Source organism: Streptomyces sp. NPDC088124 (assembly GCF_040685895.1).
Taxonomy (GTDB): Bacteria; Actinomycetota; Actinomycetes; order Streptomycetales; family Streptomycetaceae; genus Streptomyces.
This window is the reverse complement of sequence record NZ_JBFBJB010000019.1, coordinates 57,672-114,692: the sequence shown is the minus strand read 5'-3', so window position 1 is coordinate 114,692 and position 57,021 is coordinate 57,672. Positions and strand designations below refer to the sequence as shown.

The 57,021-nt window shown below is 71.2% G+C and carries 48 protein-coding genes and 2 pseudogenes (1 of these 50 cut by a window edge); 28 read left to right on the top strand and 22 right to left on the bottom strand.

Going from position 1 to position 57,021, the window contains the following annotated elements; all coding sequences use genetic code 11:
* On the bottom strand, positions 1-1,217 hold the 5' portion of the coding sequence (locus AB0P17_RS17880; protein WP_365811952.1) for a Xaa-Pro dipeptidyl-peptidase. 811 nt of this gene lie to the left of the window's left edge; only the first 1,217 of its 2,028 coding nucleotides appear in the window; it begins with the start codon at positions 1,215-1,217; its stop codon lies off the left edge, out of view.
* Positions 1,218-1,479: 262 nt separating this feature from the next.
* Here AB0P17_RS17880 and AB0P17_RS17875 point away from each other — a divergent pair, with 262 nt between their 5' ends.
* On the top strand, positions 1,480-2,520 hold the full coding sequence (locus AB0P17_RS17875) for a LacI family DNA-binding transcriptional regulator (protein ID WP_365811950.1): 1,041 nt from the start codon (positions 1,480-1,482) through the stop codon (positions 2,518-2,520).
* A 64-nt stretch (positions 2,521-2,584) separates the two neighbouring features.
* On the opposite strand, the gene AB0P17_RS17870 is transcribed toward AB0P17_RS17875, so the two are convergent.
* Positions 2,585-4,843 (bottom strand): glycosyl hydrolase, encoded by a 2,259-nt coding sequence (locus tag AB0P17_RS17870; RefSeq protein ID WP_365811948.1) that lies wholly within the window; start codon positions 4,841-4,843, stop codon positions 2,585-2,587.
* 375 nt (positions 4,844-5,218) lie between these two features.
* Here AB0P17_RS17870 and AB0P17_RS17865 point away from each other — a divergent pair, with 375 nt between their 5' ends.
* From AB0P17_RS17865 to AB0P17_RS17830, 8 genes are all read left to right on the top strand, one after another.
* Complete coding sequence (locus AB0P17_RS17865) at positions 5,219-6,523, top strand: extracellular solute-binding protein (RefSeq protein ID WP_365811946.1); 1,305 nt, start codon at positions 5,219-5,221, stop codon at positions 6,521-6,523.
* A gap of 112 nt (positions 6,524-6,635) precedes the next feature.
* A complete protein-coding gene (locus AB0P17_RS17860; RefSeq protein ID WP_365811944.1) occupies positions 6,636-7,604 on the top strand; it encodes a sugar ABC transporter permease in 969 nt (322 codons plus the stop codon).
* A complete protein-coding gene (locus tag AB0P17_RS17855; RefSeq protein ID WP_365811942.1) occupies positions 7,601-8,512 on the top strand; it encodes a carbohydrate ABC transporter permease in 912 nt (303 codons plus the stop codon). Before AB0P17_RS17860 ends, AB0P17_RS17855 begins: the two co-directional genes overlap by 4 nt.
* Before the next feature lie 172 nt (positions 8,513-8,684).
* On the top strand, positions 8,685-10,082 hold the full coding sequence (locus AB0P17_RS17850; protein ID WP_365811940.1) for a GH1 family beta-glucosidase: 1,398 nt from the start codon (positions 8,685-8,687) through the stop codon (positions 10,080-10,082).
* 292 nt (positions 10,083-10,374) lie between these two features.
* A complete protein-coding gene (locus tag AB0P17_RS17845; protein ID WP_365811938.1) occupies positions 10,375-11,748 on the top strand; it encodes an MFS transporter in 1,374 nt (457 codons plus the stop codon).
* Positions 11,749-11,828: 80 nt separating this feature from the next.
* Positions 11,829-12,299, top strand: coding sequence for a type II 3-dehydroquinate dehydratase (gene aroQ, locus AB0P17_RS17840; RefSeq protein WP_365811936.1), 471 nt, complete (start codon positions 11,829-11,831; stop codon positions 12,297-12,299).
* A 56-nt stretch (positions 12,300-12,355) separates the two neighbouring features.
* Positions 12,356-13,246, top strand: a complete 891-nt coding sequence (locus tag AB0P17_RS17835; RefSeq protein WP_365811934.1) for a shikimate dehydrogenase — start codon at positions 12,356-12,358, stop codon at positions 13,244-13,246.
* A gap of 137 nt (positions 13,247-13,383) precedes the next feature.
* Complete coding sequence (locus AB0P17_RS17830) at positions 13,384-14,043, top strand: TetR/AcrR family transcriptional regulator (protein ID WP_365811932.1); 660 nt, start codon at positions 13,384-13,386, stop codon at positions 14,041-14,043.
* A gap of 72 nt (positions 14,044-14,115) precedes the next feature.
* On the opposite strand, the gene AB0P17_RS17825 is transcribed toward AB0P17_RS17830, so the two are convergent.
* The 4 genes from AB0P17_RS17825 to AB0P17_RS17810 all read right to left on the bottom strand — a co-directional run bounded on the left by AB0P17_RS17825 (position 14,116) and on the right by AB0P17_RS17810 (position 19,635).
* On the bottom strand, positions 14,116-16,359 hold the full coding sequence (locus AB0P17_RS17825; RefSeq protein WP_365811930.1) for a 3-hydroxyacyl-CoA dehydrogenase NAD-binding domain-containing protein: 2,244 nt from the start codon (positions 16,357-16,359) through the stop codon (positions 14,116-14,118).
* A 40-nt stretch (positions 16,360-16,399) separates the two neighbouring features.
* The gene (locus AB0P17_RS17820; protein WP_365811928.1) at positions 16,400-17,614 is read right to left on the bottom strand and encodes an acetyl-CoA C-acetyltransferase; all 1,215 of its coding nucleotides are present in this window, start codon (positions 17,612-17,614) and stop codon (positions 16,400-16,402) included.
* Positions 17,615-17,709: 95 nt separating this feature from the next.
* Positions 17,710-18,891: a CaiB/BaiF CoA-transferase family protein gene (locus AB0P17_RS17815; RefSeq protein WP_365811926.1), complete on the bottom strand. Its 1,182-nt coding sequence runs from the start codon at positions 18,889-18,891 to the stop codon at positions 17,710-17,712.
* Between the two features lie 162 nt (positions 18,892-19,053).
* Entirely contained in the window at positions 19,054-19,635 is a 582-nt protein-coding gene (locus AB0P17_RS17810) for an XRE family transcriptional regulator (RefSeq protein ID WP_365811924.1), read from the bottom strand.
* Between the two features lie 221 nt (positions 19,636-19,856).
* Between AB0P17_RS17810 and AB0P17_RS17805 the strand changes: the two genes are divergently transcribed.
* On the top strand, positions 19,857-20,564 hold the full coding sequence (locus AB0P17_RS17805) for a phenylalanine--tRNA ligase beta subunit-related protein (RefSeq protein ID WP_365811922.1): 708 nt from the start codon (positions 19,857-19,859) through the stop codon (positions 20,562-20,564).
* On the opposite strand, the gene AB0P17_RS17800 is transcribed toward AB0P17_RS17805, so the two are convergent.
* On the bottom strand, positions 20,554-21,258 hold the full coding sequence (locus AB0P17_RS17800; RefSeq protein ID WP_365811920.1) for an endonuclease V: 705 nt from the start codon (positions 21,256-21,258) through the stop codon (positions 20,554-20,556). The genes AB0P17_RS17805 and AB0P17_RS17800 overlap by 11 nt on opposite strands.
* A gap of 281 nt (positions 21,259-21,539) precedes the next feature.
* Here AB0P17_RS17800 and AB0P17_RS17795 point away from each other — a divergent pair, with 281 nt between their 5' ends.
* The 5 genes from AB0P17_RS17795 to AB0P17_RS17775 all read left to right on the top strand — a co-directional run bounded on the left by AB0P17_RS17795 (position 21,540) and on the right by AB0P17_RS17775 (position 26,999).
* Positions 21,540-21,956, top strand: a complete 417-nt coding sequence (locus AB0P17_RS17795; RefSeq protein WP_365811918.1) for an SsgA family sporulation/cell division regulator — start codon at positions 21,540-21,542, stop codon at positions 21,954-21,956.
* 354 nt (positions 21,957-22,310) lie between these two features.
* Positions 22,311-23,948, top strand: coding sequence for an ABC-F family ATP-binding cassette domain-containing protein (locus AB0P17_RS17790; protein ID WP_365811916.1), 1,638 nt, complete (start codon positions 22,311-22,313; stop codon positions 23,946-23,948).
* Between the two features lie 107 nt (positions 23,949-24,055).
* Positions 24,056-24,826 (top strand): dimethylargininase, encoded by a 771-nt coding sequence (ddaH, locus tag AB0P17_RS17785; protein WP_365811915.1) that lies wholly within the window; start codon positions 24,056-24,058, stop codon positions 24,824-24,826.
* A 142-nt stretch (positions 24,827-24,968) separates the two neighbouring features.
* Positions 24,969-25,946 carry an acyl-ACP desaturase gene (locus AB0P17_RS17780; protein WP_365811914.1) on the top strand — a complete coding sequence of 326 codons (978 nt, stop codon included), beginning with the start codon at positions 24,969-24,971 and terminating at the stop codon, positions 25,944-25,946.
* Positions 25,947-26,075: 129 nt separating this feature from the next.
* Positions 26,076-26,999, top strand: a complete 924-nt coding sequence (locus AB0P17_RS17775; RefSeq protein WP_365811912.1) for a chitosanase — start codon at positions 26,076-26,078, stop codon at positions 26,997-26,999.
* Positions 27,000-27,026: 27 nt separating this feature from the next.
* Here AB0P17_RS17775 and AB0P17_RS17770 read toward each other — a convergent pair whose 3' ends face one another.
* On the bottom strand, positions 27,027-27,284 hold the full coding sequence (locus AB0P17_RS17770; RefSeq protein WP_365811910.1) for a WhiB family transcriptional regulator: 258 nt from the start codon (positions 27,282-27,284) through the stop codon (positions 27,027-27,029).
* Between the two features lie 239 nt (positions 27,285-27,523).
* A pseudogene (locus AB0P17_RS17765) lies at positions 27,524-27,880 on the bottom strand (ergot alkaloid biosynthesis protein); the annotation flags it as partial.
* A 238-nt stretch (positions 27,881-28,118) separates the two neighbouring features.
* On the opposite strand from AB0P17_RS17765, the gene AB0P17_RS17760 reads away from it, so the two are divergent.
* On the top strand, positions 28,119-28,730 hold the full coding sequence (locus AB0P17_RS17760; RefSeq protein WP_365811908.1) for a TetR family transcriptional regulator: 612 nt from the start codon (positions 28,119-28,121) through the stop codon (positions 28,728-28,730).
* Positions 28,731-28,753: 23 nt separating this feature from the next.
* Here the strand turns inward: AB0P17_RS17760 and AB0P17_RS17755 are convergent, their stop codons facing one another.
* Together AB0P17_RS17755 and AB0P17_RS17750 are read right to left on the bottom strand one after the other, a co-directional pair.
* Positions 28,754-29,830, bottom strand: coding sequence for a multicopper oxidase domain-containing protein (locus AB0P17_RS17755; RefSeq protein ID WP_365812026.1), 1,077 nt, complete (start codon positions 29,828-29,830; stop codon positions 28,754-28,756).
* 247 nt (positions 29,831-30,077) lie between these two features.
* Positions 30,078-30,329 (bottom strand): hypothetical protein, encoded by a 252-nt coding sequence (locus AB0P17_RS17750; RefSeq protein ID WP_365811906.1) that lies wholly within the window; start codon positions 30,327-30,329, stop codon positions 30,078-30,080.
* Between AB0P17_RS17750 and AB0P17_RS17745 the strand changes: the two genes are divergently transcribed.
* The 3 genes from AB0P17_RS17745 to AB0P17_RS17735 all read left to right on the top strand — a co-directional run bounded on the left by AB0P17_RS17745 (position 30,283) and on the right by AB0P17_RS17735 (position 35,831).
* Positions 30,283-32,586 carry a ThuA domain-containing protein gene (locus AB0P17_RS17745; RefSeq protein WP_365811904.1) on the top strand — a complete coding sequence of 768 codons (2,304 nt, stop codon included), beginning with the start codon at positions 30,283-30,285 and terminating at the stop codon, positions 32,584-32,586. The genes AB0P17_RS17750 and AB0P17_RS17745 overlap by 47 nt on opposite strands.
* A gap of 83 nt (positions 32,587-32,669) precedes the next feature.
* Positions 32,670-34,850 (top strand): family 16 glycoside hydrolase, encoded by a 2,181-nt coding sequence (locus AB0P17_RS17740; protein WP_365812024.1) that lies wholly within the window; start codon positions 32,670-32,672, stop codon positions 34,848-34,850.
* Between the two features lie 225 nt (positions 34,851-35,075).
* Positions 35,076-35,831, top strand: a complete 756-nt coding sequence (locus AB0P17_RS17735; protein WP_365811903.1) for a hypothetical protein — start codon at positions 35,076-35,078, stop codon at positions 35,829-35,831.
* A gap of 12 nt (positions 35,832-35,843) precedes the next feature.
* Here the strand turns inward: AB0P17_RS17735 and ligD are convergent, their stop codons facing one another.
* Positions 35,844-36,869 (bottom strand): non-homologous end-joining DNA ligase, encoded by a 1,026-nt coding sequence (ligD, locus tag AB0P17_RS17730; protein ID WP_365811901.1) that lies wholly within the window; start codon positions 36,867-36,869, stop codon positions 35,844-35,846.
* A 136-nt stretch (positions 36,870-37,005) separates the two neighbouring features.
* Here ligD and AB0P17_RS17725 point away from each other — a divergent pair, with 136 nt between their 5' ends.
* Positions 37,006-38,070 carry an ATP-dependent DNA ligase gene (locus AB0P17_RS17725; protein WP_365811899.1) on the top strand — a complete coding sequence of 355 codons (1,065 nt, stop codon included), beginning with the start codon at positions 37,006-37,008 and terminating at the stop codon, positions 38,068-38,070.
* Between the two features lie 15 nt (positions 38,071-38,085).
* Here AB0P17_RS17725 and AB0P17_RS17720 read toward each other — a convergent pair whose 3' ends face one another.
* From AB0P17_RS17720 to AB0P17_RS17695, 6 genes are all read right to left on the bottom strand, one after another.
* On the bottom strand, positions 38,086-38,571 hold the full coding sequence (locus AB0P17_RS17720) for a YchJ family protein (RefSeq protein WP_365811898.1): 486 nt from the start codon (positions 38,569-38,571) through the stop codon (positions 38,086-38,088).
* A gap of 75 nt (positions 38,572-38,646) precedes the next feature.
* Complete coding sequence (locus AB0P17_RS17715) at positions 38,647-39,549, bottom strand: ATP-binding cassette domain-containing protein (protein ID WP_365811897.1); 903 nt, start codon at positions 39,547-39,549, stop codon at positions 38,647-38,649.
* A 5-nt stretch (positions 39,550-39,554) separates the two neighbouring features.
* Positions 39,555-40,652, bottom strand: coding sequence for an ABC transporter permease (locus AB0P17_RS17710; protein ID WP_365811894.1), 1,098 nt, complete (start codon positions 40,650-40,652; stop codon positions 39,555-39,557).
* Positions 40,652-41,674, bottom strand: coding sequence for a sugar ABC transporter substrate-binding protein (locus AB0P17_RS17705; RefSeq protein WP_365811891.1), 1,023 nt, complete (start codon positions 41,672-41,674; stop codon positions 40,652-40,654). The genes AB0P17_RS17710 and AB0P17_RS17705 overlap by 1 nt, the downstream gene beginning before the upstream one ends.
* Positions 41,675-42,055: 381 nt before the next feature.
* A complete protein-coding gene (locus AB0P17_RS17700; protein WP_365811889.1) occupies positions 42,056-42,811 on the bottom strand; it encodes a GntR family transcriptional regulator in 756 nt (251 codons plus the stop codon).
* A gap of 151 nt (positions 42,812-42,962) precedes the next feature.
* Complete coding sequence (locus AB0P17_RS17695) at positions 42,963-43,733, bottom strand: IclR family transcriptional regulator (RefSeq protein ID WP_365812022.1); 771 nt, start codon at positions 43,731-43,733, stop codon at positions 42,963-42,965.
* A gap of 165 nt (positions 43,734-43,898) precedes the next feature.
* Here AB0P17_RS17695 and AB0P17_RS17690 point away from each other — a divergent pair, with 165 nt between their 5' ends.
* From AB0P17_RS17690 to mmsB, 6 genes are all read left to right on the top strand, one after another.
* A complete protein-coding gene (locus tag AB0P17_RS17690) occupies positions 43,899-45,062 on the top strand; it encodes a mandelate racemase/muconate lactonizing enzyme family protein (RefSeq protein ID WP_365811887.1) in 1,164 nt (387 codons plus the stop codon).
* Positions 45,059-46,096 (top strand): alcohol dehydrogenase catalytic domain-containing protein, encoded by a 1,038-nt coding sequence (locus tag AB0P17_RS17685; protein ID WP_365811885.1) that lies wholly within the window; start codon positions 45,059-45,061, stop codon positions 46,094-46,096. Before AB0P17_RS17690 ends, AB0P17_RS17685 begins: the two co-directional genes overlap by 4 nt.
* 199 nt (positions 46,097-46,295) lie before the next feature.
* Entirely contained in the window at positions 46,296-47,276 is a 981-nt protein-coding gene (locus tag AB0P17_RS17680) for a hypothetical protein (protein ID WP_365811883.1), read from the top strand.
* A gap of 7 nt (positions 47,277-47,283) precedes the next feature.
* Complete coding sequence (gene chvE / locus AB0P17_RS17675) at positions 47,284-48,390, top strand: multiple monosaccharide ABC transporter substrate-binding protein (RefSeq protein ID WP_365811881.1); 1,107 nt, start codon at positions 47,284-47,286, stop codon at positions 48,388-48,390.
* 53 nt (positions 48,391-48,443) lie between these two features.
* On the top strand, positions 48,444-49,964 hold the full coding sequence (gene mmsA, locus AB0P17_RS17670; RefSeq protein ID WP_365812020.1) for a multiple monosaccharide ABC transporter ATP-binding protein: 1,521 nt from the start codon (positions 48,444-48,446) through the stop codon (positions 49,962-49,964).
* Positions 49,965-49,969: 5 nt separating this feature from the next.
* Positions 49,970-51,220: a multiple monosaccharide ABC transporter permease gene (gene mmsB / locus AB0P17_RS17665; RefSeq protein WP_365811879.1), complete on the top strand. Its 1,251-nt coding sequence runs from the start codon at positions 49,970-49,972 to the stop codon at positions 51,218-51,220.
* 141 nt (positions 51,221-51,361) lie between these two features.
* Here the strand turns inward: mmsB and AB0P17_RS17660 are convergent, their stop codons facing one another.
* Entirely contained in the window at positions 51,362-51,598 is a 237-nt protein-coding gene (locus AB0P17_RS17660; protein ID WP_365811877.1) for a DUF397 domain-containing protein, read from the bottom strand.
* Positions 51,599-52,462 carry a helix-turn-helix transcriptional regulator gene (locus AB0P17_RS17655; RefSeq protein ID WP_365811876.1) on the bottom strand — a complete coding sequence of 288 codons (864 nt, stop codon included), beginning with the start codon at positions 52,460-52,462 and terminating at the stop codon, positions 51,599-51,601.
* Positions 52,463-52,671: 209 nt separating this feature from the next.
* Between AB0P17_RS17655 and AB0P17_RS17650 the strand changes: the two are divergent.
* Positions 52,672-53,124: pseudogene (locus AB0P17_RS17650) on the top strand (ATP-binding protein); the annotation flags it as partial.
* A 158-nt stretch (positions 53,125-53,282) separates the two neighbouring features.
* Positions 53,283-53,732 (top strand): hypothetical protein, encoded by a 450-nt coding sequence (locus AB0P17_RS17645; protein WP_365812018.1) that lies wholly within the window; start codon positions 53,283-53,285, stop codon positions 53,730-53,732.
* A 276-nt stretch (positions 53,733-54,008) separates the two neighbouring features.
* On the opposite strand, the gene AB0P17_RS17640 is transcribed toward AB0P17_RS17645, so the two are convergent.
* Positions 54,009-54,767 carry a glucose 1-dehydrogenase gene (locus AB0P17_RS17640; RefSeq protein ID WP_365811875.1) on the bottom strand — a complete coding sequence of 253 codons (759 nt, stop codon included), beginning with the start codon at positions 54,765-54,767 and terminating at the stop codon, positions 54,009-54,011.
* 105 nt (positions 54,768-54,872) lie between these two features.
* The gene (locus AB0P17_RS17635; RefSeq protein ID WP_365812016.1) at positions 54,873-57,011 is read right to left on the bottom strand and encodes an alpha-galactosidase; all 2,139 of its coding nucleotides are present in this window, start codon (positions 57,009-57,011) and stop codon (positions 54,873-54,875) included.
* Positions 57,012-57,021 lie beyond the last annotated feature (10 nt).

The window sequence follows — 57,021 nt, the reverse complement described above, 5'->3', positions numbered from 1 at the left end:
GGCCAGACCCGGTCGGTGGTCCACCGGTCGGGGGCGCGTTCGATGTCCGCCATGGGCTCGCGGTCGATGCCGTTCTCGTAACCGAGGAGGTAGTGGTCGAACCAGCGGTGCAGGGTGGTGACCCAGGTGGCGCGGCGGAAGTCGAACGGGTCGACGTGGCCGGTCTGGGAGAGCCAGATCTTGCGCTCCACTCCGGCGTCGGCGAGCGCGTCCCACCACTGGCCGAGGTGCTTCGTACGGACGTTGAGGTCCTGCATGCCGTGGACGGCGAAGACGCTGGCCTTCACCTTGGCGGCGTTCCGCACGTAGTCGCGCTCGGTCCACAGCGGGGTCCAGTCGCCGCTGCGCGGGGCGCCGTCGACCAGCCGCTGCTGGACCGCCTGGCAGCGGGCGCGGGCCTCGGGGCTCTCCACGTAGTCCGAGAGCCAGGCCGGGCTCGAACGGTTGAGGGGCGCGCCCTGCGCGAAGTAGTAGTCGTACCAGGAGGAGATGGCGGCGATCGGGACGATCGTCCTGAGTCCCTCGACGCCGGTGGCGGCCACGGCGTTGGCGATGGTGCCGTCGTAGCTCTTGCCGATCATGCCGGTGGCGCCGGTGGTCCACTCCGCCCGGACGGGGTCGGTGCCGGTGCGGCTGCCGTAGGCGCGGGCGCGGCCGTTCAGCCAGTCGACGACGGCTTTGGCGGACTGGACGTCGGAGCGCCCGCCGGTGTCCACGCAGCCGTCGGAGCGGTTGGTGCCGGTCAGGTCGACGGCGACGAAGGCGTACCCCCGCGGGACGAAGTAGTTGTCGTAGTGCAGGGGAAAGCCGGCCGGGTCGCCGTTCGCGTCGTAGGTCTTGCGCTGGCTCTCGTTGCCCCGTCCGCAGCAGGAGTAGTAGGGGCTCGCGTCCATGATCACGGGGATCTTGCGGCCCTGGAGGGCCGGCTCGCGGGGGCGGACGATGTCGACGGCGACGCGGTCGGCCTCGCCGTCCTCGTCGGCGTCGAGGCCGGTGTCGACCCAGACGGACTCCCGGACCGCGTCCTCGTACGAGTAGACGGGTCGGCTCTCCCGGACCCGCTCGGCGCCCACCCCGGGCGGGGCGCCCGGCTCCGCGCCCTGGGCCAGGGACGGGGTGAGCAGGACCCCGAACAGCGCGACGGAGGCCGCCGCGGCGAGCACGCGGCGCGACCTTCGTCCGTACGAACTGCGGGCACCCCGCGACCGGATCTCCATGGGGCGGAAGCTACCCCGGTCAACTCCCGTTCAAAAGAGGGCAGTCCTGGGATCGGGGAGACATCAGGAGGACACCGGAGGCACGACCGGGGGGAATGCCCGGGAAGGTCGGGGGAACGTCAGGGGCCACGGGCGCATGGGAGCGCTCTCAGCGGCCATGGTCAGCGGCTAGTCTGGTGGTCCGTCCGGCCGCCGCGCCGCGCCCCCGCGCGGGCGCCGCTGCCGCGCGGTCCGCCGTATCCACCGACGAGGAGCGCACGTCGTGTCCGAGCCGCCCCCTGGGGCACGCCCCACTCTGGAAGCCGTCGCGGCGCGCGCCGGTGTCTCCCGGGCCACGGCCTCCCGGGTCGTCAACGGCGGCGCGGGGGTACGCAGGCCGCTGGTCGACAAGGTGCGGCGGGCCGTCGACGAACTGGGGTACGTCCCGAACCACGCGGCCCGTTCCCTGGTCACCCGGCGCACCGGCGCGGTCGCGGTGATCATCGCGGAGCCTGAGATCCGGATCTTCTCCGATCCGTTCTTCTCCCAGCAGATCCGCGGCATCAGCAAGGAGCTGACCGCGCACGACACCCAGTTGGTGCTCCTTCTGCTGGAGGGGCCCGGCGACTACGACCGGATCGCCCGCTATCTGGCGGGCGGCCATGTCGACGGCGCGCTCGCCTTCTCCCTGCACACCGACGACCCGATACCGGCGATCACCCGGCGGGCCGGGATCCCGACGGTGTACGGGGGCCGGCCGGGCTGGACGTCGGCCGGAGACCAGCAGGCCGTGCCGTACGTGGACGCCGACAACCGCGGCGGTGCCCGGGAGGCCGTGCGCTATCTGCGGGAGCTGGGGCGGCGGCGGATCGCGCACATCGCGGGGCCGCTCGACCAGACCTCGGCCATGGACCGGCTCGACGGCTACCGGGACGTGCTGATGGACGAGGATCCGGCGCTGCTCGCGGAGGGCGCGTTCACCGAGGAGAGCGGGGCGCGGGCGATGGCGGAGCTGCTGGACCGCCGCCCCGGTCTGGACGCGGTGTTCGCCGCGAACGACCTGATGGCGGCGGGCGCGCTCAGGGTGCTGAAGGAGCGGGGCCGTGCGGTGCCCGGCGATGTGGCGGTGGTGGGTTTCGACGACATGGACGCGGTGGTGGGGACCACGGACCCGGCGCTGACGACCGTGCAGCAGGACATCGAGGGGCAGGGGCGGCTGATGGCGCGGCTGCTGCTGCGCGGGCTCGACCGGGACCGGGAGGGCTCCGCCACGCCCACCTCGGTGATCACACCGACCACACTGGTGCGGCGGGACTCGGCCTGAGCCGTACCCCGCCGCACCGGTGGCTCCACCGGCGGCGCGTCCGCCGGTGGACCGGAAGCGTCCGCTACTTCGTCGCGGTGGACCGGGCCGGTACGTCGAGTGTCGTACCGTCCGAGAAGGTGACGGTGGTGGCGGTGGCGCCGAAGTTGTGCGCCGCGTAGACCCGTACCCCGTTCCTGCTGAAGACGGCCGAGGTGGGCAGGGAGCCGGTCACCGTCGCGTCGGGGGCGCCCAGCGCGTCCAGTGTGGCGATCCAGTGGTAGGTGTGGGCCCTGGACTCGCCGGCCTCCGGTGTGTAGCCCGCGCCGCCCGCGTCCCACTTGGCCTTGGCGGCCGCGGGGTCGGCGAGCGCCTCGAACTCCCAGAGGATGTCCCGCCATTCGACGGCGGGGCCGCCGTTCTCCCGTTCCATCTCGGCGAGATTGCGCCTGATGGCGTCCTTCTCGCGGGCCAGGTGGAGCGAACCCCCGGTGACGGGGAGGACGTTGATGCCGTGGATCTCCTCCGGGTTGGCGGTCCACCAGGTGGAGTACGCGGCGCCGCTGCCCCAGACCATGCCGACGGTGTCATGGCCGTACGAGGACGGGAAGACCTCCTGGTCGGCGTCGAACCAGTACTGGGCGATCGCCTCGGACTCGGTGGCCAGCAGATAGCTGCCCAGGTCGCGCAGCCGGGTGTCGCCGGTGGCGGAGCCCCACAGCACCAGGGCGGCGCTGAGGTTGGTGGACTCCGAGGACGACTCCTGGTTGTTGCCCGCGGCGAAGCCCTGGTGTCCGGAGGCCCAGCTGTGGCCCGCGTACACGTCGAAGCCACGCAGGAAGGGGAAGTCGGCGTCGGTACGGCTGGGGTTGGCCGCGTCGCGCACGAGTGTCTTCACCATCGAGCCCCAGTTGGAGTCGGCGGCCCACGCCTGGTCGTACTGGGCGACGATCGCCGCGGCGTAGACGTAGTAGCTGTAGTGGAAGTGGTGGTCGTTCAGTTCGGTGTCGCTGCCGTAGGACGCCGGGTAGCCGATGAGTGTCTTCCACTGCCGGTCGTAGCTGAACTCGCTCGCGCCGCCCGCCGTGAACCACTCCTCCAGCCTGCCCTTGAGCAGGCCGAGCAGCTTGTCCCGCGTCGCGCCCTCGCCGATCTGGTCGGCCACGGGGACCAGTTGGGCGAGGCGGCCCAGCGCCTTGCCGGTCCAGTACGTGTCGGTCGCGCCGGAGAACGGATCGGCGGCGTTCGCCGCCTCGTCCAGATACCCCTTGAGCCGCGCCCGGTCCACACCGCCGGCCGCGGGCAGCGCCGGCAGCACCCCGGAGGCCTGCTGGCTCGTGGTGAAGGAGGTGGCCTCGCGGACCTTCATCGTGCCGCGCGGTGAGACGTAGGTGTACGGGGTGAGCGCGTCGGTGGTGTGCAGCCACTGGTGCCGGTAGAGGGCCTGGAGGGTGCCGGTCTCGGTGCCCTCCTGCGGCTGGGTGGTGAGCCGGTAGGTCGCCCTGACCGTACCGGCGTCGGTGCTCCAGCTCACCTCGGAGCCGGTGACGAAGCTGTACGCGTACTTCCGGTACGTCGCGAGCGCGTCGGTGGAGGGCAGGAGGGCGAGGGAGAAGTAGTCCTTGGCGCCGAGCCCCGCGGTGACCGTGGAGCCGGACACCGACCAGTCGCTGCCGGTGGGCGCGAACAGGGCGTAGTGGTGGCCCGCGACGGTGATGCCGAGGACGTTGCCGTCGTCGGCGAAGACGGTGGGCGCGCCGGCGGTGGTGATCCGCGCGTCGCCGCCCGAGCCCTTGGCGTAGACGAAGGGCAGCCCGTGGCCGATGGTGGTCCGCAGGGTGCGGGCGCCGTCGGACCAGTAGGGCGTGACCGTCCAGTCGGACCAGGAGTCGGCCTTGGTGTCGGGCGAGTTGAGCCCGGTCAGGCCCAGGGTGAGATCGGCCTTGTGGGCGTACTCGTACTGGCGGCCCTCGCCGACGATCGCCGGGGTGGTCGGGTAGCCGACCTCCAGTCCGCCCGAGGTCGCCTGGTAGGTGAGGGGGTGGCCGTACATCGGCGTGGAGTACGGGTTGTCGCCGTACCGCTGGAAGGCCAGGGAGGACCACCAGTCGTTGGTGGGCACCGGCTCGTTCCGGGCGGCCTCGGTCACCTTCGGGGTGACGGGGGTGCCGGTGTTGGTGGTCGGGCCGGACGTGCCGGGTGGCCGGGTGTCCGAGTAACTGCCCGCTCCGGCGGGGATGTCGGCGGCCACGGCCGGGGAGGCGGCGGGGCCGAGGCCGAGCGCGGCCAGCGTGCTGACCAGGACCAGCGCGGCGGCTGGTCTGGCACGGGAGGAGACGGACATGTAGGGCACCTCGCGGGGGGAGTTGTGGGGGTCTGTGGGGGTCTGCCTGTGTGGGGACTGTCTGTGGGGGCTGTCTGCGGGGGTCGCGTGGGGAGCCACGCGGTAGGGGGTGGCCGCCGGGGCGACCGGGCTGCCGGGAGTACCGGCGGTGGCCGCCGGGGCGACCGAGAGAGCGCTCTCAGATCCCAGGCAACGTAAAACTCCTGAAACAGAAGTGTCAATACGTTGGACACGGAGGCGAGTTACCGCTCAACGGCATCTGTTTTGCGTTCGAGTCTTGACGGGGATGGGCGCTCCGGGGCACGCTCCACCCCAGATTCTGAGAGCGCTCTCAATCGGCTCTCGTGTGTACTCCGAAGCCAAGGGAGGCTTCTCATGCCCATCGCCCGAGCCGCCAGCAGGGCCGCGGTCCGTCTCGGTGCGGTCGTGCTCTCCGGGGCACTGCTCGTCGCCTGCGGGTCCGGTTCCTCGGGGGGAACCTCCGACAGCGCGGGAGGCAAGGTCACGCTGACCGTCGACCTCTTCGGATCGTTCGGCTACCAGGAGGCCGGGCTCTACGCGGAGTACCAGAAGCTCCACCCGGACATCACGATCAAGCAGAGCGACACCCAGGAGGAGCCCGACTACTGGAAGTCGCTCCAGACCCGGCTGGCCGGCGGGGGCGGTCTCGCCGACGTGCAGGGCGTGGAGGTCGGGCGGATCGCCTCGGTCACCCAGCAGCAGTCCGACAAGTTCGAAGACTTGAAGCAGTACGGCGCGGACACGCTCAAGGACCAGTTCGCCGAGGCCAAGTGGTCGGCGGCGACGACCCAGGACGGCCGGATCCTGGGGCTCGGCACCGATGTCGGGCCCGAGGCGATGTGCTACCGCACGGATCTGTTCAAGAAGGCGGGGCTGCCGACCGACCGTGCCGAGCTGGCGCAGAAGTGGTCCACCTGGGAGGGATACCTCGACCTGGGCAGGGAGTACATGGCCAAGGCGCCCGCGAAGAGCGCCTGGCTGGACAGTGTGGGCAGCCTCTACTCGATCATGATCGGCCAGGAGAAGGAGCGGTACTACGACGCCTCCGGCAAGCTGGTCTACGAGCAGAACCCGGCGGTGAAGACCGCGTGGGACACCTCGGTCGAGGCCGCGGGCGCCGGGCTGAGCGCCAAGCTCGACCAGTGGTCGCCGCAGTGGAACCAGGCGTTCGCGGCGGGCTCGTTCGCCACCATTCCGTGCCCGGCGTGGATGCTCAGCTACATCAAGGGCCAGGCGGGGGACGCCGGTTCGGGCAAGTGGGACATCGCCAAGCTGCCCGGCGGGGCCGGCAACTGGGGCGGCTCGTACCTCTCCGTACCGCGGGCGGCCGAGCACAAGAAGGAGGCGTACGAGCTGATCAAGTGGCTCACCGCACCCGAGCAGCAGGCCAAGCTCTTCCGTGATCAGGGCCTCTTCCCGTCGTCCACCGGCGCCATCGCACAGGTCGCCGACGCGAAGGACCCGTACTTCTCGGACGCCCCGATCGGCCAGATCTTCGGCGACGCCGCCAAGGCCGCGCCCGTACAGGTCCTCGGCGTCCACGACGCCAATGTCGCCCAGCAGATCACCAACGCGCTGAGCGGGGTGGAACGCAAGGGCACCCCGTCCGCGAAGGCGTGGTCGACGGTGAAGAAGGGCGTCGACAACGTCATCGGCTGACCCGGCCCCCGGCCGGTCCCGGCCCCCCACCGACCGGGGCCGGGACCGGCCGGGACCGCTTCCCCCTGGCTCCGGCACTCTTCTCCCTCCCCCCGCTTGCGAAGGCCGATCCATGACCCTCACCGCCACCGCGAAGGCGGCGCCGCCGCCCGCGCCGGGGCCCCCGGCGTCCCGGGTGACCGCCGTCCGCCGCTCCTGGCGCGCGTTCTCGCCGTACGCCTATCTCGCCCCGTTCTTCACGCTGTTCGCCGCCTTCGGGCTCTTCCCGCTGCTCTACACGGCGTATGTCTCGCTCTACCGGGTGGAGTTGCAGACGCCGGGCGACATGGAGTGGCGCGGCCTCGGCAACTACGCGGCGATCTTCGCCGACCCGTACTTCTGGACCGCGCTGCGCAACACCTTCACCATCGGTGTGCTCTCCACCGTGCCGCAACTGGTGATGGCGCTGGGGCTGGCCCATCTCCTCAACTACAAGCTGCGCGGCCGCACTTTCATCCGTACGGCGATGCTGCTGCCCTACGCGACCTCGGTCGCCGCCGCGACCCTGGTCTTCGCCCAGCTCTTCGGCCGCGACTTCGGTCTCGTCAACTACGTGCTGGGGCTGGTAGGCATCTCGCCGGTGGACTGGGGGACCGGTACCGTCGCCTCGCAGATCGCCGTGTCGACCATCGTGATCTGGCGCTGGACCGGATACAACGCGCTGATCTACCTGGCGGGCATGCAGTCCATCCCGAACGAGCTGTACGAGGCCGCCGAGGTCGACGGCGCGTCGCGCTGGCGGCAGTTCCTCCACGTCACGCTGCCCGGGCTGCGCCCGACGATCGTCTTCACCGTCGTCGTCTCGACCATCGGCGCCACCCAGCTCTTCGGTGAGCCCCTGCTCTTCGAGGGGTCCATCTCCGGCGGCATCTCCCACCAGTACCAGACGCTCGGTCTCTACCTGTACGAGCAGGGCTGGGGCTTCTTCCACCTGGGGCGGGCCGCCGCGATCGCCTGGGTGATGTTCCTGGTCATCCTGGTCCTCGTCGGGGTCAACAGCCTGATCGCGCGCCGCCGTTCGCGTAAGGAGGCCGGCCGATGACCACACTCACCGCGCCGCCGACCCCGCCGTCCCCGCCCGCCGGGGAGGAGCGGCGGCCGGCGCCCGCCCGGCGCCGGCGCCGCGCCGGACGCACGATGCACGGCGGCAAGCTCTCGTACGCGATCCTGACCGTCGCGCTGCTCTTCTCCGCGTTCCCGTTCTACTGGACGATCGTCGCGGCCAGCCGCTCCAACGCCGATCTGGCGAAGGTGCCGCCGACCCTGCTGCCGGGGCCGCACCTCATCGACAACTTCCAGGCGGTGCTGGAGGAGGCCGACATCGGCCTGGCGCTCCTCAACTCGCTGATCGTCTCGGGATCGATCACGGTGGGGACGGTGCTGTGCTGCACACTGGCCGGCTTCGCCTTCGCCAAGCTGCGCTTCCGCGGGCGCGGTGCGCTGCTCGCCGTCACCGTCGGCACCATGATGATCCCGCCGCAGCTCGGGGTGATCCCGCTGTTCATGCTGATCGCCGAGCTCCAGTGGGTCAACCAGCTCCAGGCCGTCATCCTGCCCGGGCTCGTCTCCGCGTTCGGTGTGTTCTTCATGCGGCAGTACCTGGTGCAGTCGCTGCCCGACGAACTGATCGAGGCCGCCCGGGTCGACGGCGCCTCCACCGCGCGCATCTTCTGGTCGATCGTGGTGCCCATCGCCCGGCCGGGGATGGCGGTACTCGGGATGCTGACCTTCATGGCCGCGTGGAACGACTTCTTCTGGCCGATCATCGCGCTCTCCTCGCAGAACCCGACCGTCCAGGTGGCCCTGCGCCAGCTCGGCGGCGGCTATGTGCACGACCAGTCCGTGATCATGGCGGGCACCCTGCTCGGCACCCTGCCGGTGCTGCTGGTCTTCGGCCTGCTGGGCCGGCAGATCGTCGGCGGCATCATGCAGGGCGCCGTCAAGGGCTGAGTCCGGGTGCCCGGGGCCCGGACCCGGGTGCCCGGGGCGCGGGCCCAGGGTCCGGGTTCAGGCGCCACGGGCGCAGGCCCAGGGTCCGGGTTCAGGCCCCGCGCACCGTCCCCCACCACCGCACCACCCCCACCCTCACTGTTCCGTCGCTCACTCACGGGAGCCCCTCTTCATGACCGCTGTCGACGCTCACCCCCAGACCGCCGTGACGGCCCGCTTCCCCGCCGGCTTCCGGTGGGGTACGGCCACCGCCGCGTACCAGATCGAGGGCGCCGCCGCCGAGGACGGCCGTACCCCGTCCATCTGGGACACCTTCAGCCGCACGCCCGGCCGGGTACGCAACGGCGATACCGGTGACATCGCCGCCGACCACTATCACCGGATGGAGGAGGACGTCGCACTCCTCAAGGAGCTGGGCGTCACCGACTACCGCTTCTCGGTGTCCTGGTCGCGCGTCCAGCCCACGGGGCGCGGCCCGGCCGTACAGCGCGGCCTCGACTTCTACCGGCGGCTGACCGACGCGCTGCTGGCGGCGGACATCAGGCCCGTCGCCACGCTCTACCACTGGGACCTGCCGCAGGAGCTGGAGGACGCGGGCGGCTGGCCGCAGCGGGACACGGCGGGGCGGTTCGCGGAGTACGCGCGCCTCGTCGGCGAGGCCCTCGGCGACCGGGTGGCCACCTGGACCACCCTCAACGAGCCGTGGTGCGCGGCCTTCCTCGGCTACGCCTCCGGGGTGCACGCCCCCGGCCGTACGGACCCGGCCGCCGCGCTGCGCGCCGCCCACCACTTCAATCTGGCCCACGGCCTGGCCACCCGGGCGCTGCGCGACACGACACCACGCGGAACCGAGGTCTCGCTGACGCTCAACCTGCATGCCCTGCGGCCGCTCACCGACACCCCGGCCGACCTCGACGCGGTGCGCAGGATCGACGCCGTGGGGAACCGGATCTTCCTCGATCCGGTCTTCCACGGGCGGCTGCCGGAGGACCTGGTCGCCGACACGGCCGCTCTGACGGACTGGTCGTTCGTCCGGGACGGCGACCTGGAGACCGCCGCGGCACCCATCGACTCGCTGGGGATCAACTACTACTCCCCCACCGTCGTCGCCGCGGGCTCCTCGGAGACGCCCTCGCCGTGGCCGGGCGCCGAGGGCCGGGTGCGCTTCGTACCGGCTCCCGGGCCGCGTACGGCCATGGACTGGCCGGTCGACGCGGACGGGCTGTACGAACTGCTCACCCGGCTCCGCGACGAGCTGCCCGGCACACCGCTGATGGTCACCGAGAACGGGGCGGCGTACGACGACTACGCGGACCCCTCCGGCGCGGTCCACGACCCCGAGCGCGTGGCCTACCTCCACTCCCACCTCGGCGCCGTCCACCGGGCGATCACGGACGGCGCGCAGGTCCGCGGCTACTTCCTCTGGTCGCTGCTGGACAACTTCGAGTGGGCGTACGGCTACAGCAAGCGGTTCGGCGTCGTCCATGTCGACTTCGCGACGCAGCGCCGTACGGTCAAGGACAGCGCGCGCTGGTACGCACAGGTCATCGGGCGCGGCGGCCTCGGCTGAGACTTCCGGCCGCCCCTTCCCCGCCCCCCATGGCGCTCACCCCCCGGATCTCCCCGTCCGGGGGGTGAGCGCGTTCCGGGGCCGGTCCAGGGCGACGGAGGTTTCCACGCGGTGTCTTGACAGTTTCGTACGCCGGTCCCAGGATCCTCGACAACGTAATTAACTATCTAGTGCGTTAATTAGCGCCCCACGGACCCGGCGAGCCGGCCTGCCGTCATCCCCCTTCATCCCCAACATCCCCGTCATCCCCGTCCCCCTCTGCCGCTGCCATCCCCTCCCCAGAGGAGCACGCGTGTCCGCTCACTCGCTCGACGCCTCGAAACCGTCCCCCACGCCGCAGGGCAAGCCCCGGAAGGCGGCCGTGGCCGCCTGGGTCGGCAGCGCGCTGGAGTACTACGACTTCTTCATCTACGGCAGCGCCGCGGCCCTGATCTTCCCCAGGGTCTTCTTCAACCCGGACCGTCCCGCGACCGCGACCCTGATCTCCCTCGGCACCTTCGGGGTGGCGTACGCGACCCGGCCGGTCGGCGCGTTCTTCCTCGGGCACATAGGCGACCGGCTGGGCCGGCGCCGGGTCATGGTGCTGACCCTCGTCCTGATGGGCATCTCCACCTTCCTGATCGGGTGTCTGCCCACGTACGACCAGATCGGGGCCGCCGCGCCGGTCCTGCTGGTCCTGATGCGCATGCTCCAGGGGATCTCCGCCGCGGGCGAGCAGGCCGGCGCCAGCTCGATGACGCTGGAACACGCGCCGGAGCACCGGCGCGGCTACTACTCCAGCTTCACCCTCAACGGGACGCAGGCCGGACAGATCCTCGCCACCCTGGTCTTCATCCCGGTCGCCGCGCTCCCCGACCACCAGCTCTACACCTGGGGGTGGCGGATCCCGTTCCTGCTCAGCGCGCTCGTCGCGGTGGGCGGCTATCTGATCCGGCGCAACCTGGAGGAGACCCCCGTCTTCCAGCAGGAGTCCGCGCGCCGGGCCCCGGCCGGGCTGCCGCTCGTCCATCTGCTGCGCGAGCACTGGGCCGATGTGCTGCGCGTCGTCGCGGCGGCCACCATCGCGACCGTCTCCACCATCTTCACCGTCTGGGCGCTGTCGTACGCCACCAGCGACGCGGTCGGCATGGACAAGACGGCGATGCTGTGGGTCGGTGTCGCCGCCAACGCCGTGGCCCTGCTCGCCATCCCGCTGTGGGCGAGGCTCTCGGACCGGATCGGCCGCAAGCCGGTCTTCCTGATCGGTTCGCTCGGCTCCGGGGTGATGATCTTCGTCTATCTGTGGGCGATCTCCACCGGCTCCTACCCGCTGGTGCTCCTCGCCGGCATCGGCTTCTTCGGTGTGGTCTACAGCGCGGCGAACGGCATCTGGCCCTCCCTGTACGGGGAGATGTTCTCCACCCGGGTCCGGCTCTCCGGCATGGCGATCGGTACGCAGATCGGCTTCGCCGTCGCCGGGTTCGCCGTCAGCTTCGCGGCACAGATCGCGGGACCCGACGGGGACGACTGGGTCGGCGTGGCGGTCTTCACGGCCGCCTTCTGCGTACTCAGCTCGCTCGCGGTGGTGACCGGCCGGGAGACGTTCAAGGTGCCCACGACGGAACTCGGCGCCCGGCGGGACGCGTCCGGCGGGCGCTCGCGGGCCACGGAGTCGGTCTCGGCCTGAGCACCGCCCCCCGCCCCGCCCTTTGACCCTGGTCCGCACCGCCCCGCCCGGACTCGTCCGGCCCGACCGAAATGATCACGATGCCGAACTCGTCCGACCGGACCCCGGAGAACTCCGTACTGGTCCTCAACGGCCCCAATCTCAATCTGCTCGGCCTGCGGGAGCCGGCGGTGTACGGCACCGACACGCTCGCCGACATCGAGGCGCTCTGCCACACCACCGCGGCTCCGCTCGGCCTGCGGGTCGACTTCCGGCAGAGCAACCACGAGGGTGTCCTCATCGACGCCGTGCAGGAGGCACGCACCGCGCACCGCGGCATCGTGATCAACCCGGCCGGCTACAGCCACACCTCGGTGGCGCTGCGCGACGCGCTCGCCGCCGTGGACCTCCCGGTCGTGGAGGTGCATCTGTCCAACATCCACCGGCGCGAGGCGTTCCGGCACCACTCGTACGTCTCGGCCGTCGCCGACACCGTCATCTGCGGGGCCGGGGCGCACGGTTACGCGCTGGGCCTCGCGCAGCTGGCCCGGCTCGTGGGGGTACCCCGATGAAAACACCGCCGACGCTGCCAACACCGCCCAGACTGCCGACACCGCCCACACCGCCCATGCCGCCGGAGCCGCGGTCCTCCTACCTCACCGGGCTGATCGGCGCGGGCATCGGCCCCTCGCTCAGCCCCGCGCTGCACGAACGGGAGGCGGACCGGCACGGGCTGCGCCTGCTCTACCGCACCATCGACATCGACGAATTGGGGGTCGGTCCCGAGGCGGTCGGCCAACTGCTGCGGGCGGCAAGGGCGCTGGGCTTCGACGGGCTCAACATCACCCATCCGTGCAAGCAGTTGGTGATCGAGCACCTGGACGAGGTGGAGCCGGCCGCGGCGGCGCTCGGCGCGGTCAACACCGTGGTCCTCCGCGACGGCCGGGCGATCGGCCACAACACCGACGCCACCGGGTTCGCCCGGTCCTTCGCCCGGGGCCTGCCGGGGGTGGCCACCCGGCATGTCGTGCAGCTCGGCGCGGGCGGGGCGGGCGCCGCCGTCGCGCACGCGCTGCTCACGCTCGGCGCGGACCGGCTCTCCCTCGCGGACACCGACCCGGTGCGGGCCACCGCGCTCCGCTCCGCGCTGAACAGCCGCTTCGGCGCCGGGCGGGCGAGCGTCGTCGCGCTGGAGCGGCTCGGGGCGCGGCTCGCCGGCGCCGACGGGCTCGTCCACGCAACCCCCACCGGCATGGCCGGGCATCCGGGGCTGCCGCTGCCCGCCGGGCTGCTCCGGCCCGGACTGTGGGTGGCCGAGGTCGTCTACCGGCCGCTCGACACCGAACTGCTGCGGCTGGCACGGGAGATCGGCTGCCCGACGCTGGACGGCGGCGCCATGGCCGTCTTCCAGGCGGCGGACGCCTTCCGGCTCTTCACGGGACGGGAGCCGCACGCGGAGCGGATGCTCGCCGATCTCGCCGACCTCGTCGGCGCTCCCGCGGCACAGCCCACCGCGTGAGCCCACCGCGCGGGCACCGTCCGGGGCGGGCGGACGGGTGCGGTGGCGGCCGGGCGGGGCACGGGTGTCTCGATAGACTGGGACGCCCGACGCACCGCGCCCGGCCCATGCCCGACGCCGACGCCACGAGGAGCCGTATGGCAGCCGCTGTCCCCCCGCCGCCCCCGCCCGCCACACGGACCCGGGACGCGGCACGGACCCGCGAGGAGATCCTCGACGCGGCGACGCGGGAGTTCGCCCGGGTCGGCTTCGCGGGTGCCCGGGTGGACGAGATCGCCGCGCACATCCACACCACCAAGCGGATGATCTACTACTACTTCGGCAGCAAGGAGCAGCTCTTCACCACCGTCCTGGAGCGGGCGTACGGGGTGATCCGCGCGATCGAGCAGCGCATCGACGTCGAGCACCTCGACCCGGAGTCCGCGATCAGGCGGCTCGCCGAGGTCACCTTCGACCACCACGAGGCGCACCCGGACTTCATCCGGCTGGTCAGCATCGAGAACATCCACGAGGCCGAGCACATCAAGGCCTCGGCCACGCTCGGCTCGCTCAACTCCCCGGCCATCGACGTCATCCGCCGGATCCTGGAGGAGGGCAGGGCGAAGGGCGTCTTCACCGCCGAGGTCGACGCCCTCGACCTGCACGCGATGATCAGCTCGTTCTGCTTCTTCCGGGTCTCCAACCGGCACACCTTCGGCACCCTCTTCGGCCGTGACCTCACCGCCCCGGACCGCCGCGAGCACTACCGCACCATGCTGGGCGACATGGTCATCGCCTACCTGACGGCAGACGCCTGACAGCCGACGCCTGACGCCTGACACCTCACGTGACACCTCACATGACACCTCACGCCCGACGCCCGGTGGGCCCTACGCGTCCCGGAACGTCTCGCCCCGCTCCGCCTTCGCGACCAGCGCCGCCGGCGGCGTGAACCGCTCCCCGTACAGCTCCGCCAGCTCGCGGGCGCGCGCGACGAAGCCGGGCAGCCCGCCCTCGTACCCGTTGACGTACTGGAGCACGCCCCCGGTCCACCCCGGGAAGCCGATGCCCAGCACGGAGCCGATGTTGGCGTCGGCGACCGAGGTCAGGACGTTCTCCTCCAGGCAGCGGACGGACTCCAGCGCCTCGGCGAAGAGCATCCGCTCCCGCATGTCGCGCAGCGGCACATCGGTGTCGCCCGTGCCGAAGTGTGTCCGCAGCCCCGGCCAGAGTCCGAGGCGCGCGCCGTCCTCGCCGTACTCGTAGAAGCCCGCGCCGCCCGCGCGTCCGGGGCGGCCGAACTCGTCCACCATCCGGTCGACGACCTCGTCGGCGGGGTGCCCGGTCCAGTCGCCGCCGGCCTCCTCGACGGCGCGCCGCGCCTCCGCGCGGATCCTGCGGGGCAGGGTGAGGGTCAGCTCGTCCATCAGGGCGAGGACCTTGGCCGGGTAGCCGGCCTGCGCGGCGGCCTGTTCGACGGAGGCGGGCTCCAGCCCCTCGCCGATCATCGCGACGCCCTCGTTGAGGAAGTGGCCGATGACACGGGAGGTGAAGAAGCCGCGCGAGTCGTTGACGACGATCGGGGTCTTGTTGATCCGGCGCACCAGGTCGAAGGCGCGGGCCAGTGCCTCGTCCCCGGTCTGTCCGCCCCTGACGATCTCGACCAGCGGCATCCGGTCGGCCGGCGAGAAGAAGTGCAGTCCGATGAAGTCGGCCGGGCGCGACACGCCTTCGGCGAGCACGCCGATGGGCAGGGTGGAGGTGTTGGAGCAGAGCAGCGCGTCGGGGGCGACGGTCTCCTGGAGCTCCTGGAACACCTGGTGCTTGAGCGCCGTGTCCTCGAACACGGCCTCGATCACCGCGTCGCAGCCGGCCAGGTCCGCCGGGTCCGCGGTGGGGGTGATCCGGGCGAGCAGCGCGTCCCGGTCCGCCTCGGTCGTACGGCCCCGGGCGAGCGCCTTGGCGAGCCGCTTCTCCGCGTACGCCTTGCCCCGGGCGGCGGCTTCCCCGGAGACGTCCTTGAGGACGACGTCCAGACCGGCGCGCGCGCAGGAGTAGGCGATGCCCGCGCCCATCATCCCGGCGCCGACCACGGCGACCTTGCGGACCTCGCGGGGCGCGATGCCCCGGGGCCTGCTCGCACCGGAGTTGACGGCCTGGAGGTCGAAGAAGAACGCCTGCATCATGTTCTTGGCGGTCTGTCCGGTGACCAGCTCGGTGAAGTAGCGCGCCTCGATGGTGCCCGCGGTCGCGAAGTCGACCTGCGCGCCCTCGACGGCCGCCGCGAGGATGTTGCGCGGCGCCGGGTAGGGGGCGCCGGCCAGCTCCTTCTTCAGGTTCGCCGGGAACGCGGGGAGGTGGGCGGCCAGGCGCGGGGAGGCGGGCGTGCCGCCGGGGATCCGGTACCCCTTGGCGTCCCAGGGCTGGTGCGATGCGGGGTGCGCGTCGATGAAGGCGTGCGCGCGGGCCAGCATCTCCTCGGCGGTGGCGGCGACTTCATGGACCAGTCCGGCGTCCAGCGCGCGCCGCGGGGAATACCGGGTGCCCTGGAGCAGGACCTTCAGGAGGGCGTCGGCGATGCCCATGAGCCGTACGGTACGGACGACCCCGCCGGCCGCGGGCAGCAGTCCGAGGGTGACCTCGGGCAGCCCGATCCGGGATCCGGGGGCGTCGAGGGCGATACGGTGGTGGCAGGCCAGCGCGATCTCGTAACCGCCGCCCAGGGCCGCGCCGTTGAGGGCGGCGACCACCGGTTTGCCGAGGGTCTCGATCCGGCGCAGGGCATGCTTGACGGCCAGGGACTCCTCGAAGACCCGCTGGGCGTCGGCGGGCCCGAGCGTGATCATGTCCCTGAGGTCGCCGCCCGCGAAGAAGGTCTTCTTGGCGGAGGTGACGATGATGCCGCGGATGGTGTCCCGCTCGGCCTCGGCACGGTCGGCGACGGCGGTGACGGAGTCCCGGAAGGCCTGGTTCATGGTGTTGGCCGACTGGCCGGGGTCGTCCAGGGTGAGGGTGACGACGCCGGTGGCGTCCCGCTCCCAGCGAATGGCGGACGCGCCGCCGGTCGCGGTGGCGGTCGCGGTGGCGCTCGGCGCGGCGGGGGTGCTCGGCGCGGCGGGGGTGGGCTCGCTCATGCTGCTGCTCCGTAGAGGGAGAGAAGGGGGAAACGGCCGGTCAGAGACGCTCGATGACGGTGGCGACACCCATGCCCCCGCCGACGCAGAGCGTGGCGAGGCCGTACCGCTGGTCCCTGCGCTCCAGTTCGTCGACGAGGGTGCCGAGGATCATCGCGCCCGTGGCCCCGAGGGGATGGCCGAGCGCGATGGCGCCGCCGTTGACGTTGACCTTGTCCAGGGAGAGCCCCATCTCGTCGACGAAGCGCAGGACGACCGCGGCGAACGCCTCGTTGATCTCGACCAGGTCGATGTCGTCGATGGTCAGTCCGGCCTTGGCGAGGGCCTTGCGGGTGGCGGGCGCCGGACCGGTCAGCATGATGGTCGGCTCGGATCCGGAGACCGCCGCGGAGACGATCCGGGCGCGCGGCGTGAGCCCGTACCGCTCCCCCGTCTCCCGGGATCCGACGGCGACGAGGGCCGCGCCGTCCACGATGCCGGAGGAGTTGCCCGCGTGGTGGACGTGGTCGATCCGCTCGACCCAGTGGTACTTCTGCAGAACGACGGCGTCGAAGCCGCCCTTCTCGCCGATCTCCGCGAAGGACGGCTTGAGCGCGGCGAGTGACTCGGCGGTGGTGCCGGGGCGCGGGTGTTCGTCATGGTCGAGGACGGTGAGTCCGTTGCGGTCGCGTACGGGCACGACCGAGCGCGCGAAGCGGCCGTCCTTCCAGGCCGCGGCGGCCCGTTCCTGGGAGAGCGCGGCGAACTCGTCCACGTCGCGCCTGCTGTAGCCGCCGAGGGTGGCGATCAGGTCGGCGCCGATGCCCTGGGGCGCGAAGCCGGTGGCGAAGCTGGTCATCGGGTCCATCGCCCAGGCTCCGCCGTCGGAGCCCATCGGCACGCGGGACATCGACTCGACGCCGCCCGCGAGGACCAGGTCCTCCCAGCCGGAGCGGACCTTGGCGGCGGCCAGGTTGACGGCTTCGAGGCCGGAGGCGCAGAAGCGGTTCTCCTGGACGCCGGCGACCGTGTCGGGCAGTCCGGCGGCGATGGCCGCGATCCGGGCGATGTCCGAGCCCTGGTCACCGAGCGGGCTCACCACGCCGAGCACGATGTCGTCGACGGCGGCCGGGTCAAGTCCGGGCAGTCGGCGGCGCAGCTCGTGGATGAGGCCGACGACGAGATCGATGGGCTTGGTGCCGTGCAGGGCCCCGTTGGCCTTGCCGCGGCCGCGCGGGGTACGGATCGCTTCGTAGACGAACGCTTCGGTGGTCACGGCGGCTGCCTTCCGTTGCGGGTGGACGGGAAGAGCGGGCGGGAAGAGCGGGCGGGAAGAGCGGGCGGGCGGGGAACGGACGGGGGACGGGTGGCTCAGGCCGGACCGGACCGTTCGACCCCGCCGGGGCTTTCGGGCGCGCCCGACGGATCGGACGGATCGGACGCGTCGGGCAGGCCCCAGTCGCGGGCGACCTCGGCACTGTGCGCCCCCGGGTGCGCGGGCGGGCGGCGTACCGACCCCGGTGTGGCGGAGAAGCGGGGCGCCGGCGATGGCTGGACGAGGCCCGCGTGGTCGGTGAAGGTGCCCCGGGCCGCGAGGTGCGGGTGGCCGGGCGCCTCGCGCAGGGAGAGCACGGGGGCGACGCAGGCGTCGGAGCCCGCGAAGACGGCGGTCCACTCCCGGCGCGTCCGTGTCCTGAACCGGGCGGCCACGGCGTCCCGCAGTTCGTCCCAGCGCGCGAAGTCCCTGCGGTCGGGGATCTCGCCGGCCAGCCCGAGCAGTTCGACGAACTCGTTGTAGAAGCGCTTCTCCAGCGCGCCGACCGCCATGTATCCGCCGTCGGAGGTCTCGTACGAGCCGTAGAAGGGGCTGCCGCCGTCCAGCAGGTTGGCGCCGCGCCGGTCCTGCCAGCCGCCGGCGCCCATCATGGCGTGGATCATGGTGGTGAGATGGGCGGTGCCGTCCACGATCGCCGCGTCCACGACCTGCCCGGCGCCGTCCGGGGTACGGGCGTGCTGGAGCGCCGCGAGGACGCCGATGACGAGGTAGAGCGCGCCGCCCGCGTAGTCCCCGAGCAGGTTGGCGGGGAGCGCGGGCGGCTCCTCCGCCTTGCCGATCATGGAGAGCGCGCCGGAGACGGCGATGTAGCCGATGTCGTGTCCCGCGCGGTCGGCGAGCGGTCCCTCCTGGCCCCAGCCGGTCATCCGGCCGTACACCAGCCGCGGATTACGGCGGTGGCACTCCTCCGGGCCGATGCCCAGGCGCTCGGCGACGCCGGGGCGGTACCCCTCGATCAGGATGTCGGCGCGCTCGACGAGATCGAGGACGCGGGCCGGGCCGTCCTCGGCCTTGAGGTCGATGAGCACGGAGCGCTTGTTGCGGTTGGTGAGGTCGTACGCCGGATCGATACCGAGCCCCGCGCCGCCGGGCCGGTCGACCCGTACGACATCGGCGCCGAGGTCGGCGAGCGTCATCGCGGCGAAGGGGCCGGGCCCGATCCCGGCCAGCTCGACCACGCGTACACCGGTCAGCGGACCGTCCGTCGTGCCTGTCATCCGGCCCCCAGCGGTGTGGCACCACCGATGGGACACCGGTGATGGTGAGAGATCGTGTCCACTCCGCCCAGGCGCCCGGCGGAGTACGGCAGAGCAAGCGCTTAGCCTTGTCCCGAGCCTATGCCGTACCCGGGGTGTTCGGCCAAGCGGGTGCCGCGCGGATCAGGAGGCGGCGGGGGCGGGCGGCAGGTGGACGGTCATGATCAGGTGGCAGGTTTCGGTGCCGGCGCCGCGGTAGGCGTGGGGGGCGTCGCCGTCGAAGGTGGCGGTCTGTCCGGCTTCGACGGCGTGCTCGGTGCCGTCGACGACGAGGGTCATCCGGCCGGCGGTGACGCTGACGGTCTCCACGACTCCGGCCTGGTGGGGGTGGCTGGGGTACTCCTCGTCGGGTTCCAGCCGCCAGCGCCAGACCTCGACGGGCGCCGGGCCCGAGGTCGTCAGCATGAGCCGGGCCTCACCGCCCCGTTCCCCGGTCCACAGCGGCGCGACGGCGTCGGCGGCGACGATACGGACGCGGCCTTCGGCCGACCCCTCCAGCAGGGCGGACACCGAGACGCCGAGGGTGTCGGCGAGCCGGACCAGGGTGGCGAAGTTGGGGTTGCCCTGGGCCTTCTCCAGCCCCACCAGGGCCCCCTTGCTGACCTGGGCGCGCCTGCCGAGCTCGTCGAGGGACAGGCCCGCGCGGGCGCGGGCCGTCCGGACGTTGTGCGCGAGTGTCCGCAGGGCCGCGGCCGTCTCGGCCATCTGATCACATCCTCACTCGCCGCCTGACCATTCGAATGCACCGTGCGGTCGGTTGATTGACATAGTTCGGTCGACCTGCTGTACGGTTCGGTCGTTCCATTGGGATGATAGAGGGTGCGGGAACGCGGCCCGTCCCCCGCACCGCGCTCACGCGCATCTCACACCCCACACACGCCCACCCGCAGCAGGCACACAGCACGCACGAAACGGAAATCCCGCCCATGACCACCTTCCGCCTCACCCCCGCCGTCGCGGACGCCTTCCCCGGCGCCCTCATCGCCCTGGTGACCGCCACCGGCCTGCGCGGCCGGGAGCCGTGGCCCCACACCGCCGCCGCCCTGGCCGAGCTGGAGCAGGGGCTCACCGACGGCACCTGGCACCCCGCCGACGAGACCGACCCCCGCATCGAGGCGTGGCACACCGCCTACCGCTCCTTCGGCACCAACCCGCGCCGCATCCGCCCCAGCGTCGACGCGCTCGGCCGCCGGCTCGCCAAGAAGGGCGCGCTGCCGCGCATCGGCCCGGCCGTCGACTCGTACAACGCCGTCTCCGTACGGCACGCCCTGCCCGCGGGCGCCTTCGACCTCGACCGGGTCACCGGCGACATCGAGATCCGTCACGCGGACGGCACCGAGTCCTTCACCCCGCTCGGCGAACCCGACACCACCGAGACCCCCAAGCCGGGGGAGGTCGTCTACGCGGACACCACCGGCGTGCTGACCCGCCACTGGAACCACCGCGACGCGCACCGCACCCGCGTCACCGAGGACTCCGCCCGCGTCGCGTTCCTCCTCGAAACCGTCGACGCGGACCGGGACGGCGACCTCCTCAAGGCCGCGGCCGAGGAGCTGCACGGACTGCTCGTCCCGCACAGCGACAAGACCGAGGTGTACTACCTCGGCCCGGCGCAGCCGCGGGTCACCATCTGAGACCGCCGTCCGGGCCCGCGACCGCCGCGCGCAGCGCCTCACGGCAGAGCGCGTCGGCCCGCCGGGTGGTCTCCGGCAGGCGGTAGTCGGGGCTCAGCCGCAGCGTGTGGGCGCAGGCGGTGTCGAGGTCGACGCGGTGGCCGACCGAGACGAACACCGGCTTCACGCCCGCCCGGGTGCGCAGCGCGCGGCCGACCTCCTCGCCGTCGTCGGCGAGGAGCGGCGCCCAGTCGCCGCGCCGGTCGCCGGGGTCCGCGTACGAGAACGTGAACGGGTTCTTCGCCACCCCGATCACCGGGTATCCGGTGACCACGCCCAGATGGGAGGCGAGGCCGAACCGGCGCGGGTGGGCCCGGCCGTACCCGTCGCAGACGATCAGCCCGGGCCCGGCGGTGAGCGAGCCGAGCGCGGCGAGCACGGTCGGGATCTCCCGGAAGGCCAGCAGGCCGGGGACGTAGGGGAAGGCCACCCGGCCCACGGCGGTGGCCCGGTCGACCACGGCGAGGGTGGCGGCGTCGAGGACGACGGCCGCGGCGGCCACGATGTCCCGCTCGTCGTCGTAGGCCACGTCCACGCCGGTCACCAGTCCCGTGCCGGGCGGCGGGCCTGCCTCGTCGAGCACGACGCGCCCGCGCAGTTCGTCCTGGACGGCGCGTGCCTCGGCCTCGTCGGCGGGCGTCCTGATCGTCGTCATGATGACCACACCTTATGCGGCGGCCACTTGGCCGCCCCGGCAGCCGCCGGCCGCCCGGACGGGCCGCCGGCGCGACGGCCACCGGGGCGGTGTGACACAGATCACCGCACGGTGACACAGCTCACTCCGAATTCCGAGCACGTATTGAGCCGCTCCACCGTCTTTCCCTTTAGGGGAGGGCCGCACCCGGTTCCCTCTCCCGTACGAAGCGGTGCGACGTCCGTACCGAACCCGTAGGGATGAGCCCGGCGCAGTCCGGATCCGACGAAGGGGAGCAGGCCATGTCGCCCGTCATCGAACAGGCCGTGCAGGCCCGGCTGGTCTCGCCCTCTCCGCGGATGGAGACCGTCCCCGCGATGCTCTGTTACGACCGGGCCGACCCGTTCGCCGTACGGATGGAGTTCCCGCCCCCGGCGACGCTCGAAGGCACCGAGGTCACCTGGGAGTTCTCCCGTGAGCTGCTGGCGAAAGGGATGACCGAGGCGGCGGGCGTCGGCGACGTGCGGGTGCGGCCCTTCGGCTACGGCCGTACGGTCCTGGAGTTCCACGCGCCCGAGGGCACCGCGATGGTGCATCTGCGCACCTCGGAGCTGCGCCGGTTCCTGGAGCGCTCGCAGGGCCTGGTCCCGGCCGGCCGGGAGCACCTCTATCTCGATCTGGACCACGATCTGACGGAACTGCTGCGCGACGCGCGCTGAGGACGACGCCCGCCCGCCCGCGGCCCCGGCTCCCCGCGGCCCCGGCTCCCCCTCCGGCCTCCCCCGGTCCCGCCCCGACGGGCAGCGCTCCCGCCTGCGCCGCGGTTAATTCCTTTGACCGCCGCCGGAGGGCCTCGTACCGTGTCCCGTGGTCCTGTTGTCGTCGATCGGAGTGGACCGTTGCGCATCTGAGGTCCTGAGACACCGTGACGTACAGCCGTGCTTCCTTCCGGCTGTCCGCCTCGTGTGTGACCTCGGCTGCCGAGCCGTCCCCCGACCTGGACTTCCCTCCTTCTCGCGGTGTCTCCATCCGTTGCCCTGCCCCCCTGAACCCCGCAGCAACCGGAGACGTGTATGCCCGCCGCCCCCGCCCACATCACCTGCACCGCGCTCTCGTTCGCCTGGCCGGACGGGACGGAGGTGTTCCATGACTTCCAGCTCTCGATCGGCCCCGGCCGGACCGGGCTCATCGGTCTCAACGGATCGGGGAAGTCCACCCTGTTGAAGCTGATCGCGGGCGAACTCGCCCCGGCCGGGGGCCGGATCGCGATCAGCGGCGACATCGGCTTCCTCCCCCAGACCGTGACGCTCGACACCACCCTGCGGGTGGACGAGGCGCTCGGTGTCGCCGAGGCGCGCGCCGCGCTGCACGCCATCGAGGCGGGCGACGCGAGCGAGGAGCACTTCACCGCGGTCGGCGACGACTGGGACGTGGAGGAACGCGCCCAGGCCACCCTCGATCACCTCGGTCTCGGCCGGCTCGGCCTCGACCGTACGGTCGGTGAGATGTCGGGCGGCGAGTGCGTGCTGCTCGGCCTGGCCGCGCTGCTGCTCGCCCGGCCGGACGTGCTGCTGCTGGACGAACCGACCAACAACCTCGATCTGCACGCCCGGCGGCGGCTCCACGACGCCGTCGACTCCTGGTCCGGCGCCCTGGTCGTGGTCAGCCACGACCGTGAACTCCTGGAGCGCGTCGACCAGATCGCCGATCTGCGGGACGGCGAGGTGCGCTGGTACGGCGGCGCCTTCTCCGCCTACGAGGAGGCGCTCGCCCAGGAACAGGAGGCGGCGGCCCGTATGGTGCGGGTCGCGGAGGCCGACGTACAGCGCCAGAAGCGCGAACTCTCCGACGCCCAGGTCAAATTGGCCCGGCGCAAGCGATTCGGCCAGAAGATGTCGGACACCAAGCGCGAGCCGAAGATCGTCATGAACGGGCGCAAGCAGGCGGCCCAGGAGTCCGCGGGCAAGCACCGGATCCTGCACACCGAGCGGCTCGCCGAGGCGAAGGAGCGGCTGGACGAGGCGGTGGAGGCGGTACGGGACGACGACGAGGTCCGGATCGACCTGCCGGGCACCGTCGTCCACCCCGGAAGCGGCGTACTGACCCTGCGCGACCTGCGGCTGCGGTACGGGGCCGAGGTCAGCGGCGAGTACGCGATCCACGGCCCCGAACGGATCGCGCTGGTCGGCCGGAACGGCGCGGGGAAGACGACGCTGCTGCGCACCGTCGCCGGGGAGTTGCCGCCGGAGTCCGGCGAGGCGCTGGTCCATGTCCCGCTGCGCTTCCTGCCGCAGCGGCTCGACGTGCTGGACGACGCGCTCACCGTGGCCGAGAACGTCGCCCGCTTCGCGCCCGCGGCGACCAACCAGCAGATCAGGTCCCGGCTGGCGCGCTTCCTCTTCCGGGGAGCGCGGGCCGACCAGCGGGCCGGGACCCTCTCGGGCGGCGAGCGGTTCCGGGCCTCGCTCGCCGCGCTGCTGCTCGCGGAACCGGCGCCCCGGCTGCTGCTGCTCGACGAGCCGACGAACAACCTGGACATGGCGTCCGTCCGCCGGCTCACGGCGGCGCTGGAGTCGTACCGGGGCGCGGTGATCGTGGCCAGTCACGACGTGCCGTTCCTGGAGTCGATCGGCATCACCCGCTGGCTGCTGCTGGACGGCGAGCTCCGGGACACCGACGCGGAGGAGGTGCGGGCGGCGGGACACGGGTGATGATGGGCGGGCCGGTACCGGCCCGGGCCCGCCGGCCCGTCGCCGGACCGGTGGCCGGACCGTCACCGGTCCGGCCCCGTCGCACCGGACGATACGGAGGAACACCCGTGCCCCACGGAAAAGCTCTGATCCGACGCCCGAGCCCGCGCCTCACCGAAGGGCTGGTCACCCATCTCGAAAGGACCCCGGTCGACTCCGCGCTCGCCGTCGAGCAGTGGGAGCGGTACGGCGCGGCGCTGCGCGCGCACGGCTGGGAGACCGTCGAGGTGGCGCCGGCCGACGACTGCCCGGACGGGGTGTTCGTGGAGGACACGGTCGTGCTGTTCCGCGATGTCGCGCTGATCTGCCGCCCCGGCGCCCCCTCCCGCCGCCCCGAGACCGCCGCGGTCGAGGAGGAACTGGTCCGGCTCGGCCGCACGGTCACCCGGATACGGGAACCCGGCACGCTGGACGGCGGCGATGTCCTCAGGACCGGCGACACCGTCTACGTGGGGCAGGGCGGCCGGACCAACGCGGCGGGGGTGGCGCAGCTCCGCGCCGCCTTCGAACCGCTCGGGGCGCGGGTGGTGGCCGTACCCGTCACGAAGGTGCTGCACCTCAAGTCCGCGGTGACGGCACTGCCCGACTCCACGGTCATCGGTTTCGACCCGCTGGTGGACGACTGGTCGCCGTTCCCGCGCCGGCTCTCCGTGCCGGAGGAGCCGGGCTCGCACGTCGTCCTGCTCGGCGGCGGGAAGCTGCTGATCGCGGCGAGCGCGCCGCGGACCGCCGAACTGCTGTCGGATCTGGGCCATGAACCGGTGCCGGTCGACATCAGCGAGTTCGAGAAGCTCGAAGGGTGTGTGACCTGCCTTTCCGTGCGGCTGCGGGAGCTGTGAGGGGGCGCGGGAACGTGGACGACCTGAGGTGATCACGAGGTGATCCAGGGGCCGGGCTTGGCCACTCGCTTATTCGGGCCTTAACCTACGGTGTCGTAACCTACGAACCCGTAGGTAAAACTCCCGTCCCCCTGGAGCACCCGTGTCGATCACCTCTCCCCACCTCGGCAGTTCGTCGGAAGCGTGGACCGACGCCCGGCTGCTGTACGCGCTGGAAGAGGTGGTGGAGAAGGAACTCAACCGCCATCTCAAGGTCGCCAAGGACTGGATGCCGCACGAGTACGTGCCCTGGTCGGACGGCCGTAACTTCCCCGGCATCTTCGACAACGGCGAGGCGTGGGAGCCGGCGCAGTCGAAGGTCACCGACATCGGCAAGATCGCGCTCGTCGTCAATCTGCTGACCGAGGACAATCTCCCCAGCTACCACCACGAGATCGCCAGCCTCTTCGGCCGCGACGGCGCCTGGGGCACCTGGGTGCACCGCTGGACCGCGGAGGAGGGGCGGCACGGCATCGTGATGCGCGACTACCTCCTCACCTCGCGCGCCGTCGACCCGGACAAGCTGGAGCAGTTCCGGATGGCGCACATGGCGGAGGGCTTCGAGTCCGACAACCGCCACTCGATGCTGCACTCCGTCGCGTACGTCGCCTTCCAGGAGCTGGCGACCCGCGTCTCGCACCGCAACACCGGCCACCAGTCGGGCGATCCGGTCTGCGACCGGATGCTGGCGCGCATCGCCACCGACGAGAACCTGCACATGGTCTTCTACCGGAATCTGCTGGGCGCGGCCTTCGAGATAGCCCCGGACCTGACGATGCAGGCCGTGCGCGACGTGGTCGTCCAGTTCCGGATGCCCGGACACGGCATGCCCGGATTCGAGCGTGCCGCCGCGCAGATGGCCATCGGTGAGATCTACAACATGCGCATCCACCACGACGACGTGCTCCAGCCCGTGCTGCGCTTCCTGAAGGTCATGGAGATCGGCGGTCTCGGCCCCGAGGGTCTGAAGGCGCAGGAGGAACTGGGCCTGTACATGGGCGGGCTGGACTCCGAGGCGAGCAAGTTCGACGAGAAGCTCGCCGCCCGCAAGGCCCGGATGGCGGCGCGCGCGGCGGGCTGAGGTCCCGCGGGGCCCGACCTCACATGCCCGCGGGCGGGTACTGCCGCCCGCGGGCGTGTGAGGGGGCGCACGGCGCCCGATGGGGCGTACGGCTGAAGGCGCGCGCCGGTGCGTCGTACCCTGTGCCGGATGAAGCCTGTTACGCGCCTCTTCCTCATAGGCGCCCCTCTCCTGGTCGGCGCCGTGGTGTTCTTCGGCGGCGGCGACGGCGGCTCGGCGGTGCTCGCCGACCATCCGCCGGAGTATCCCGAGCGGAGCACCGCCCCCGCTCCGCTCCTCTCCGCCGACGCGGACGAGCTGGAGAAGGCGGAGAAGCAGATCGAGAAGCTGCCGCCGGGCCTCGCCGCTCCAGAGAAGAAGGAGATCGCCGCGCGGCTCGTCGCCAGCGCGGAGAACTCCACACTCGACTGGCGCGGCCAGTACGGTGCCATCGAGGACATCGGGGACGGCAACGGCTACACGGCCGGGATCATCGGTTTCTGCTCCGGGACCAACGACATGCTGCACCTCGTGGAGTCGTACACGAAGTCCCATCCGGACAATCCGCTCGCCTCCTACCTCCCGGCGCTGCGCGCCGTGGACGGCAGCGACTCGCACGAGGGTCTCGACCCGGGTTTCCGGGACGCCTGGGCGCAGGCCGCGGAGTCGGCGGACTTCCGTGCCGCGCAGGACAGGACCCGCGACACGCTGTACTTCGACCCGGCCGTCCGGCTGGCCAAGATGGACGGGCTCGGCACCCTCGGCCAGTTCGTCTACTACGACGCGATGGTCCTGCACGGCCCGGGCCTCGACGCGGAGGGCTTCTACGGCATCCGGGAGGCGGCCATGAAGAAGGCGAGGACGGCGGCCGAGGGAGGCGACGAGAAGGCGTACCTCTCCGCCTTCCTGGACGCGAGCCGGTCCGTGATCAAGACGAAGTCCGTCACGGCACAGCGCGACTCCTCACGGATCGACACCGCGCAACGTCTCTTCCTGCGGGACGGCAACATGGATCTGCGGCTGCCGCTGCGCTGGCAGGTGTACGGGGAGACGTTCCGCATCGACGCGGTGTGAGCGGCCGGGTGCGCGGCCGGCGCGCGTTCAGCCGCTGCGGCGCCGGAGGTTCTGCCGCTCCTTCTCGGAGAGCCCGCCCCAGACCCCGAACCGCTCGTCGTGGTTGAGCGCGTACTGCAGGCAGGCTATCCGCCCCTCGCAGGCGCCGCACAGCCGCTTGGCCTCACGGGTGGAGGAGCCGGGGGCGGGGAAGAAGAACTCGGGCCCGGTCTGGGCGCACAACGCGCTCTCCTGCCAGGAGAGTTCGTCGGTCGTGGTGGTACTGGTGGTGATGTTGATCGGCATGTCGCACAGGTTGCCCGCACGCGATAAACGAATGATTGACGAACCGTCAACGCCTCACCGGACGGGTCCTGTTCATCGCGGTCCGGCACCTCGATGGCGGCCGGTCCCGTACGCGCCGTGGGGCCGGGCTCCCGGCCGACCGTCACCGTAGGGTGGCATTCGGTGACCGAGAAGTACAGCGGCCGGCACGGCGCGTCGGCCGCCCACTCGGATCCGGGCCGGGCCGCACGCACCCGCCGTCAGCGCATCGCCTGTTCGGCGAACGCGCGGAAGGCGCGGGGCGGGCGCCCGGTGACGCGCTCGACGGTGCCGGTGGTGCGGTCCTCCGCCCCCTCGGCGATGGAGAGGTCGAGACCGGCCAGCAGCGCGGCGAACTCCTCGGGCAGGCCGGCGGCCAGGCGGTCGCGCAACTGCTCGAAACCGAGCGACCGGTGGGTCACGGGCCGGCCGGTGACCTCGGTGATGACGGCCGCGACATCGTCGTAACCCAACGCCTCGGGGCCGGTGATGACCAGATCGCCGGAGGGCGCGGGGTCGTCGGTCAGTGCGTGGACGGCGACCGCCGCGATGTCGTCGGCGTCGACGAAGCCGACACGGCTGCCGGTGGTGCCCGTGGCCCCGGTGACCAGGATGGTGCGGTCGGTCCCGTACGGGGAGTGGCTCATGGCAGGCTCCATCTTCCACAATCCGGACCGGAAGCCCGATGAAAAATATGGACCGCCGGTCCGTTTGGCAACGGGGCTCCGGGCCACGGAAATGCCGGACCGCGCAGATGCCGGGCGGGAGCGCAAGCGAGAGCGGGAGCGGGAGCGGTGGAGAGTGGGAGCGCGGCGAGTGGGCAGCGGAGACACACGGAGTACGGGGACCGGGGCACCGCGCAAGGAGCGCACGGACGCGGTGCGCAACCGGGAGGCGGCCCTGGCCGCGGCCGACACCCTGTTCGCGCGCAGCGAGAGCCCGCGCAGCGTGTCCATGGACGAGATCGCGGCGGCGGCCGGGGTCGGCAAGGGCACGCTCTTCCGACGCTTCGGCGACCGCACCGGGCTGATCCGGGTGCCGGCCGAGGCGCGGATCGCACCGCTGCGGCAGGCCGTCGAGGCCGGGCCCGGACCGCTCGGGCCCGACGCCCCGCCGCGCGACCGGGTACTGGCACTGCTCGACGCCGTGCCGCGGTTCAAGCTGGACAACCGCCATCTGGCGCCGGCCCTGGAGGAGGCGGGCAGCGGCAGCCCGTACGACGCGGGCCACTACGCGTGGTGGCACGGCACCCTCGAAGGGACACTGCGCCGGCTGCCGGCCGTCGCCGACAGCGGCTTCACCGCGCACGCCCTGCTGGCCGCCACGCGCGCGGATCTCGTCGAACACCTCGCCGGTCAGGAGGACATGACCGGCGAGGAGATGAGTGAGCGCCTGGCGGCCTACGCCGCGCGGGTCCTGGACGCCTGAGGCGGCGCGCCCCGGACCAGGCGTCAGTGGCCCGAGTGGTCGGCCTTCGCGCCGCTCTTCGCGTCGGCCTTCGGATCCGCCTCGGCGCCGGCCTTCGCGCCGGCCTTCGCGCCGCTCTTCGGATCGGCCGACGCGGCCGGATGATGCGGTTCGTACCCCGGGATCGTGCCGTCCGCCTTGGCGACCAGGAAGAGGCCGGCCATGCCCATGTCGGAGTGGCTCTGGACATGGCAGTGGTACATCCAGGCGCCCGCGCCCCCGCGTTCGCCCGCGATGACCTGGAAGCCGAAGGAGTCCGCCGGGCCCGTGATCTTGTTGTCGATCACCCGGCTGGGGTCGTCGGGGCCGGTGAGCAGGCCCGTTCTGTTGTCCGCCCAGCGGTGCCCGTGCATGTGGAACGTGTGGTAGAACTCGCCGTGCGTGATCATGATGATCTCGACGCGATCGCCCACCGTCGCCTCGAAGTTGGGGCTCTCCGCGCCGGGCTTGTTGTTGATCGACATGTCGTTGAAGACGATCGTGAACTGCTTGTCCGGCAGGATGTCGCCCTTCCTGCGGACCACGACGGGACCGTACAGCCCCTTGCGGATGCCGCCCGTGCCGTGGTCCGTGCCCACGACATGGTCGTGGTAGTGCCAGTAGCCCGCGCTGCCCTGCTGCCAGGTGCCGTCCTTGCGCCTGCCGGGGGCGTGGGTGCGCCAGGTGTACGTACGGGTGCCGCCCGGCTCGACATGGCTCCGGCTCATCCGGGTGCCGTCGTTGGCGATGTCGTAGTCCACGCCGTGCGGGTGGAGACTGACGTCGACGTCGCAGTTGTTCTCGAAGTCGATGTGGAGGGTGTCGCCCTCGTTCAGCTCGATCAGCGGCCCCGGGATGGTGGCCTTGCCCTTCTCGAAGCCGTACCCCATCTGGCCGTTCGGCAGGTTCTCGGCGTACAGGCTGATCCGGCGCACCTGGCCGCCCGCCGGAGCGGTTCTGGGCGGGGTGTCAGCCGCCGAGGCGGCCGGGGCCGAGGCGGCGGCGACCGACAGCGAGGTCGCCCCGGTCGCGGCGACCGCACCTCCCGCCAACAGCCGCCGGTTGAAGCTCCTTCGGTCCATGGCCATCGTGAACTCCCCAGTGCCGTAAGGACGTTTGCGGGGCACATGAGACCCCGGGGACGGCCACACGGTAGACCAGCGACCGCCGTTTATCCACACTCAGGACAAAGTTGGTGGGATTGCGGTCGTACCTATTGGCGTACTGACGAAAGAGGTCTAGTTTCAGGCGCTGTTGCTGTGCCCACAAGACCGTGTCCGAAGACTGTGTCCAGAGAGGGGTGGGTGAACAGATGCAGCCTGCACCGCATCACCGGTCGAGATTCCCGGGACCGACGAGAACGACGAGTCCGAAGAGGGCGAGAAGGGCGAGACGCGGCGTTGCCGCGGCCCTGGCGGCCGGTGCCCTGGCGGCGTCGCTGCTCGGCTCCAACGCCGCGACCGCGAGGCCGTATCCCGAACCGGCGCCGACAACGTTGTCCCTTCCGTCGCCGCCCGGCGGCCAGAACGTGAGGGTGCTCGTCTTCCACGCCTCGGCCACCGAGGAGTCGCCGGTCGTCAACGCCGGTATCGAGGCCATCGAGTCGATCGGCCTGTCGGGGCCCGCGGGCGAGCGGTTCACGACCGTGGCCACGGACGACGCCTCGGTCTTCACCAACGCCACCAAGCTCGGCAGGTTCAACGCGGTCGTCTTCCTCACGGGCGGCGGCGACGTGCTCGACCCCGAGCAGGAGGCGGGCCTCGAATCATTCATGAACGCGGGCGGCGGCTTCCTCGGGATCCACGAGGCGGCCCGTACCGAGCCGTACTCCGACTGGTTCACGGGGCTGATCGGGGCCCGGCCCACGGGCGCCCCGAGCAGCGTGCAGCGGGCCACCGTCGAGGTCGGCGACCGGATCAATCCGGCCACCAAGAACCTGCCGCTGGAGTGGAAGCGGCCCGACAAGTGGTTCAACTGGTCGGCCAACCCGAGCGGCAAGGTGCACACGGTGGCCCGGGTCAGGGAGGCCAGCTTCAAGCCGGCCACCGGGGCCAACGGGGCCGACCACCCGATCTCCTGGTGCCGTGACTACGCCGGCGGGCGGTCCTTCTACACCGGCATGGGCGGTACGGCCGAGTCGTACGCCGAGACGGACTTCCGCGACCACCTGCGCGGCGCCCTCAACTGGACGACGCGGATCTCCCGCGCCGACTGCAAGGCGACGATCGACTCCAACTACACGGCGGAGCGCGTCACCCAGCCGAACCAGGCCGGTCAGCAGGACCAGATCGGCGAGCCGCACGGCATGGTCACCACGCCCGACGGGCGCGTGCTGTACATCGGCCGCGGCGGCGGCGACAACGCGGCCCCCGTGGTCACCGACTGGAACAACCCGGACGTCGGCAAGGGCCTCGGCCAGGTCCACGTCTACGACCCGAAGACGAAGAAGGTGACCCTCGCGGGCGCCCTCACCGTCTTCGGCAACAAGGGCGGCGGCGGCGAGCTGATCAAGGTCGAGGAGGGGCTGCTCGGGATCGAGCTGGACCCCGCCTTCGCGACCAACGGCTGGGTGTACCTGCACTACACACCGCACTCACAGCTCAACCGTGACACCCGGATGGCCGAGCGGCGCGTCTCCCGCTTCACGCTGGACAGCGCGACGAACAAGCTGGACCTCGCCTCCGAGAAGGTCCTGCTGAAGTGGCCGGTTCAGGTGAACAGCTGCTGCCACTCCGGCGGCGGCATGGCCTGGGACTCCAAGGGCAACCTGTACATCGCGACCGGTGACAACAACTCCTCCGGTTTCAGCGAGGGTTACTCCGGCAACAACCCGGAGCCCACGTACAAGGGCGTCGCCTTCGCCGACGCGCGCCGCACCGCGGGCAACACCAACAACCTCAACGGGAAGATCCTGCGGATCCACCCGGAGCCGGACGGCACCTACACCCTGCCCGAGGGGAACCTCTTCACCGGCAAGGAGCAGGCCGAGGGCGGCGGCAAGACCCGTGGCGAGATCTATGTGATGGGCGTGCGCAACCCCTCCCGGATCTCGATCGACCGGAAGACCGACACCCTGTACGCCGGCTGGGTCGGCCCGGACGCCGGGGCGCCGAGCACCACGTGGGGTCCGGCGAAGTACGACACGTTCTCCGCGATCACCAAGGCGGGCAACCACGGCTGGCCGTTCTGCATGGGCAACAACCAGCCCTACCGGGACCGTAACCTGCCCGACCCGTCCAAGCCGCTGGGGTGGTACAACTGCGCCGCCCCGAAGAACGAGTCGCCCCACAACGACGGCCTGGTGAACCTGCCGCCCGTCACCGGCAACACCATCTGGTACTCGCCCCAGGGCGGCGCCCCCGACTTCCCGCGTGACGCCAACGGCATCCCCAGCTACAAGGCCGAGGAGAGCACCTTCCTGCTGCCATGGCTCAAGGGCGGCGGCCAGGCGACCATGAACGGCCCGGTCTACCGGTACGACGCGCAGAGCACGAGCGCGGCGAAGTGGCCGGAGTACTGGGACGGCAAGTGGTTCGTCGGCGACTTCTACGACGCGACGGACAGCCCGCGCCACGCGGTGGTGACCGATCCGAAGACCGTGGGCAAGGGCGGGCTCCCCGTGCACGCCGAGACCCTGAAGAAGATCATCCCGGTCGGTCAGGGCGGCATCCGCAACCTGATGGACTGGAAGTTCGCCCCGGACGGCTCGCTCTACGTCCTCGACTACGGGCGCGGCTTCTTCACCTCCGACTCCCAGTCCGCGCTCTGGCGCGTGACGTACAAGGGCGGCGAGCCGACCCCGGCCGCCGGTGACCTGGCCAGGAAGGCGGCGCAGTGAGACGCGAGTTGAGACAACGGCCGGGGCGCCGGGCGGCCCACCGGTCGCCACGCCTGTGGACAGCCCTCCTGGGCGCGTTGCTGATGGTGCTGGGGCTGACCTCGACGGCGGCCGTCGGGCAGCCGTCGAGCGGCGCCGGCGACGACAGGCGTCCGGACGCGAGCACGGCGGCGGCCCAGGTGCTCACCTGGACCGCGGGCAACGCCATCGACAAGTACCTGAGCTTCCCGACCACCGCGGTGGCCGGGCCGACCACGATCGTCTTCGAGAACAGCGCGGCCACCGGCAACACCCTCGGCATGCCGCACACCCTCACCTTCGACGTGTCGGATCCCGAGTACAACAACGACGTACCGCTGAACATCCTGGCCAACCCGACTGACGCCAACGGCGGCAAGTACACCACCGAGGTCAACCTGACCCCGGGCAAGTACCGCTTCTCGTGCGTCATCCCGGGACACGGCCAGATGACCGGCATCCTCACCGTGACCGAGGCGGGCGGCGGTGACGACACCACCGCTCCCACCACCTCCGCCAAGGTCGAGGGCCAGCAGAACGCCGACGGCGCGTACGTCGGTTCGGCGAAGGTGTCCGTGACTGCGACCGACGACGGATCCGGGGTGGCGACCACCGAGTACGCGGTCGGCGCCGACGGCCCGTGGCAGCCGTACACCGCCCCGGTGGTGGTCGACCAGGTCGGCGAGCACACCGTCAGGTACCGCGCCACGGACAAGGCGGGCAACGCGTCCGAGGAGAAGTCGGTCGCGTTCACCGTGGTCGCCCCGCCGACCGACGACACCACGGCGCCGGAGACCTCGGCGACCGTGAGCGGTGACCAGGACGAGGCGGGCGACTACCTGTCGATGGCCACGGTCACCGTCACCGCCTCCGACACCGGTTCGGGCGTCAACACCATCGAGTACGCGCTCGGTGCCGACGGCGCCTGGCAGCCGTACACCGCCCCGGTGATGGTCCACGAGGTCGGCACGCACACGGTCCGCTACCGCGCCACCGACAAGGCGGGCAACGCGGCGGCGGTCAAGTCGGTGTCGTTCACGGTGGTGGAGCCGCCGGTCAAGGACACCACCCCGCCGGTGACCGGAGCGGTGGTGACCGGCGACAAGAACTCCAACGGCGCCTACATCACCAGCGCGAAGGTGACGCTCACGGCGACCGACTCCGAGTCGGGTGTGGACCGGATCGAGTACTCCCTCGACAGCGGCCCCTACCTCGCGTACACCACCCCGGTCATCGTCGACCGGGTCGGCTACCACGCGCTCTCCTACCGGGCGACCGACAAGGCGGGCAACACCGCGCAGGCCAAGCAGGTCTCGTTCACCGTCGCGCAGGGCGGCGGCGTACCGGCCCCCAACTGCCCGGAGTTCGACGAGCGGCTGACGGTCATCGTGGGCACGGTCGACTCGGGCGTGCCGAACCGGCTGACCCGTAACCGGTGCACGATCAACGAGCTGATCGAGGACGAGAAGGAGTGGACCTCGCAGGCCCTCTTCCTCAAGCACGTCGACAGCGTGCTCGACAAGCTCCTGACCGACAACGTCATCGACGACCGGGAGTTCAGGAAGATCACCAAGGCCGCCAAGCAGTCGAAGATCGGCACCCCCGGGCAGACCGAGGGCTACCGCCCGCTCTTCGACGGCACGGCCGAGTCCCTGGCCAAGTGGGAGCAGGTCGGCGGCGGCAAGTTCGCGCTGAGCGGCGACGGCGCCATCACCAGCAGCACCACCGTCGCGGGCATGGGCATGCTGTGGTTCCCGCAGCGCCAGTACGGCGACTTCTCGCTGAAGCTCCAGTTCCGTGACGACGCCCCGGGCAACGGCAACGCCAACGGCGGTGTGTTCGTACGGTTCCCGAACGTCCACAACCACCCGGAGGAGTCCCGCCCCGAGTGGGTCGCCATCAACTACGGGCACGAGATCCAGATCCTGGACCGCCCGGACGGCGACATGTACAAGACCGGCTCGATCTACGGCTTCGACCGCGTGGGTCTGGGCGGCGCGGGCGTCACCCCGAAGGGCACCTGGAACGACTACGAGATCCGGGTGGAGGGTCAGCACTACACGATCCTGCGCAACGGGGTGCTGATCAACGAGTTCGACAACGTGGGCGGGCAGACGTTCTACCCCGAACGCGCCGGTGACCCGGGCACGGACGGCCGGCGGTACGCCACCGGTTATGTCGGGCTCCAGGTCCACGGCACGACGGACGTCATCTCGTACCGCGACATCCGCATCAAGGAGCTGTGACCGCCGTAGCGGCCCGCTGACGGTGCGTCCCCTCTCGGCAGGCGCTCCCTCCCTGCGTGGAGTGCCTGCCTCGTGAGGCAGGTAACCCCGCCCGATGTGTATCGGGCGGGGTTACCTCTTCCCCAAAGGGCAGCGAACAGTACCCTTCCTGCCCTTGCGGTCGAGCACGCTTGCTGCATACACATGTAGCGTAGATCGCATAGGCTTATCAGAAGGTTTCGTCGCATGCATGCACAGGATTCAGTCAAGGCTCCGGACAGGACGAAACCGCAGCCCTCCGCTTCCCGTACCCCATCGAGCGCACCGCGTCCGGCGGCGTTCTCTCCCGGAGCCGCCCTCACGCCGGGTGTGGTGACGGCGCTTCAGCAGAGCGCGGGGAATGCGGCCGTTTCGCTCGCTGTGCAGCGGCAGACACACGGTGCGGGCCATGGACGATCCGCGCCCGCGCAGCGAGCCTTCGGCACCGGCGTGCAGCGCGCGCCGGACCGCGAGGAGCACTCTCGGGAATACACCCATGTCGCCATCGACAAACAGGACAAGGGCCTCGAACAGCTACGCCTCTCGCTCAATACGAGCGGCCTGAAGACAGCCGCGAGCCTCGACATAAAACTCTCCGAAGGCAGCGAGAAAATGGGGCACCACAAGCATGTCTTCATGTGGGATGCCACGGTCAAGGGGCTCAAGGGCGTTACGGGAATCGTCGAGTCCCTCGCAAAGGACAGCACCGTCAACGTAAAAATCCGAATGCTGGATCTGAGCCAGCCCGGAGTGTTCTCGAAAGGCAACTTGAAGGGTGACCGGCCCGAGGGGCTGGGCGGCAAGTCGACCAACGGCGCGTGGGCGCACGAGGGCGACATCCCCCGCAAGTACCTGTTCATCGAAGGACTCGACCAACCCAACCAATCCGGCTTCAAGGACTGGCTCGCCGGTAAGGGATGGCCCGACGACCACGCCGCACAGTTCCAGCGCGATTCCGATTAGTCCTCGCCGCGTTCACGAACTCTCGCGCTTCGCGCGGCTCGGCTGCACCCGCTTCGGCTCCCCCGGCATCTTCGGGTAGTCCGGCGGGTACGGCATGTCCCCCAGCCCGTGGTCGCGTTCGTACCGGTCGGCGAGTTCGAGCAGCCCGTCGAGCCGGTGCGGCCGGTCCGCCATCTCCGCGTGTACGTCGCCCACTTCGGCGTAGCGCACCGGCATCGTCGCCAGGTCGAAGTCGTCCGGCGTCACATCGTCCAGCTCCTCCCAGCGCAGCGGCGCGGAGACCGGGGCGTGCGGGCGGGGGCGTACGGAGTAGGCGGAGGCGATGGTGCGGTCCCGCGCGGTCTGGTTGTAGTCGACGAAGATCCGCTCGCCGCGCTCCTCCTTCCACCACGCGGTGGTCACCCGGCCGGGCATCCTTCGCTCCAGCTCGTGGCCGACGGCGATGGCACACCGCCGTACCTCGGTGAACGTCCAGCGTGGCTCGATCGGCACGAAGACGTGCAGCCCCCGTCCGCCGGAGGTCTTGGGCCAGCCGCGCAGCCCCTGTTCCGAGAGGAACGCGTGGAGTTCGTGGGCGGCCCGCACCGCGTCGGCGAAGCCGGTGCCGGGCTGCGGATCGAGGTCGATGCGCAGTTCGTCGGGGTGGTCGGTGGCGTCGCGCCGCACCGGCCAGGGGTGGAAGGTGAGACAGCCCAGATTGGCCGCCCAGAGGACGGCGGCCGGCTCCGTCGGGCAGATCTCGTCGGCCGAGCGTCCGCTGGGGAACTCGATCCGGGCGGTGGGGATCCAGCCGGGGAGGTTCTTCGGGGCGCGCTTCTGGAAGAAGGACTCGCCGTCGACGCCCTCGGGGAAGCGCTGCAGGGTGGTCGGACGGTCGTGGAGCGCGCGGGTGATGCCCGGCGCCACGGCCAGGAAGTACCGCGCGACGTCCAGCTTGGTGTAGCCGCGCTCGGGGAAGTAGACCTTGCCGGGGCTGGACAGCCGTACGGTCCTGCCGCCCGCCGCCAGCTCCACCGCCGCACCCGTGCCTGCGCCCATGGGGACCACGGTAGGCCGGGCCCGCGCGGAGCGCATCACTGGACGGGGTCACGCACCGGCCGCCGGGGGGACACCCCGGGTGGTGCGGGCGGGCACACGCCGGGCGGTACGGGTGGTTCTGTCCGACAATCGGTCCATGGACCTGCCGGTGATGCCGCCCGTGAGACCGATGCTCGCCAAGTCCGTGGCCGGTATCCCGCCCGGCATGCTGTACGAGGCCAAATGGGACGGCTTCCGGGCGATCGTGCACCGTGACGGCGCCGAGCTGGTGATCGGCAGCAGGACCGGGAAGTCGCTCACCCGCTACTTCCCCGAGCTGGTCACGGCGCTCCTCGCCGAGCTGCCCGAGCGCTGTGTCGTCGACGGCGAGATCGTGATCGTGCACGGCGACCGGCTCGACTTCGAACTGCTCACGGAACGGATCCATCCGGCGAAGTCCCGGGTGGACCTGCTCGCCGCGCGCACCCCGGCCAGCTTCGTCGCCTTCGACGTGCTCGCGCTCGGCGACGCCTCGCTGCTCGGCGTGGACCAGGCGCGCCGCAGGGAGGCGCTGGAGGCGGCGCTCTCCCCCGCGCGTCCCCCCGTCCATGTCGCGCCCGCCACCACCGACATCGAGGTGGCGCGGGAGTGGTTCGAGCGGTACGAGGGAGCCGGTCTCGACGGGGTGGTGGCCAAGCCGCTCGATCTGCCGTACCGCCCGGACGTCCGGTCCATGTACAAGATCAAGCACGAGCGGACCGCCGACGCCGTCGTGGCCGGCTACCGGGAGCACAAGAGCGGTCCGGTGGTCGGTTCGCTCCTCCTCGGCCTGTACGACACGGCGGGCGTCCTCCAGCACGTCGGGGTCTGCGCCGCGTTCCCCATGCGGCGCCGCGCCGAGCTGGCGGCGGAGCTGGCGCCGCTGCGCATGGAGAGCGCGGAGGGCCACCCGTGGGCGGCCTGGACGGAGGAGGCCGCGCACGAGACCGCCCGGCTGCCGGGCGGTCCGAGCCGCTGGTCCGGGACGAAGGACCTGTCCTGGCTGCCGCTGCGGCCCGAGCGGGTCTGTGAGGTGGCGTACGACCACATGGAGGGCGACCGGTTCCGGCACACCACGCAGTTCCGCCGGTGGCGGCCGGACCGTACGCCGGCGAGCTGTACGTACGCGCAGTTGGAGGAGCCGGTGCGGTACGACCTGTCGGAGGTGCTGACGGGGCGGTGAGTCCAGGAACCGCCGTCAGTCCAGGAACGTGCCGTCCACGTAGACCCAGGCTCCGGCGTGCCGGGCGAAGCGGCTGCGCTCGTGCAGTTCGCCGGGGCGGCCGTCGTCGGTGAAGCGGGCGCGGAAGGTGACCGTGCCGGTGGTGTGGAAGGCGCTGCCCTCGGTGGTCGCCAGGATCTCCAGGCCCTGCCAGTGCGTGCCGGGGTCGAGCTCCAGACGGGCCGGCCGGGTCGCCGGATCCCAGGTCCTGAGCAGGTACGCGGCGTCGAGCACGACGAAGGCGCTGTAGCGGGAGCGCATCAGCAGCTCGGCGGTGGGCGGGGTGGCGCCGCCGCCCACCGTCTCGGACCCGGTGTGGAACCGCCCGCAGCACGAGCCGTACGGAGCGCTCCCTCCGCAGGGGCAGGGCGACCCGCCGGTGACGGGCCGCCCCGCCCCCGAGGACCGGCCGGTCCGGACGGTTCGGCCGGGACGGCGGCGGGGTGCGGGGCGTCGGGCCATGGGATGCGGTACTCCAGGACGGGTTTACGGGCACAGGTACGGATACGGGCGGACTCCCAGCCTAGTGCCAGGGGGTCACCCGGTGCCGTTCGCGGCCTCGGTCCCGGCCTCGGTCCCGGTCCGGGCCGCTTCGGGGAGCTTCGCCGTGTCCACCCCGGAGACCTGCGCCAACTCATGCTTGAGCGCGGTGAGTTCGGCGCCCCCGGCCATATGGTCGGTGAGGGCTTCGAGGCTGACCTCGTCGCGCGCGGAGCTGAGTTCGAGGGTGCCGAGGCGCAGCACCGTGAAGTGGTCGCCGACCATGTAGGCGTGGTGCGGGTTGTGGGTGATGAAGATGACGCCCAGGCCGCGTTCCCGGGCGGCGGCGATGTACTTGAGCACGACCCCGGACTGTTTGACCCCGAGCGCGGCGGTCGGCTCGTCCAGGATCAGCACCCGGGCGCCGAAGTACACCGCGCGGGCGATGGCCACGGACTGCCGCTGACCGCCGGAGAGCGAGCCGACGGGCTGGTCGAGATCGTCGAGCACGATGCCCATGTTGCGCAGTTCCTGGTCGGTCACGCTCTTCATGCGCGGGATGTCGAGCATCCTGGCCGGCCAGCGGCCCCGGGTCAGCTCGGAGCCGAGGAAGAAGTTCCGCCACACCGGCATCATCGGTACGGTGGCGAGGTCCTGGTAGACGGTGGCGATGCCGTGGCCCAGCGCCTCGCGCGGGGTGGTCAGCCGGACGGGCTCGCCGTCGATGAGGAACTCACCCTCGGTGTGCTGGTGCAGCCCGGATATGATCTTGATCAGGGTGGACTTGCCCGCGCCGTTGTCGCCCAGCACACAGCTCACCCGGCCCGGACCGACGGCCAGGTCGACGCCGTACAGGGCGCGGATGTTGCCGTACCTCTTGCCGACTCCGCGCAGTTCGACGACCGGCGCGCCGCCGCCGCGGCCGGTGCTCCCGCCCTGGGCGGTCGTGGTGGTTGCCATGGGGTTCACCTCCGGGTCGCCTGCTTGCGTACCCACAGATTGAGGAGGACGGCGACGAGCAGCATCGCGCCGAGGAAGAACGTGAACCAGTCGGGGTTCCAGTTGGCGTAGACGATGCCCTGGGTGACCATGCCGAACATGAACGCGCCGACCATCGGGCCGAAGGCCGACCCGTACCCGCCGGTCAGTACGCAGCCGCCGATCACCGCGGCGGCGATGTAGAGCAGTTCGTTGCCGATGCCCTCGCCCGACTGGACGGTGTTGAAGGCGAAGAGCTGGTGCATGCCGACGAACCAGGCGGCGAAGCCGACGATCATGAACAGGGTGATCTTGGTGAAGGTCACGGGAACACCGACGGCGCGGGCACTGTCCTGGTTGCCGCCGACCGCGAAAATCCAGTTGCCGTACTTGGTGCGCAGCAGCACCCAGGTGGCCAGGACGCCGAAGACCACCCACCACACCACCGTGATCCGGACGCCGGTCCCGCCGACCGTGAGTTCGGAGGAGAAGACCGCGCGGGCCTGGTCGAAACCGTCCATGTCCCGGATGGAGTCGGTGGCGACGTTGTCGGTGATCAGTTTGGTGACCGCGAGGTTGGCGCCCTGGAGCATCAGGAAGGTGCCGAGGGTGACCAGGAAGCTGGGCAGACCGGTCCTGACGAGCAGGAATCCGTTGAAGGCCCCGACGGCGAGGGAGACCACCAGCGCGAAGACCACGCCCACCCAGACGTTCATGGAGAGCTGGAAGGCGACCATGGAGGCGGTGAGCGCGGAGGTGACCACGGCGACGCCGGCCGACAGGTCGAACTCACCGCCGATCATCAGCAGCGCCACGGCCAGCGCCATGATCCCGATGGTCGACGCCTGGTAGAGCATGGTGTTGAGCGAGTCGAACTGCCGGAAGGTGGGCGCGACGGAGAAGAAGAAGACGTAGACGGCCACCGCGCCGATCAGCGCGCCGATCTCCGGCCGGGCGAGCAGCCGGTGCACCGGCGGGCGCCGCGCGGTGCGGCCGTCCCGGCCACCGGCCCCGGCGGGTCCCGGCGGCTCCGGCGCCGCCGGGGCGGGACCGGCCGCCGGGCTCACCGCCGACCCCGCGCTCATCACCGGGTTCCCTTCTCGGCGAACCGCGCGATCCTGTCGACGTTCGTCTCGTCCACGAACGCCGGTCCTGTCAGGACCGGTTCCGCGCCGCCACCGCTGAAGTTGCCGTTGTTCCTGTACAGCCAGAGGTTGTCGACCGCCAGATAGCCCTGGAGGTACGGCTGCTGGTCCACGGCGAATTTCACGTCGCCGTCCTTGACCGCGCCGGCCAGTTCCTTGTTGAGGTCGAAGGTGGCCACCGCCGCCTTGCTGCCGGTGTCCTTCGCGGACTGGACCGCGGTGAGCGCGAACGGGGCGCCGAGGGTGACGACGTAGTCGATCGAGCTGTCCTGCTGGAGCTTGGCCTCGATGGTCGACTTCACCGACGGCATGTCCTTGCCGTTGACGTAGAGGATCTCGGTCTTGCCCCGGAACGTCTTCTTCACACCCGCGCAGCGCGCCTCCAGGGCGACATGCCCCTGCTCGTGGATGACACAGATGCTGTGTTTGGCGCCCACCTCGTTGAGCCGGTCGCCGAACGCCTCGCCCGTCACGCCCTCGTCCTGGCCGAAGTAGGACAGGAGCCCGAGCTCCTTCCAGTCGTCGAGACCGGCGTTGAAGCCGACGACGGGGATGCCGGCCTGCTCCGCCTTGGCGAGCACGGCCTTCATCGCCTCGGGTTTGGCCGCGGTGACCGCGATGCCGTCGACCTTCTGGTCGATGGCGTTCTGGACCAGGTTGGCCTGGTCGGCGGCGCGCTCGTCGCTGGAGTAGACGAGGTCGACGTTGTCCTTGTCCGCCGCGGCCTGGGCGCCCTTGCGGATGATGTCCCAGAAGGTGTCCCCGGGCGCCGCGTGGGTGACCATCGCGATCTTCATGCGCGGGGTGGTCGCCTTGCCGGTCGTCGCGGAGTCCTGGTTCTCCTGGGCCTTCTTGCCACCGGACTCGCTGGAGCAGCCCGCGGCCAGGAGGACCGCCGCCATGCCGACGGCCGCGGCGGCGAGGGTTCTGCGGGAGCGGGGGGAGCGGATCGTGCGGTTCATCGTCCTGCACCTCACGGAGTGAGTGGGCGGAGAGGGGGCCTGGGCCCACCGGACCGCAACGGAGGGACGCGACGTCGCCGTTGCAGGACTGGAGCAAACTCCAGCCGGGGCCCGGTGTCAATGGTTTGTCAGGACAACACTTCATCTGGACGTCACAGCACGATAACGCCGCGGATACCCGGGAGAGCCGCCGTCCGCCGCCCGCGCCGAATCCGCGACTCCCCGATGTCGCGACTCTCCGATGTCGTGACTCCCCGGTCCCCCGGCTCATGGATCGATCCAGATCGGAACGGTGCCGCTGTGTCACCATGCCTTCCTGCGGACGGGCGTCCGGGTGCCGGCCGATGTCTCCGCCGTCGGCTGCGAAGGGGCGAGGAGCGGTCAGGACTGGACGAGGAGCCGGAACTCGAAGGCGTACCGCGAGGCCCGGTAGATGTGGGTGCCGAACTCGACGGCGCGGCCGGTGTCGTCGTACGTCGTGCGCTGCATCGTCAGCAGCGCGGCACCCTCGGCCTCGTCCAGGCTCTCGCCCTCCGGCGCGGTGGCGTTGCGCGCGCCGACCGTCTGGCGGGCGCTGTGCAGGGTGATCCCGACGGCCCGCATCAGCCGGTAGAGCCCGGTCTCCTCCAACTCCTCGGTGTCCAGGCGCAGCAGGCCCGGCGGCAGGAAGTTACGCATGTACGCCATCGGTTCCGCGTGGCTCAGCCGCAGCCGCTCCAGGGCGACGACCTCGCTGCCCTCGGCGACCCCGAGCGCGGCGGCCACCTCGGCCGAGGCGGGCTCCGTCGTGTTGCGCAGGACGCGGGTGGTGGGGCTCTGTCCGGCCTCCCGCAGGTCGTCGTAGAGGCTGCTCAGCTCCAGCGGGCGCTTGACCTGGCTGTGCACGACCTGGGTCCCGATGCCCCGGCGGCGGACCAGCAGCCCCTTGTCGACCAGCGACTGGATGGCGTGCCGGACGGTGGGGCGCGACAGCCCGAGCCGGCCGGCCAGCTCGATCTCGTTGCCGAGCAGGCTCCCGGGGGCGAGCCCGCCGTGCTCGATGGCGCTCTCCAGCTGCTGGGCGAGCTGGTAGTAGAGCGGCACCGGACTCGACCGGTTCACCGAGAGTTTGAGCGCCGTGGGATCAGGGGTGTTCACGGGGCGAGAATATCCGCCGTAAGGATGACAGGCACCTTCGACGTCAGATTGTTGTGACAATAGGGGATTTCCCCCGTACTGCCCTCGCCGATGACACCCACGACGCCCGTGTCACCCCTGGCACGCTTCCCCCCTGGCCCCGGCCCCGCCCTCAGGGCCGGGGGCGGTGTCCGAGGCGTACGGAGAGCGCGCTCGCGCCCTTGACCGCGAGCTGGGACAGCTCCTTCTCGCGCTCGTCGCTCCAGCGGATCATCGGTACGGAGATGGACAGCGCGGCGACGACCCGGCCCGCCCGGTCCCGTACCGGCGCGGCCACACAGCTCACGTCGGGGTTCGACTCGCGGTGCTCGACGGCGACGCCGTGCTCCCTGATCCCCGCCAGCTCCGCGTGCAGCACCTCGGGGTCGGTGATGCTGTCGGGCGTCATCGCGATGAACTCGTGGCCGTCGATACGGGCCGCCAGCTCGCCCTCGGAGAGCGAGGCGAGCAGCATCTTGCCGACCGAGGTGCAGTGGGCGGGCAGTCTGCGCCCGGCGGCGGACACCATCCGGACCGCGTGCGTGGAGTCCACCTTCGCGATGTAGATGACGTCGGTCCCCTCCAGGATGGCGACATGGACGGTCTCGTCGCAGGTCTCGGCGACCTCGCGGGCGACCTGCCGGCCCTCGGCCGCGAGGTCGAGCTGCTCGGCGTACCGGCTGCCGAGCTGGTAGGAGCGCACGCCGAGCCGGTAGCGGCCGGGCTGTCCCGGTACCGGTGCCAGGTACGAGCGCGCGGCGAGCGTGGTGATCAGCTCGTGCACGGTGGTGCGCGGCAGTTGCAGTTTGCGGATGACATCGGGCGCGGAGAGCGTCCCGTCGCCCTCCAGGAACAGTTCGAGAATGTCCAGGGCCCGCGTCACCGCGGGGACGAGCCGTCCCATGGCCGACCACCCACCCGTCTCGTTCGGTACTTCGGCCATCGGCCGGAATGACGAACACAGGCTAACCGCCGCGCAACCCATTGACACCCCTCGGAGCGTCTGAATACCGTCACGCCACGATTTCGAACGTGTGACGAAATACCGAACACACCCTGGGGACCAGTCTTGCGCATCACGGGAATCAGCACACACGTCGTCGGTACGCCCTGGCGTAACCTCACCTACGTCCTCGTCCATACCGACGAAGGTCTCACCGGCGTCGGTGAGACGAGGATGCTCGGCAGGACGGACGCGCTCGTCGGGTATCTGCGCGAAGCCGAGGCCAACCATCTTCGTGGATCGGACCCCTTCGCGGTAGAGGACCTCGTACGCCGGATGAAGTACGGCGACTACGGACGCGCCGGCGAGATCGTCATGTCGGGCATCGCGGTCGTCGAGATGGCCTGCTGGGACATCAAGGGCAAGGCGCTGGGCGTGCCGGTGTGGCAGCTCCTCGGCGGGAAGGTCACCGACCGCGTCAAGGCGTACGCGAACGGCTGGTACACCACCGAGCGCACCCCCGACGCGTACCACAAGGCGGCCCAGGCCGTGATGGCGCGCGGCTACCGGGCCCTGAAGATCGACCCGTTCGGCACCGGCCACTTCGAGCTGGACCGGGCGGCGAGCAACGAGGCCGTGGCGCTGATCGAGGCGGTACGGGACGCGATCGGGCCCGAGTCCGAGCTGATGCTGGAGATGCACGGCCGGTTCAGCCCGTCGACCGCCGTACGGCTGGCGCGTGAGCTGGAGCCGTTCGCCCCGGCCTGGCTGGAGGAGCCGGTGCCGCCGGAGAACCTGAAGGCGCTGAGCAAGGTCGCCGACAAGGTCGACCTGCCGATCGCGACCGGTGAACGCATCCACGACCGGATCGAGTTCCGGGAGCTCTTCGAGTCGCAGGCCGCCGACATCATCCAGCCGGACGTGGGCCACATCGGCGGCATCCTGGAGACGCGGAAGCTGGCGGCGACCGCCGAGACGCACTACACGCTGATCGCACCGCACAATGTCGGTGGCTCGGTGCTGACCGCCGCCAGCCTCCAAGTGGCAGCCTGCACACCGAACTTCAAGATTCTTGAGCACTTCAACGACTTCGCCGACGCGGAGATCAAGAAGGTGGTCAAGGGTGCTCCGCAGGTCGACCCTGAGACGGGCTGCTTCGAGATCTCCCACGCGCCGGGGCTCGGTGTCGAGTTCGACGTGGAGGCCGCGGCGGAATTCCCGCAGCAGCAGGCGCGGTTCGACCTGTGGGCCGAGGGCTGGGAGAAGCGCGACCCGAAGGAGAAGCGATGAGCGACCGGCCCGGTGCGGCGCCGACCGGCAGATCGGTCGTCGTCGAACGGCCCGGCACACACCGCCTGGTGACCGGCGAGGTGCCCGCGCCGGGCCCCGGTGAGGTGCGGGTACGGGTCGCCGCGGCCGGTATCTGCATGAGCGACCGGGAGGTGTACGACGGCCACCGCGACCCGGCCTATGTGCGCTACCCGGTGACACCGGGCCACGAGTGGTCGGGGACCGTCGAGGCGGTCGGCCCCGGAGTGGCGCCGGAGCTGGTCGGGCGCAGGACCGTCGCCGAGGGGTTCCGCGCCTGCGGGACCTGCGCGCGCTGCCGCACCGGCGAGACCTCGCTGTGCACGGGCGGGTACGAGGAGACGGGCTTCACCGTCCCGGGTGCCTTCGCCGACCATGTCGTGGTGCCCGGGCGCCTGTTGCACCTGCTGGACGACGACGCCGATCTGCGGGCGGCCGCCCTGCTGGAGCCGGCCGCGGTGGTCTCCGCGGCGGTACGGGCCGGGCGGCCCGAGCCGGGCGAGCGGATCGCCGTGGTCGGGGCGGGCACGCTCGGGCTGCTCGCGGTCCAGCTGCTGGCCGCCACCTCCCCCGCCGAGCTGACGGTCATCGACCTGCGGGCCGAACGCGGCGCCACGGCACGGAAGTTCGGGGCGACGGACGCCGGCACCCCGGAGGAGGCCAAGGAGGCGCACGGGCGCTACGACCTGGTCGTGGAGACCGCCGGGGCGCCGACCAGCGCCGCCGCGGCCTGTCAACTGGCCCGGCGTGGCGGCCGGGTGGTGCTGACCGGTATGTTCGCCCCCGGCGCCACCGGGATCGACCCGGCGGTTCTGACGCTCGGTCAACTCGCCGTGCACGGAGTCTTCGGCGCGCCCTCCGCCGCCTGGGCCTTCGCCGTACGGGCCTTCACCTCGGGGGTCCTGAACCCGGGGCCGCTGATCACCCACGAGTTCCCGCTGGAGCGGTTCGGCGAGGCCGTGGCGCTGGTGGGCGGCGGAGATCCGGGTACGGGAAAGGTGCTGCTGCTCCCGTGACCGCCGCTCCCGAGAGCCGACGCCCGGCACCACCCGCGCACCACCGCGCCACCGCACCGCCCGTACGGCCCGCACCGCTCAGACCATCCGCACTGCCCGCACATCCCGGACCGCCCGCACCGCCCGGAGCACCGCCCGCACCGCACACGACCGACGCGTACGACGCCCCGTGCGCAGGACCGAACCGAAGGACTCGTCCGTGACCGACGCATCAGCCCCCGCCCCCCGCCGTCCCGGCGAGCAGGCGCTCGCCACGCTCGGCCTCGCCGCGCCCGCCCTCAACCCCGCGGACGCCTCCGCCCACGCCTTCCCCGACGGGGGACTGTGGCGGACCGAGATCCCCTCCGTGGAGGGCCCGGAGAGCCTGGCCGAGGTCCTCAAGGAGTCCGCCCGGCTCGATGTGCCGGTCCACCGCATCAGCCAGGGCAGCGGCGTGTGGATGCTCTCCGACGCCGACATCACCGAGATGGTCGACGCCTGCGCCTCCCGCGACATCGAGCTGTGCCTGTTCACCGGACCGCGCGGCACCTGGGACATCGGCGGCTCGACCCGTACGGACTCCGGGGGCGCGGGACTGCGCGCCCGCGGCCACGACGCGGTGGCCGGCTGTGTCGAGGACGCGCTGCGCGCCACCGCACTCGGTGTGAAGTGCCTGCTCGTCGCCGACGAGGGCGTGCTGTGGACGCTGCACCGGCTGCGCGCCCAGGGCGTGCTGCCGGCCGACACCACGATCAAGGTCTCGGCGCTGATCGGCCCGGTCAACCCGGCGTCGTACGCCGTCTTCGAGCACCTCGGCGCCGACTCCATCAACATCCCCTCGGACCTGACGCTCGCGCACTTCACCGAGATCCGCCGGGTCAGCCGCGCCCCCATGGACCTCTACATCGAGGCCCCCGACGACCTCGGCGGCTACATCCGGATGTACGAGGCGGCGGAGCTGATCCGGCGCGGCGCCCCGCTGTACCTCAAGTTCGGCCTGTCGAAGTCCCCGGGCATCTACCCTTTCGGTGCCCAACTCCGCGAGACCGCCCTCAGCAGCGCCCGGGAACGGGTGCGGCGCGGCAGGCTCGTCCTCGATCTGCTCGGCCGCCACGGCGCCGACGGCGGCATGTCGCCGCTCGGCTCCCGGCTGCCGGGTCCGCTCAGCCGCTTCCCTCTGATGAACGACGACAAGGACTGATGTACCCATGCGAACTCGCCGAGCCGCACTCGCCGTTACCGCGCTCTCCCTGGCGCTCTCACTGACCGCCTGCGGGCAGAGCAGCGAGGGGGGCGGCAAGGACGAAACCAAGGGCGGCAAGGGCTCCACCGTCGGCATCGCGATGCCGACCAAGTCGTCCGAGCGCTGGATCGCGGACGGCAACAACGTTGTCGCCGAACTGAAGAAGCTCGGCTACAAGACCGACCTCCAGTACGGCGAAGACAACGTTGCCCAACAGGTCGCCCAGATCGAGAACATGATCACCAAGGGCGTGGACGTACTGATCGTCGCGGCGATCGACGGCAGCGCCCTGAGCGATGTGCTCCAGCAGGCCGCCGACCAGAAGATCAAGGTCATCTCGTACGACCGGCTGATCCTCGGCACCAAGAACGTCGACTACTACGCGTCGTTCGACAACGAGAAGGTCGGTGTCCTCCAGGCCACCTACCTGATCGAGAAGCTGGGGCTGAAGGAGGGCGGCAAGAAGGGCCCGTTCAACATCGAGCTGTTCGCCGGTTCCCCCGACGACAACAACACCCAGTACTTCTTCAACGGCGCGATGAAGACCCTCAAGCCGTTCCTCGACGACAAGCAGCTCGTCGTGCGCAGCGGACAGACCCAGCTGAACCAGATCACCACCCTGCGCTGGGACGGCGGCACGGCCCAGAGGCGCATGGACGACCTGCTCACCAGGGCGTACGGCTCGGAGAAGGTCGACGCGGTCCTCTCGCCGTACGACGGGATCTCCATCGGCATCCTGTCGTCGCTCAGGTCCGACGGCTACGGGACGAAGGCGAAGCCGTATCCGCTGGTCACCGGGCAGGACGCCGAGGTCGCCTCGGTGAAGTCGATCATCGCCGGCCAGCAGACCATGACCGTCTACAAGGACATCCGCCTGCTGGCCAGGACGGCCGCCCAGATGACGGACGCGATGCTGAACGACAAGAAGGTCGAGGTCAACGACGAGAAGTCGTACAACAACAAGTCCAAGGTCGTCCCGGCGTTCCTGCTGACGCCGGTCAGCGTCGACAAGTCCAACTACCAGAAGGAACTGGTGGACTCCGGCTACCTCAAGGCCGAGGACCTGAAGTGACCCTTCCCGTCGGTACGACGGGGGCCGCCGGTGCGGCGGCCCCCGTCCTGGAGATGCGTTCCATCGTCAAGACCTTCCCCGGGGTCAAGGCGCTCTCCGATGTCACCCTGACCGTGGCCCCGGGTGAGGTGCACGCGATCTGCGGCGAGAACGGCGCGGGCAAGTCGACCCTGATGAAGGTGCTCAGCGGGGTCCACCCGCACGGGAGTTACGAGGGGGAGATCCTCTTCGAGGGCTCCGCCTGCGCCTTCAAGGACATCCGGGCCAGCGAGGCCCAGGGCATCGTCATCATCCATCAGGAACTCGCCCTCATCCCCTATCTGTCGATCGCCGAGAACATCTTCCTGGGCAACGAGCACGCCAACCGGGGCTTCATCAACTGGAACGACACGCTCCGGCACGCCGCCGAGCTGCTCAAGCGGGTCGGTCTGGACGAGCATCCGGGGACCCGGGTCGCCGACATCGGCGTGGGCAAGCAGCAGCTCGTGGAGATCGCCAAGGCGCTCGCCAAGCGGGTCAAGCTGCTGATCCTGGACGAGCCGACGGCCGCGCTCAACGACAGCGACAGCGCCCAGCTCCTGCGGCTCATCAAGGAGTTGAGGGATCAGGGCATCACCTCGATCATCATCTCGCACAAGCTGAACGAGATCTCGGAGGTGGCGGACTCCGTCACCATCCTGCGGGACGGCAGGACCATCGAGACGCTCGATGTGCGCGCGGAGTCGACCACCGAGGACCGGATCATCCGGGGCATGGTCGGCCGCGATCTCGACCACCGCTTCCCCGAACGCACCCCGTACGAGGGCGATCCGGCGGCCCGGCCCGCGCTGGAGGTGCGGGACTGGACCGTGCACCACCCCATCGACCAGCAGCGCAAGGTCGTGGACGGGGTCTCCGTCGAGGTCCGCAGGGGCGAGATCGTCGGGATCGCGGGGCTGATGGGCGCCGGCCGCACCGAGCTGGCGATGAGCGTGTTCGGCCGCAGTTACGGCCGCAACATCAGCGGGACGGTCCTCAAGGACGGCACGGAGATCCGGACCAGGACGGTGCCGGAGGCCGTCGGTCACGGGATCGCGTACGTCACCGAGGACCGCAAGCAGTACGGGCTCAACCTCATCGACACCGTCGGCCGCAACATCACCCTGGGCGCGCTGTCCCGGGTGGCCAGGCGCGGGATCGTCGACGAGCACGAGGAGAGCCGGGTCGCCGAGTCGTACCGCAAGAGCATGAACATCAAGACGCCCACGGTGTTCGAGAAGGTCGGACGGCTCTCCGGCGGCAACCAGCAGAAGGTCGTGCTCAGCAAATGGATCTTCGCGGGTCCCGATGTGCTGATCCTCGACGAGCCCACCCGCGGGATCGACGTCGGCGCCAAGTACGAGATCTACACCGTCATCGACCAGCTCGCCGCGGAGGGCAAGGCGGTCGTCTTCATCTCCTCGGAACTCCCCGAGCTGCTCGGCATGTGCGACCGCATCTACACGATGGCGGCCGGCCGGCTCACCGGTGAGATCCCGCGGGCGGAAGCGACCCAGGAAGTACTGATGCGCCACATGACCAAGAACACGAGGTAGTCGACATGGGTCCCGTCACCACCGACACGCCGAAGGGCGACACACCGAAGGGCGCCCCACCGGCACCTCCGTCCGGACGCGCCTCCACGGGGGCGCTGCTCATGGACGCCGCGCGCCGCAACATGCGGCAGTACGGCATGCTCGTCGCGCTCGGCCTGATCGTCGTCCTGTTCCAGATATGGACGGACGGCGTCCTCCTCAAGCCGAACAACGTCACCAACCTGGTCCTGCAGAACAGCTACATCCTGGTGCTGGCCATCGGCATGATGATCGTGATCATCGCGGGCCACATCGACCTGTCGGTCGGCTCGCTCGCCGCGTTCGTCTCCGCGGCCTGCGCGGTGATGATGGTCGAACACGACATGCCCTGGGTCCCCGCGCTGATCCTGGGGCTGCTGATCGGCGCGGTCGCCGGGGCCTGGCAGGGCTTCTGGATCGCGTACGTCGGCATCCCGTCGTTCATCGTCACCCTCGCCGGGATGCTGATCTTCCGCGGCGCCACGCAGATCTTCCTGGGGTCGCGCTCGCTCGGCCCGTTCCCGGAGGGCTTCCAGAAGATCTCGACCGGCTACCTCCCGGAGGTCGGTCCTTCCACCAACTACCACAACCTGACACTGCTGCTGGGGCTGGCGCTGCTGGCGTTCGCGCTCTTCCAGGAGTTCCGGGACCGGCGCCGGCAGCAGGCGTACGACCTGGAGGTCCTGCCGCTCAACCTGTTCGTCGTCAAGTGCGTGGCGCTGGCGGCGGCGGTGCTGGCCTTCACGATGACGCTGGCCAGCTACCGGGGTGTGCCGGTCGTCCTGCTGCTGCTGGCGGCGCTGCTGATCGGCTTCGGCTACGTCATGCGCAACGCCGTCGTCGGGCGCCATGTGTACGCGCTCGGCGGCAACCAGGCGGCGGCGAAGCTGTCCGGCGTCAAGGACAAGCGGGTCACCTTCCTGGTCTTCGTCAACATGGGCGTCCTGGCGGCGCTCGCCGGTGTCGTCTACGCGGCGCGGCTCAACGCGGGTGTGCCGCAGGCCGGTATCAACTTCGAACTGGAGGCCATCGCCGCGGCGTTCATCGGCGGCGCGTCGATGAGCGGCGGGGTCGGCACGGTCTTCGGCGCGATCATCGGCGGTCTGGTGCTGGGCGTTCTGAACAACGGTATGTCGCTGGTCGGCATCGGCACCGACTACCAGCAGGTCATCAAGGGGCTGGTGCTGCTGGCCGCGGTGGGCTTCGACGTCTGGAACAAGCGCAGGGTGGGTGCCTGACCGGCGGGGGCACAGCGACACAGCCGCATGACAACACGGCGCGGCGCCGCAGCGCACCTGAAAGTGCTGCGACGCCGCGTTCCCCGTGATTCAGTTACAGCTTGCGTACCGCCCCCGTGCCTCTCCCGGTACGGGGGCGGATCAGGTGAGCAGGAAGTCCGCCTGTCCCGACTTGGCGCCCTGGATGAAAGCGGCGATCTCACTCATGGTGTAGATCAGCGCCGGACCGCCGGGGTCGGCGGACTGGCGCACGGCGACCCTGCCGTCGGCCAGCTTCATGGCCTCGACGCAGTTGCCGCCGTTGCCGCCACTCCACGGCTTGTGCCAGCCTTCCGTACCGAGGTCGGCGGCGGGCATACCGTTGTATATGGGGTCCATTCACAGCTCCTTGCGGACATCCTTGAGGATCTCCTTCGTGCGTTGTGCAGTTGCGGCCTGGGCCGCCATCCGGTCCATGACCTCAAGGTGGGTGGCCACTTCTGGACGTGCGTCAAGGTAGACGGCACCGGTCAGGTACTCGCTGTAAACCATGTCGGGCAGCTCAGGTACGGCAAAGCGGAAGAGGACGAACGGCCCGTAGGTACCCGGGTGATGTCCACTGGAGAACTCCGCGATCTGGATGGTCACATTGGTCAGCTCGGAGGCTTCGAGAAGCCTGTCGATCTGTGCCCGCATGACCTGCGGGTCCTCCCCGACCGGGCGTCGCAGCACGGTCTCGTCCATGATCACCCAGAATCTGGGTGCGTCGGCACGCGTCAGGAGCGACTGTCTTTCCATGCGGAGCGCCACATGGCGTTCGATCTCCTCCGGCTGGGCCTGTCCCACGGCCCCCGCGTGCATGACCGCACGGGCGTACTCCTCGGTCTGGAGCAGCCCTGGCACGAAATGCGGCTCGTACGCCCTCAGGAGGGCCGCCGCGCCCTCCAGGGAGACGTACATGCTGAACCAGTCCGGCAGGATGTCGTGGAACCGCTGCCACCAGCCGGGCTTGTTCGCCTCCTCCGTCAGTTCGACGAAGGCGTCCGCCTCTTCCTCGGGCACGCCGTACGCCCTGAGCAGTAACTGTACGTAAGGAATCTTGAGCGCGACTTCGGCCGTCTCCATCCGGCGGATCGTGGCCGGAGCCACCCGCAGGAGCTTGGCGGCCTCCTCCCGTCTCAGGCCACGGCGCTCGCGCAGATCCTGCAGGCGTCTGCCGAGTACGACCTGGCCCACGGTCGGGGCGGACCGCGGTTCGCTCACTTTTTGGGTCCTTCCCACGCACGGTTACCAGCAGTCTGCCACGCCGCCCCGGCGAAGAACATGGCACTCTGAATTTTTCAGAGTGCCACTTGCCAAGTGTCCTCGGCGGGTGGAGAGTGATTCGGTGAACCAGTTCACGCGGTTGTCGCGCTCTGCCATGGGAGAGGTCTTGCTCGCATCCGCTGCTCCCCCACCGTTAGGAATCGGTCGTGGCACCTGGTAACGCGCTCACCCCCCAGCTCAAAGCCCTGTGCCCTGGCAACGCCGTCCGCCGCTACGGGTTCCAGTTGCCGGCCCACGCGGAGTCCGTCGGACGGGCCAGACAGCTCACGCGGGACCGCCTGGTCCTCTGGGGCCTGGGCGAGGAGATCCGCGACACCGCGGTCCTCGTCGTCTCCGAACTCGTGACCAACGCGATCGTGCACGCCGCGGGAAACCGTGTCATCTGCGAGATACGCGAAGGCGGCGGACATCTGCGGATAGCCGTGGAGGACCAGGGATACGGACCGACGGGGCCCCAGCTCCACCGCACGGCCGAAGGAGAGACGGAGGGCGAGGGCGGGCGCGGTCTCTTCCTCGTCGACTCGATGTGCAGCGGCTGGGGAGCCCACGACACATCGGGTTACGGTCCCGGGCGGGTCGTGTGGGCCGAACTGCCGCACCCGGCGACGGCCCCGCACACGGCCCCGCACGGAGCCGGTCTGCCCCTGCAGGGCGCCGCACAGCGGCCGCAGGGGGCCGACCGGCCGCGCGGAGCGGTGGCGGCGCGGGGAACGGAGCCGCCGTGCTGAGGACGGCGTTCCAGCGGCTGGCCCGCGGCCTGCGTGACGACACCCCGCGCGGGACCGAGCTGCCCCTGCCGGCCACCCTGCCGGCCGTCCTGGGGTGCGACGCGGTGGGCGTGCCGGCGGAGCACGGATTCCGGCTGATGGCGCGGCTGCCGAGGACGGGCTGTGTCTTCGCGGACACCGACTGGTGGTGGTGGATCGTCCCGGCGGGCTCCGACCTCGATCTGTCCTGGCCGTCCCCGGCGCGCTACGTCGCCGGTACGACGGTGCCCGCGCGCCACCCCAAGCTGATCCACTGGCCGCAGTCGGCCACCCCGTACACTCCGCCGATCCCCTTCTACCTGATGGTCTGCCAGCTCAGCGGGACGGCCCCGGCCTGGGCCGACGGCGGTACCGGCACCTTCCCGGGCACGGGCGGAACGGGTACGGGCACAGGTACGGGTACGGTGCCCGCGCAGCGCCCGGCGCGGCAGCGCGGGTAGCGCCGGGAGCCGAAAACCGACGGGCCAGGAGCCGGTCCGCCGCCCGAAGCCCCCTCGCGTCGGCGCGTGCCACCGTCCGGGGCACGGTCCACCCGGTCCGGGTCCCGTACCGACTGGTCGAGGAGGGCGCGCATCGCCCGCTCGGCCGCGTCCCGCGTCCCGCGTCCCGCGCCCGTACGGCGTCGAGGACGGCCCGGTGGCCGGGCACCGGGCCGTAGGGGTGCGAGGAGCTGTGCACGATCGTGTCGCGGGCGCCGTACGGGTCAGCCTCCCTCCTCAGGCGGATGCCTTCATGACGCTCCAGCCGCCGTCCACGACCAGGTTCGCCCCGGTGATGTACGAGGCCTCGGGGGCCGCGAGGAAGGCGATGGCCGCGGCGGCCTCCTCCGGGGTGCCGAAGCGGCGCGCCGCGGTCCCGGCGACGCTGCGCGCCCGCTCCTCCTCCGGGACCCGGTCCCAGGCGGCGGTGCGGATCGGCCCCGGCAGGACCGCGTTGACCCGTACCTCAGGACCGTACTCCACGGCGAGCTGGGCGCAGAGCGAGAGCAGGGCGCCCTTGGCGGCGGCGTAGGCGGGGTGGCCCGGAATGCCGTGGTGCGCGTGGACGGACGAGGTGAGCACCACGGCGCCGTGCCGGGCGCGCAGGTCGGGCAGGACGGCCTTGAAGCCGAGGAACCCTCCGGTGAGGTTGACGGCGAGCTGCCGTTCCCAGGAGGCGAGGGTCGTCTCGTGCGCCGCGGCGACCTCCACGGTGTACGCGTTGCCGACCAGGACGTCCACCGGACCGAAGGTGTGGGCGGCGGTGACGATACGGTCCCAGCCGTCCTCCTCGGAGACGTCGGCCAGGACGAACGCGGCCCGCCCGCCGTCCTCGCGGATCCGGGCGGCGGTGGGCACGCCGCGCTCCGCGTCGGTGTCGGCGATCACCACCGAGGCGCCCTCGGCGGCGAGGCGCTCCGCTGTGGCGGCGCCGATGCCCGAGGCGGCGCCGGTGACGACGGCGACCCGGTCGGTGAAGCGGGCGGTTCCGTTCATGGGACGCATGGGACGGTACGACTCCTTGGCCTTCGAGGACGTGCACTGCAGACTGAGCACCGAGGTTACGACCTGGTGTCCGGTGCCACGGCGCCTCCCCGCCGCCTACTGCCGTACCAGCACGACGAGTTCGGCGTCGTACTCCGCGCTCCACGCGAACGGCAGCCCGTAGTGCGTCAGATGGGCCCCGCTGTACGTCTCGCCCGACGCTGCGTCGGTGTACCGGGCCGCCGGGTCCACGCCGCGCAGCCGGAGCCTGGCCGGGCGGCCGGGGACCAGCGGCGCCCCGTCGAGCCGGCCGGTACTGAGGGCGGTGACGACGATCCGGCCGCCGCCGGGCTCCTCGTACTGGACGCCGCAGGTGGCGTCGGCGGGGGTGTTCAGCAGCCGTGCCTCGCCGTGGTGGACGACCTCGCGGACCTCCTTGTAGCGGGCGACCCAGCGGGCGGCCTCTGCGCGCCGCTCCGCGCTCCAGGTGCGGATGTCTGCGCCGATCCCGAGGACACCGGCGCTCGCGTTGACGAAGCGGAAGCCGAGCGAGCGGGGGCGCGGGTCGAAGAGGCCGGGCGAGTCGGTGACCCAGGAGCTCATGGTGTGCGGGGCGTGGGCGTGCAGATAGCCGTACTGGATGGCGAGCCGGTCGAGCGGGGCGGTGTTGTCGCTGGGCCACACCACGTCCGTACGGGCGAGGGTGGCGTGCTCGATCCGGCCGCCGCCCGCCGAGCAGCCTTCCACGGTGACGTGCGGGTGGCGGGCGCGGAGGTGGTCGAGGACGCGCAGGTAGCCCGCGACGTGGGCGGCGTCGAGGTCGAGGTGCTCGGCGGGGCCGGCGCCCGGTCGGCCGCGTTCGGTCGGCGGACGGTTCATGTCCCACTTGAGGTAGCTGATCGCGTGGTCGCCGAGGAGCCGGTCGAAGGTGGCGAGCACGAAGTCCTGGACGTCCGCGCGGCCGAGGTCGAGCAGGAGCTGGTTGCGGACGAGCCGGGCGGGCCGGCCCTCGACCCGGTAGACCCACTCGGGGTGCCGGGCGTACAGCTCGGACCGGGGGCTGACGCACTCGGGCTCCACCCAGAGGCCGAAGTCCATCCCGAGGGCGCGGACCCGTCCGACGAAGTCGTCGAACCCGGCGGGGAAGGACACCGGGTCGGGGTGCCAGTCGCCGAGGCCGCCGGTGTCGTCGGCCCGGCCGGGGAACCAGCCGTCGTCGACGACGAAGAGCTCGGCGCCCATGTCCGCGGCGATCCGGGCCAGTTCGAGCTGGCTCTCCGCGTCGACGTCGAACCCGGTGGCCTCCCACGAGTTGTAGAGGACCTTGCGGGTGCGGTGCATCCGCCCGCCGGTGAGCCCGCGCTCGTAGCGGTGCCAGACCCGGGCGAGGCCGTCGAGGCCGTCCGGGCTGAAGGCGCAGGCGAGCTTCGGGGTGGTGAGGGATGCGCCGGGGGCGAGCCGTACCGCGCCCTCGTGGGGCAGCCGTCCGGCGCGGACGCGGACCGCGCCGCCGGGCTCCGCGTCGGTGGTGATGTGCCAGTTCCCCGGCCATTCCAGGGCGACGCCGTACGTGGGGACACCGGTGGTCCCGTCGGACGGCGCGGCGTCCTGGACGGCGAGCCAGGGCGCGTACGCGTGGCCGGGGACGGCCTGGGTGCTGGCCATCTCGAAGCGGCCGCGGGTCAGTTCGAGCTGGGTGCGCTGGAACTCCTGGGCCCACTGGCCGGTGAGGAAGGTGAGCCGGGCGCCGCCCGTCACGGGGATGTTCACGGCGGCGGAGTCGAAGCGCTCCAGGCGCAGCTCGTCCTCGCCGGTGCAGACCAGTTCGGCCCAGCGCAGGATGACGTCCGTGCCCGGGACGCTCTCGTAGTGGAGCGTCACCGCCAGCCCCAGGGTCTCGTCCGCGAAGCCGAGCCGCAGCGCCCGGTCCCCGTCCTGGGCGGCTCCGGTGAAGCGCCACCACACGCCGCGGTCCTCGCCGGGGCGCTGGGCGATCAGGTCGGCGCCGGTGAACGGCCGCAGCCCGGACGGGATGTACTCGGCGGGCGCCAGGTCGGCCGGGGTGACGAAGTGCGTACGGCGCGACCAGCCGAGCGGCGAGGGGCCGCTCTCCACGCCGTGCGGCCCCCAGGCCGTCAGCTCGGCCCACCGGCCCTCCGGGGCGAGCGCGACGGCGTAGGCCGTGTTCTCCGTCCGCAGGATCCACCGGCCGTCCGGGGTCCCGCCGGGCTCGCTTGTGGTGTCGGACTCGTGCATGGTGTCGGGC

What these genes read in the sequence shown, in the direction of transcription:
- AB0P17_RS17870 (WP_365811948.1), bottom strand. Translation starts at nt 4,843, where the DNA reads ATGTCCGTCTCCTCCCGTGCCAGACCAGCCGCCGCGCTGGTCCTGGTC.
- AB0P17_RS17865 (WP_365811946.1), top strand. Translation starts at nt 5,219, where the DNA reads ATGCCCATCGCCCGAGCCGCCAGCAGGGCCGCGGTCCGTCTCGGTGCG.
- AB0P17_RS17860 (WP_365811944.1), top strand. Translation starts at nt 6,636, where the DNA reads ATGACCCTCACCGCCACCGCGAAGGCGGCGCCGCCGCCCGCGCCGGGG.
- AB0P17_RS17855 (WP_365811942.1), top strand. Translation starts at nt 7,601, where the DNA reads ATGACCACACTCACCGCGCCGCCGACCCCGCCGTCCCCGCCCGCCGGG.
- AB0P17_RS17850 (WP_365811940.1), top strand. Translation starts at nt 8,685, where the DNA reads ATGACCGCTGTCGACGCTCACCCCCAGACCGCCGTGACGGCCCGCTTC.
- aroQ (WP_365811936.1), top strand. Translation starts at nt 11,829, where the DNA reads ATGCCGAACTCGTCCGACCGGACCCCGGAGAACTCCGTACTGGTCCTC.
- AB0P17_RS17835 (WP_365811934.1), top strand. Translation starts at nt 12,356, where the DNA reads ATGCCGCCGGAGCCGCGGTCCTCCTACCTCACCGGGCTGATCGGCGCG.
- AB0P17_RS17830 (WP_365811932.1), top strand. Translation starts at nt 13,384, where the DNA reads ATGGCAGCCGCTGTCCCCCCGCCGCCCCCGCCCGCCACACGGACCCGG.
- AB0P17_RS17825 (WP_365811930.1), bottom strand. Translation starts at nt 16,359, where the DNA reads ATGAGCGAGCCCACCCCCGCCGCGCCGAGCACCCCCGCCGCGCCGAGC.
- AB0P17_RS17815 (WP_365811926.1), bottom strand. Translation starts at nt 18,891, where the DNA reads ATGACAGGCACGACGGACGGTCCGCTGACCGGTGTACGCGTGGTCGAG.
- AB0P17_RS17810 (WP_365811924.1), bottom strand. Translation starts at nt 19,635, where the DNA reads ATGGCCGAGACGGCCGCGGCCCTGCGGACACTCGCGCACAACGTCCGG.
- AB0P17_RS17805 (WP_365811922.1), top strand. Translation starts at nt 19,857, where the DNA reads ATGACCACCTTCCGCCTCACCCCCGCCGTCGCGGACGCCTTCCCCGGC.
- AB0P17_RS17800 (WP_365811920.1), bottom strand. Translation starts at nt 21,258, where the DNA reads ATGACGACGATCAGGACGCCCGCCGACGAGGCCGAGGCACGCGCCGTC.
- AB0P17_RS17795 (WP_365811918.1), top strand. Translation starts at nt 21,540, where the DNA reads ATGTCGCCCGTCATCGAACAGGCCGTGCAGGCCCGGCTGGTCTCGCCC.
- AB0P17_RS17790 (WP_365811916.1), top strand. Translation starts at nt 22,311, where the DNA reads ATGCCCGCCGCCCCCGCCCACATCACCTGCACCGCGCTCTCGTTCGCC.
- AB0P17_RS17775 (WP_365811912.1), top strand. Translation starts at nt 26,076, where the DNA reads ATGAAGCCTGTTACGCGCCTCTTCCTCATAGGCGCCCCTCTCCTGGTC.
- AB0P17_RS17770 (WP_365811910.1), bottom strand. Translation starts at nt 27,284, where the DNA reads ATGCCGATCAACATCACCACCAGTACCACCACGACCGACGAACTCTCC.
- AB0P17_RS17755 (WP_365812026.1), bottom strand. Translation starts at nt 29,830, where the DNA reads ATGGACCGAAGGAGCTTCAACCGGCGGCTGTTGGCGGGAGGTGCGGTC.
- AB0P17_RS17740 (WP_365812024.1), top strand. Translation starts at nt 32,670, where the DNA reads ATGGTGCTGGGGCTGACCTCGACGGCGGCCGTCGGGCAGCCGTCGAGC.
- AB0P17_RS17735 (WP_365811903.1), top strand. Translation starts at nt 35,076, where the DNA reads ATGCATGCACAGGATTCAGTCAAGGCTCCGGACAGGACGAAACCGCAG.
- ligD (WP_365811901.1), bottom strand. Translation starts at nt 36,869, where the DNA reads ATGGGCGCAGGCACGGGTGCGGCGGTGGAGCTGGCGGCGGGCGGCAGG.
- AB0P17_RS17725 (WP_365811899.1), top strand. Translation starts at nt 37,006, where the DNA reads ATGGACCTGCCGGTGATGCCGCCCGTGAGACCGATGCTCGCCAAGTCC.
- AB0P17_RS17720 (WP_365811898.1), bottom strand. Translation starts at nt 38,571, where the DNA reads ATGGCCCGACGCCCCGCACCCCGCCGCCGTCCCGGCCGAACCGTCCGG.
- AB0P17_RS17715 (WP_365811897.1), bottom strand. Translation starts at nt 39,549, where the DNA reads ATGGCAACCACCACGACCGCCCAGGGCGGGAGCACCGGCCGCGGCGGC.
- AB0P17_RS17710 (WP_365811894.1), bottom strand. Translation starts at nt 40,652, where the DNA reads ATGAGCGCGGGGTCGGCGGTGAGCCCGGCGGCCGGTCCCGCCCCGGCG.
- AB0P17_RS17705 (WP_365811891.1), bottom strand. Translation starts at nt 41,674, where the DNA reads ATGAACCGCACGATCCGCTCCCCCCGCTCCCGCAGAACCCTCGCCGCC.
- AB0P17_RS17695 (WP_365812022.1), bottom strand. Translation starts at nt 43,733, where the DNA reads ATGGGACGGCTCGTCCCCGCGGTGACGCGGGCCCTGGACATTCTCGAA.
- AB0P17_RS17685 (WP_365811885.1), top strand. Translation starts at nt 45,059, where the DNA reads ATGAGCGACCGGCCCGGTGCGGCGCCGACCGGCAGATCGGTCGTCGTC.
- chvE (WP_365811881.1), top strand. Translation starts at nt 47,284, where the DNA reads ATGCGAACTCGCCGAGCCGCACTCGCCGTTACCGCGCTCTCCCTGGCG.
- mmsA (WP_365812020.1), top strand. Translation starts at nt 48,444, where the DNA reads ATGCGTTCCATCGTCAAGACCTTCCCCGGGGTCAAGGCGCTCTCCGAT.
- mmsB (WP_365811879.1), top strand. Translation starts at nt 49,970, where the DNA reads ATGGGTCCCGTCACCACCGACACGCCGAAGGGCGACACACCGAAGGGC.
- AB0P17_RS17660 (WP_365811877.1), bottom strand. Translation starts at nt 51,598, where the DNA reads ATGGACCCCATATACAACGGTATGCCCGCCGCCGACCTCGGTACGGAA.
- AB0P17_RS17640 (WP_365811875.1), bottom strand. Translation starts at nt 54,767, where the DNA reads ATGAACGGAACCGCCCGCTTCACCGACCGGGTCGCCGTCGTCACCGGC.
- AB0P17_RS17635 (WP_365812016.1), bottom strand. Translation starts at nt 57,011, where the DNA reads ATGCACGAGTCCGACACCACAAGCGAGCCCGGCGGGACCCCGGACGGC.